The sequence below is a fragment of the Gardnerella sp. KA01000 genome (assembly GCF_049244035.1).
GTDB classification, from domain to species: domain Bacteria; phylum Actinomycetota; class Actinomycetes; order Actinomycetales; family Bifidobacteriaceae; genus Bifidobacterium; species Bifidobacterium leopoldii.
This window is the reverse complement of the sequence record NZ_CP058367.1, coordinates 576,713-634,383: the sequence shown is the minus strand read 5'-3', so window position 1 is coordinate 634,383 and position 57,671 is coordinate 576,713. Positions and strand designations below refer to the sequence as shown.

Here is a 57,671-nt window from a genome sequence, read left to right as displayed (position 1 = left end):
ACACTATTCAAAGCTTTAGTTGCCCAAGCATCCAAATCAGTCAAAGACTTAACGAACTTTTCAACATGCTCATCGAAAATAGACTTGCTCTTAGGAAGAGCTTTCCCAAGGAAATAACCGATATTCTTAACCTGAATCATCGTGTTCTTCGTGCTGGTCCAAATATGTGGATCGTACTGGAATTCAGGCTCCTTCTCGCCTTCTTCTGGAGGGAATGGCCACTTTTCAGCATGCACCTTAGCGATACCGCGATCAACCTTGTATGGAAGATCCTTTTCCTTAGCAGTCTCAGCCTTTGGATCCTTGATTTCATCAGCAGTGAGAATACCGGAAGTCACACCCATAGTGCCCTTAAAACCGGTAGCTTTCACAGCTTGATCCAAGAAGTGCTCGAGATCTACACCAGAAACGAGCATCAAATCAGCCTTAGAAAGAGCTTTAGATTGAGCTGGAGTCATTTCATGCTCATGAGCAGAAGCGTTTGGCGCAAGCAAGCAGGTCAAATTAATTGTTGACTTTGCTTTGTCTTGAGGAGCTCCGATTACAGACTTCTTGCCCTGAGAATCAGTCTTATTGAGACTCAATCCAGATTTTGCGTCAGCAGTTGAAGCGATTTGAGTTACGTAATCGCAAATTTGAGTTGTAGTTGCCACTACATTTACTTGATTGCCCTTCGCCTTATTTTCGGCATTTTTTGCAGAGCCGCAAGCACCCATAGAAGTTGCTAATAATGCAACCGCAGCTGCAGTTGCGAAAATTCGTGAAGTTTTCACACTCGTTCCTTTCGGGAATCTTTAACTATTATTGCATGGGTTGATTGTGAGAGGTACTCATGAAAGCTATTCATGAAAAAAATAATCATTCGCAATAACGCTTATAGCATAAGAAAAATATGCGTGACGGTCAATAAAAAATGTGAAAAAATATAATTATTTTTGCAAAAATGCGTTTCGCGACTTTTCCATCTGTTATAATGCAAAATTTCAAAAAAGACCGTGCTACTTTCTGCTTTATCTTGCATTAAAAAACGTTAATATACCAACGAAAAAATAAATGTGATTATAACATTTGAACAAATTTATTAATCAGGCATTTTTGTTTATTTTTTACGCAAAACTAGTAGCGACACGCCGTAACACTCACGACACGCAGAATAACAAAAAAATTACAAATATTTTCAAAATGTTTACAAATTGTAACAATACATAAGTTTAGACAATAATACACATGTTTAGCCAACTCTGCATGTGCTTAACAGCAATTACACTTAATACTATGTTTGGCAATACAGATGGTATGAATTACATTGCAAAACCCGACAGTTCACGCACTGACGATAAAAACTCTGCAACTAATGAAATATCAGTAGATATTCATCTTGCTTCCACACCATTGCGCACGCCTCACGCAAGCGATAATAAATATTCAAGAGGTGTTCTAGGCGTAATTACCGGTTCAAACGACTATCCCGGAGCAGCAGTGTTAAGTACAAGCGCTGCAATACATGCAAATATTGGAATGGTTCGTTATTCAGGTCCTCTTCGCGCACAAAACTTAGTATTGCAAGCATCGCCTGAGGTAGTAGCATCTGAACAATTAAACGGAAAAATAGACGCAATAACAGTTGGATGCGGCATACCAGACGAAAGCCATTGCAACGACGAAACTGCTTTATCTCAAAGAAAATACATTGCTAGCATACTTGCAAAATACTCCAACGAAAACGACAACAAAAACGAAAACGACAACGCTGAAACGCAATTAAATAACAATCTTCCGCCAATATGCGTAGATGCTGGAGCATTAGACTTACTACCAAAACAAGTTTGCGAAAAAGTAGTTCTCACACCTCATGCAGGAGAATTAAGCTCGCTTTTTACTAGATATGATTTAGAAGTAAGCGCACAACAAATATCTAGCAACCCAACACACTACGCTCAAAAAGCAGCAAATCTTACTGGAGCAACTGTGCTTCTTAAAGGCGCAACAACAGCAGTTGCTTCACCATCATCGCTGCACTCTCCTATTTATATTGCACAATACGCTCCATCTTGGCTAGCAACTGCAGGCTCAGGAGATGTGCTAGCAGGAATTCTAGGAGCATTGCTAGCACAGTACGAAAAAGATAACGAAAACGCCGACAAGAACGACAACAACAATGCAAATAACGAAAATTACGCACTTATTGCAGCGAGCGCAGCTGTGATTCATGGAGTTTGCGCAGTATTTGCATCACGCAGTAGCGGAGGAAACAATTACACTCAACTAGTGCAAGACATAGTGAAATCAAAGCATGCTTTAACTTTGGAACATCCAATTGTGGCAAGCGACATTATAAATGCATTACCGCATGTTCTTGGGATTCTTATTAATATAAAGTAGCGCGCAGAATAATATCAATAGCGTGCAAAATTAACGCATGAAACAAAATACGCAAATCTAAAATAACGTATGAAACAAAATAGAAGGAGTAGAAACAAATGACTAACGCACAAAATATTGAAATCCATGACGTTATGTTTGACTATTGCAAAGTTCTACTCGAATGGAATTGCCGAAACTGTTTGCAAAAGCAATTCCCGAATTTAGTTGATACTATTTGCCCTAATGGAAGCTTTGGAAAGAACGATTTAGCCGGGTTCTATGAATTTGAGGACCGCATGGATGGCGGCGAGCTTTTGAAAGATCTTATGCCTGAATACGAACGTCGCTTTGGAAGCGAACTTGCTGAATCTTTCCGTTGGTATTGTGCTCATTATGACCAAGTTTTGACGCGCATGATGCCTGGAATGGTTGATTTATTGCATGATCTGCGTAAAGCTGGATACGGCGTGTGGGGCTTAACGAATTGGTCTAAAGAAACTTTCCCACTTGCTTTACGTAAATTCCCAGAACTTTCTACTCTTTTACAAGGAACTATTATTTCCGGTGTTGAGCATTTGCATAAGCCAGAACCGGAAATTTTTGAACTTGCTATAAGTAGATTTGGATTGAATCCGCAAACAACTGTTTTCTTCGACGACAAACCAGCAAATATTGATGGAGCTCATAGAGTTGGCATGCATGGCTTTGTTTTTACAACCGCAGAGCAGGCGCGTAAGGATTTAGCTTCAGTGGGAGTAAATCTTTAATAATATTGCTTAAATATTTAGCTTATATTACTAAGATCATGTATGAGACTATGGTTATGTGAAACTATGGTTATGGCAACTAAAAATTAAGTTATGCCTATACCTTTTGCTAGATTCGTTAGCGGTTCATTTATGTGATTTTTGATGATTATCGTAACTTTTAGCTCACGAAAGAAGCTCGTATGACTTTGCTACAACTGAAATATATTGTAAAAATCGTTGACTGCGGTTCAATGAACGAAGCAGCACGAGCACTATATATTTCACAACCAGCATTGAGCTCTTCTGTAAAAGAGCTTGAAAGAGAACTTAACATTGAAATTTTCACTAGGTCCACTCAAGGAATTGCATTAACAGCTGATGGAGCGGAATTTTTGACGTACGCTCGACAAGTAATTGAGCAGGCAGATCTTCTTGAAGAACGATACAAAAGTACGAAGCCTCGCCCACAATTATGCAGCGTTGCAACACAACACTATATGTTTGCCGTTGAAGCATTCGTCGATATGATTCGCAGTATTCATTCTGATGAATACGAGTTTTCAATTCGCGAGACACGCACAAAAAATATTATTAAGCAAGTAAGCGATATGCGCGCAGACCTTGGAATTCTTTATCTTTCTGACTACAACAAGGATGTAATCGGCAAGCTGCTTCGTGAAAAACATTTGGAGTTCCACCCGCTTTTCCGTGCAAAATTGCATGTTTTTCTTTCTAGAAATAATCCGCTTGCAGTGCGAAAAAGCTTGAGCTTGGAAGATTTAAAACCGTACCCGTTTATTCAATACGAACAGGGAGAAGAAGGAAGTTTCTTCTTCGCAGAAGAGGCTGTTTGGCCTACTCGCCCACCGAAAAAAATCAACGTTTCTGACCGCGCTACCATTTTAAACTTTATTATTGGGTTGAATGGTTATACTGTTTGCACTGGAATAGATAACGGCGATTTAAACAATGAAAAAATCGTCACTATTCCGCTTGAATGTGATGACACTATGCTTGTTGGCTGGATTACCAACGAGCGCACGAAGCTTTCAAGAGCTTCACTCGCTTATCTTACGCAACTTAAATCTGTGCTTGTAAGACATGGCTACGCGCTTATAGATTCACAAAATTAACGCAAGCCAAAAACTACGCATAATAAAAGTTGTCCACATTTCTTTAATCGAATTGACGCTCACTTTTTCCATTCATAAAATCGCTATTAATTTGTTGCAGAGAAAAAGGAGGTGTGCGATGGGTATTATTAACGTAGCGGCAAAAATATTGGAAATTATGGGGCCAATGACAACTATGAAGCTGCAAAAGCTTGTGTATTATTCTCAAGCGCACAGCTTAGCTACAACTGGATTGTCGCTATTTCCGGAAGATTTTGAAGCTTGGACGAACGGTCCAGTTTCATTGGAATTATTTAACAGGCATCGAGGAAGATTCACAATTCGCAAAGAGGAACTACTGATTTCTCTTCCAGAAAGATGCGCAACTTTAGAATATGAGCAGGTGAAGATTATAGAGGAAGTGTGCGCAAAACTTGGAAATCTTACAGGAAATCAGCTCAGCGAAAGAACACATAAAGAAGATCCGTGGATTCGCGCGAGAATCGGCATATCTGCAAATCAAGGCAGCGAGGAAATAATTTCCAAGAAGTCAATGCGAGATTACTACATTAAGCATCCTATTGTGTAAATGCGCGAATGTCCGAAGAGCGCCAACTAGAGACCGTAACGCAGTATGCGCTCGCGCGCTTTGGCCGAGCTTGAAATCAACAGGATTTCAAGCTCTTTCAAAGCGTGATTTGGCATGTGAAGCACGGTGTGCTTCACATGCCAAATCAGCCGAACGGCTACCAATAGCCGTGAGGAATAAGCGCTCGCTTACGAAACTCGCGTTGGAAGTCCACTGGACTTCCAACTTAAGCGAGTTTCCGCTCCGAACTGCTTTCGCGCGCTACGCTCTAAGCGCGAAAGCAGTTCGGAGCGCACACAAATAACTAAGGCGAGCACGTTGTTATTAGCAAGTGCCCGCCTTAATTATTAAAAACATTCTTATTTTATAAGTACATCTAAATCGCAGTGCCGTGCTCGTCAAGGCGCGGATTCTGCCTAGAATTACTAAAGCTAAAGAACAAGCCAAACACGCCTAATGCAAACAAAACAGAAACTACCACAACAAGCACAATAGGCTGATTAGGAAGCCACATAATCACCAAGAAAGCAAGCGCTGAAAGCAAAATCACAGCCCAGGAAAACACTCCAACAACTTTACGAACAACATTCCAAGTATCATCGCCAACCTGAGATCGCTTAACATTGCGAGCCAATCTCTCCTCCTCAGCTGTCACGTTAGACGTTGGCTTCCAAGGACCAGTTCCCCTCTCTTGAAGTCTTCTAGAGCGTTCTTGTAAATTGTATTCGTCAATCATGCCTCCGCGAGCGCGACCTTTTGTTTCATCATATTGAGAAGGAATCCCTTTGCGGCTCTGCCTTTCCTTCGCGCGACGCTCTTTGCGGTTTGCCATGATTGTTCCTTTCTACATTGAATTTTCTTATATCAAGCATTTATGACACAATACGCATTATTTTAGCACGGTCATACCTTCTTCACACGCGTCAACAATTCTTTCTATTAATAAATCGTTGAGCAGCCTACCTTTGCGTGTTGCGATAATGCGATTTTCGTGCAACACTGCCAAATCTTCCTTACACACTTCGCGTAACACTTTTTGCAAATGTGAATCATCGAACACCTTATTAGTTTCGCGCATTTTTTCGCACAATTGCGAAATATCAAGCCCTTCTTTAATGCGAAGCCCAAGCATTACCTCTTCAATAAGCGCGTCTTCAGCATTTATACACTCGTAGTTTTGCCACGGCACGTTTCCTGCGTTAATAGCATGAGCCCAATGTTTTGGGTGCAAAATATCCCATGAGCGAAGGTTATAAAACTCACTTGTATTAGCTAAAGAAGCACTATCATCCATGCTTTGTTTACTAATGTGATTTGCAGCATTGTAGTGCGAATGTGCTCCAGGACCAATTCCAGCCCAATCAATATTTCGCCAGTAGCCAAGATTATGACGAGACTCAAAACCAGGACGCGCCCAATTAGAAATCTCGTACCATTGTAATCCAGCAGAGTTAAAAAGTTCGTCTGCCAACTCGTATTTTGCGGCTTCATCATCATCATTTGGCGCTTGAATAGTGCCAGCAGCGATTTGACGGCCCATTTTTGTACGCGGCTCTACCGTTAGCGCGTATGCAGAAATATGGTTAACGCCTAGACTTAAAGCCATTTCTACCGACTTTCGCCAATCGTCTAAACTCTCCCCCGGAGCTCCATAAATCAAGTCAACGCTTGAACGCAAGCCACATGCGTTTGCTGCGTTTACACCGCGAGTTACATTTTCTGGAGTATGAGTACGGTCAAGAGTTTTAAGAACATGCGGAACAGCCGATTGCATTCCAAAAGATATTCGAGTAAATCCACCTTCTGCAAGCGTCTCAATATACTTTTCATCTGCAGTATCCGGATTTGCTTCAGTAGTTATTTCCGCTCCAGTTTTCAATCCCCACAAGCTACGTATTTCTTGCAAAATTCGCACTAAGTCGCGCGCTTTAAGAACTGTTGGAGTGCCGCCGCCGAAGAAAACAGATTGCGCTTTAGGCTCGAAAATCCCGTGATATTCCTGCCATTTTTTTACGAGTTGCATTTCACGAATCGCAACATCCGCGTACCCTTCGCGACTTGCTCCCTCTCCTAAATCGCGAGCAGTATACGTATTAAAATCGCAATAACCGCAACGACGCAAACAAAACGGCACATGCACGTACACTTCAAAAGGCATACTTTTAGTTTGCATAGCTGATTTATTTAATTCAGCATCCAACTCTAAACTCATCCCTCGGACTTTTGTGCTGCACGAATCTTATCTTTAGTATCGCGATCGTTTGCGCTCTCGTCTGTAGCTAATGCAGCAACAAACGCTTCTTGAGGAACTTCAACATGGCCGAGCATCTTCATACGCTTCTTACCAGCCTTCTGCTTTTCGAGAAGCTTACGTTTACGCGTAATATCGCCGCCGTAGCATTTAGCGAGCACGTCTTTTCGAAGTGCGCTAATAGTTTCGCGAGCAATAATTCTAGAGCCGATCGCAGCTTGAATTGGAATTTCAAACTGCTGTCGAGGAATAAGTCCACGAAGCTTCTTCGTCATCATAACGCCGTAAGAATAAGCCTTATCGCGGTGCACGATTGCACTAAAAGCGTCTACCTTTTCTCCCTGAATAAGAATATCAACTTTCACAAGATCCGCAGACTGCTCGCCGTCTTCATGGTAGTCGAGAGAAGCGTAGCCTTTTGTGCGGCTTTTAAGCTGATCGAAGAAGTCAAAAACGATTTCTGCAAGAGGAATCCTGTAGTGCATTTCCACGCGGTCGGCACTAATATATTCCATTGTGCCCATTTCTCCGCGATGTTCCTGGCACAAATCCATTACAGCACCAATAAACTCTTTCGGCGTAATAATATCGGCAGCAACCATTGGCTCAATAATGCGCTTAATCTTGCCTTCTGGAAACTCGCTAGGATTCGTTACATGATGCTCTTTACCATCTTCGCTAGTAACGTCATAAGTTACGTTAGGAGCAGTGGAAATAAGATCCAAGCCAAACTCACGGCTTAAACGCTCGGAAACAATCTCCATATGAAGAAGACCTAAGAATCCGCAACGGAAACCAAAGCCCAACGCAACAGACGTTTCTGGCTCGTAAATAAGAGCAGCATCGTTAAGTTTTAGCTTGTCGAGAGCATCTCGAAGATCTGGGAATTGCGCGTTATCAATTGGGAAAAGACCTGCGTAAACCATAGGTTTAGGATCGCGATAACCATCCAAAGGCTCAGATGCAGGATTTATAGCGCTGGTAATGGTGTCGCCGACTTTAGATTGACTCACGTCTTTTGCGCCTGTAATTACATAGCCTACTTCTCCGGCTCCAAGCGCCTTAGTTGGAGTCATATCTGGGCTAATAACACCGATTTCAATAGGATCGTGCGTCATGCCGATTCCCATCATATGCAACTTTTCGCGCGACTTAAGTTCGCCATCAACCATACGAATATAGGTGACGATTCCGCGATACGAATCGTATACTGAATCAAAAATAAGAGCGCGAGCAGGAGCATCAGGATTTCCGCTTGGGGCTGGAACTTCCAGCACAATTTGATCAAGTAAGTCTTTAACACCTTCGCCGGTTTTACCAGAAACGCGCAACACGTCCTCCGGCTTGCAACCAATTAAACCAGCTATTTCTTCAGCATGCTTATCTGGTTCAGCGCTAGGCAAATCGATTTTGTTAAGAACAGGAATAATCGTTAAATTATGGTCGATTGCCATATAAAGATTAGAAAGAGTTTGCGCTTCAATTCCTTGGGTTGCATCTACCAACAGCACCGCACCTTCGCATGCTGCCAGCGCGCGCGAAACTTCGTAAGTAAAATCGACGTGTCCAGGAGTATCAATCATTCCAAGCGAATACTCTTTGCCTTCAAAAGTCCAAGGAACGCGAACAGCCTGCGATTTAATAGTAATACCGCGCTCTTGCTCAATATCCATGCGATCCAAGAAACGGTCTCGCATTTCACGCTCTGGCACGATTCCTGAAAGTTGTAAAATGCGATCTGCTACAGTGGACTTGCCATGATCTATATGCGCAATAATGCAGAAATTGCGTATCAACGATTGATCCGTAAATCCTGGCTGGTTATGCGGTGTAATCAAAGCAAGCATCTCCTTTTAAGAATGCGAATACATGAAAACATGCAAGCATGAATCAAGCACTATAACTAATCAATATTAGCAAATCTACTACCTTAACGTAAAGTGCAAAATACGAAAGTTATTTATTAAGTAGCATATTCAATAAGTTTTTAATTAAACCAACAATAACAAATTAATTATATGAACTACTATATTTATCTAATAAGCATGATACACTTACTATTTGTATGTCCTTATATAGCAAACGTCGTTTGGAGTAACAGTGGCAAACATTAAGTCGCAGAAAAAGCGTGTTCTCACTAACGAGAAAGCACATAAGCGTAATGTAGCAGTAAAGTCTGCTTTGAAGACCGCTATTCGTGCTACTCGTGAAGCCATCACCGCTGGTGATAAGGCTGCAGCGCAGGCCGCTTTCGCAGTAGCCGCTAAGAAGCTTGACAAGGCTGCAGGTCGTGGCGTGATTCATAAGAATCAGGCTGCAAACCGCAAGTCTGGTCTTGCTGTAGCGATTAACGCTCTGTGAAGTTTGTGCAGATAACTGCATAACACAGCATGTAAGGAAAATCCCCAGTACCAATCGGTGCTGGGGATTATTTTTATCATCGTATGCAATATTAGCGGTGACGACGATTATTAATACGACGAATACGAGGACGTCTAACCTTAATAGGTTCCGTGCGGTTCATTGCTCCAAATAAAGTTAAATCTAGTTTCACAGACAACAAGCGCATTGCAACAACAAGAACAACAATAAGAACATCAAGCAATATTTCAACAGTTAAACCAAAGTAACCTGCATGCTTTGCTTTTACAACAAAAACAGTTAATACACATCCAAAAGCAGCAGGTAAAGCATACCAATGCTTATCTCGCACAATAACAGGAACTTGGTTCAAAATCATGTCGCGAATCAAACCGCCTCCCAAAGCAGTTGCCATTCCTAAAAATACTGAAGCCATACCAGACATGTGAAAATCCAAACCTTTTGCTGTGCCATTCACAGCAAACAGACCCAACGCCAAGGCATCAAGCGTAAGCATAAGCCAACGCCATTTATCAATCTCAGGGTGAGCAACAGCCACAATAACACCAGAAAGCAGACCTGTAATAACAAAACCACGATCAGCAATACCAACAGGCGGCAATGCTCCAAGCAACACATCACGAACAATACCGCCACCCAATGCAGTTATCCAAGACGTAGTAATAATCGCAAAAACATCATAATTCTTACGAATAGCCCACATGCCGCCAACCATGCCACAACATCCCATAGCAACATACTCAACTATAAGAAAAAAGACGTTATCCCCTAACGCACCTTCCAAAGCATTTCCCTTCAAATAAATTCGCCAAAACACTACGTGTATAACAAACAAACGCGTTGTACTCTATACGATATCTAAATATATAGAGTACAACGCGCCATAAGCAACATTAGATGAGATAATATTAACTAACTTATATAAATTAGTCGCAAACTTTCCACATCCAGTTATGCTTATCTTCGACATCACCGAGCTGAATGCCAAGTAACTCATCGCGCAAAGCCTGAGTTAACTCACCAACGCCACCATCGGCAACCTTAAGATCGAATTCATCGGACTTAAAACGACCAATTGGCGTAATGATTGCAGCAGTACCGCAAGCAAAGACTTCAGTAACCTCGCCAGAACGAATATCGTCAAGCAACCCTTGAAGAGGAATCATGGTTTCAACAACCTTATGTCCTGCTTCCTCAGCAAGCTGAATCAAAGAACGACGCGTAACGCCAGGAAGAATGCTGCCAGTAAGAGATGGAGTTTCCAAATGGCCATCCTTGTGGAGTGCGAACATATTCATGCCACCAAGCTCTTCCAAATATGTCTTAGTTGCAGCATCAACGAAGCACACTTGCTCACAACCATGCTCAATACCCTTGTATTCACCAAGTAAGGAAGCTGCATAATTTCCACCACACTTAGCAAAACCAGTACCACCAGGACCAGTGCGGAACCACTGATCTTCAACCCAAATGCTAACAGGCTTCAAACCACCCTTGAAGTATGGGCCGGATGGAGAAGCAATAACACAGTATTCAACTTCGTGAGCTTCGCGCACACCGAGGAACGGCTCGGAAGCAAACATGAATGGACGCATGTAAAGCGTATACTCTCGACGGCTCGGAACCCATTGCTTGTCTCGCTTTACCAAGGCTGCAACCGATCCAATAAAATCATCAATAGAGAGTTCCGGCAAATACAAACGCTTAGCAGAATTTTGGAAACGAGCAGCATTAATATCTGGGCGGAAAAGCCAAATAGAGCCGTCGGCGCGCTTATAAGCCTTCAAACCTTCAAAGCACTCCTGAGCATAGTGCAACACAGATGCACCTGGATCCATTTTCAATGGACCATAAGGCTCTACACGACGATCAGACCATCCTTCACCTTTAGTCCAAGACATATGAACCATATTGTCGGAGAAAATCTGACCGAAAGCAGGCTTATCAATAAGTTCGTTGCGTTTTGCATCCGAAACTGGATTATCATTCGGCAGAACTTCAAAGTTGCCAGCCAATTTGTTCAACAGAGCTGTATCGCTATGATCATAAGACTCATAAGCGTCAGAAAACTCTGGAGCTACTTCTAAATCAGCCATTATGTCTCTTTTCTATGTGGATTATTTCTACTTGCCTTTTACCGCAATTAACGTATAGATTAATACGATTCTTGTTTTTCGCAAAACTTACACGCCAAAATATCTTAAGAAATATTTCAAAAAATATGCTTTAAAATAAAAATTATTTAGCAAATTTGTTGATTTTATATGAAAAAAGCCGCATAAGAACTGACTTATGCGGCTTAAAATTTTAAACTATTTTATAAGTTATGAATTATAAGTTAATTAGTAATCAAATACATTAACTTATTTTATAACTTACTTTTCTTCTGCAGCTGGAGCGGCAGCAGGAGCAGCATCAGCAGCAGCATCAGCAGCTGGAGCAGCAGCTTCGGCTGTAGCAGCATCTTCAGGAACAGTGACGCTCACCACGGATTCTTCGCCATCCATATCGAGCTCAACACCCTGAGGAAGCTTGACATCCTTAGCAAACACCTTGGTGCCGTCGGTCAAACCATCAACGTTAACAACCAAACGCTCTGGCAAGTTAGCAACGTCTGCGCGAACCTTGAGCTCCTGGACATCCACGAATGCAACTGCAGCACCCTTTGGAGTGCCTTCAACGAAGACTGGAACTTCAACGTCAATCTTTTCGCCAGCCTTAACTTCGTAGAAGTCAATGTGTTCTACAATGCGCTTAACAGGGTTACGCTGAACATCCTTAACAACTGCAATGCGAGATTCCTCGCCAAACTTAATAGTGAACAAAGCATTAGCGTGACGCAAAGCCAAAGTGGTCTCGCGCATTGGAAGAGTAACATGCACTGGTTCAGCACCGCCAGCATAAAGGCTTGCTGGAATCAGCTTAGCTACGCGCAAACGACGAGCAACACCCTTACCAAACTCAGTGCGCAATTCGCCTTCAAGAGTAATTTTTGTAGCCATATCGGTCTCCTTATGGTCTGGATAGTTTAGTTTGTTAATCCAGCTTCAGGCGCACCGACGCGCCGAAAACCATAAGAGGCTATCAGCCCAGTCGATAACGGAACTCTGCCAACAAACTAATCACAAGCTAGTGGCATATTCCCTCGCCAAAGCAACTTCGCTATTCTAACGACAGGCTACGACTTATAGCAAATACAAAATTATTACTAATCAAATCGAATATAACTGCTACTTGAGCATACAAACGATTATTATAGTTAATAGTATGTAAGTGCATAGCATGATACTATGATGTGCGCTTAATCCGCAAGCCGTTTGGCATAATGAAGGAGCAAATGTGTCCGTTTTTAATGCACTCCAACAGCAAGCGTTTAATCTTGCCCGTAAAGCATTGCGTATTGGCAGTAACTTCGCGCACCCAGTCAGCGATGACCGTGCAGGCGGACCAGACTACCTTAATACGGATCAAGAAAACACAAATACTTTACTTTCACAAAAACAACGCCTTCCACACGTAGAAGAGTGGGGTGCGCAAATGCCAACAACGACGTTTATCGATCCGGAAACAGGCTTGCTGACCACAAAAACCGAAAGCGCAGCACCTCTTGACGATGGCACAAGCATTTATGACTTATACGCAGATCGCGCAGCACGTATGGGCGACGATCCTCTTTACACTTATAAAGAAAACGATAAGTGGGTCACAAAAACAGCTAATCAGTTCCTTCAAGAAGTACGCGATGCCGCAAAAGGTTTGATGCACTACGGATTGCGCAAAGGCGACGCTGTTGCTTTTATGTGCAAAACATCATACGAGTGGGATGTAACAGACGCAGCAGTTATGGCTTGCGGCGGTGTTCTTGCAACTATTTATGACACGGATTCAGCTGAGCAAATTCGCAATATTGTGAATAATTCCGACTCGCGTTTCCTTATTGTTGAAACAACTGACATGCGAGATAAAGCTGATGGAGCTATTGAAGAATGCCCAAGTTTGGAACGCATTATTTGCATTGAAACAGGCGGTTTAGCAGAACTTCAAGCTTTCGGATACGCTGTTAGCGATGAGGAACTAGATGCTCGCATTGATTCTGTAAAGAAAACAGACTTGTGCTCTATTGTTTACACTTCTGGCTCCACAGCTGCACCTAAAGGTGTGGAAATGACTCACGAACACTATTGCACTACAGCGTTGAATTTGCCTGTTTACTTGCCGAATTTGCTTAGCGAAAAAGACGGCTCTGTGCTTCTGTTCCTTCCTCAAGCACACTCTTTTGCAAGAGCAATTAACTATATTGTTGTTGCAAGTACGTTGCGCATTTATATTGCTCAAGGTATTCCTACTTTGATTTCCGATTTGCAAGTTGCAAAACCTACGGTTATGATTGTTGTCCCTCGAGTTCTTGAGAAGGTTTATAACGCAGCTTCGCAGAAGGCTGGTCACGGTGCTAAAGGCTTGGCTTTCCAGGGTGCTGTTGTGACGGCTCAACAGTATATGAAGGAAGTTCAGGAATTTGGTGACGCTAAGGCTCTTACTAAAGCTCGCCGCACTGCTTACGATCCGCTTGTTTATCGTCCACTTCGCCAAGCTCTTGGCGGTCGCGCACGCTGGATTGTTGCAGGTGGAGCTCCTCTAGATCCTGAATTGCTTTCATTCTTCCGCGGAGCAGGAGTTCCTGTCTACGAAGGTTATGGTCTTACAGAAACTACTGCACCATGCGCGTTTACTCCTATTGGAGTTCCATTCCGAGAAGGTTCTGTTGGCATTGCATTCCCAGCTTTTACTTTGCGAATCGCATCCGACGGAGAAGTGCAAATTAAAGGCACTTGCGTATTCCATAAGTATCACAAAAACGATGAAGCAACAGAAACTTCATTTACTAAAGACGGATGGTATGCAACAGGCGATTTGGGACGAATTGACGACGATGGCATGCTTTATATTACCGGACGTAAGAAGGATTTGATTATTACTGCTGGCGGTAAGAATGTTGCTCCTGGACCTATTGAAGAGATGATTAAGAGATGCGAACTTGTGTCTCAGGCTCTCGTTCTTGGAGATAAGCGTCCGTTTATTTCTGCACTTGTTACTTTAGACGAAGAAACTTTACGAAATTGGCTTAAACTCAAGGGTCTTGACGCTACTATGAGCATGGAAGAGGCTGCTAATAATGCTGTCGTTCGTGCTGAAGTGCAAAAATTTATAGATCTTGCCAATGAAGGCGTGTCACGCGCAGAATCTGTGCGAAAGTTCATTATTTTGCCAGAAGAGTTTACGCAAGAAAACGGCTTAATGACTGCGTCTATGAAGATTATTCGTCCACGAGTTATTAAGCGCTACACTACTTTACTTAATACACAAATGTATACGACGCGCAAAAAGTAGTTTGTTTAAATTAACTCAGCTGAACGCACACAATTTACCCCGTATTTGGAAAGTTAATATATTTAACTCTACAAATGCGGGGTAAATTGCATAAAAAATACACATTTAAAATGTTTCACATACTTATTAAAATTATGCGTGCAAGGGAATTTTTCCTACAAGAAAGAGAACAATTATGAATAAAAACAAAACTATAAAATCTGAAAGAAAAGTTTATTCAAATACTTTTTCTAAGAAACTTACTGCCGCAAGCGTAGCGGTAATTTTAACTGGGGCTTCTATCTCAATGTTTGCAGTTACTGCCAATAGTGCATATGCAAACGAAACTGATTTAAAACAACCTACTGTTCTCATTCCTAACAATAAAGTCACTTACAATGTAGCATCAGCTCCACTAACAAAAGGCGCAACAACTTCACAAAGCAGTGTAGAAAAGACTGCCGCAGGTCTTTTTAGATTTGCAATGAACGATCCTTCTCTTACTGCGGCACAGCGCGAAGATGCTCGCAAAGCTTACGAAACTTTGACCGGACAATTAAATAAGCCAAGCTGGTACGACTCAAAGGTGACTTTAGGAAAAGGAGATATTTACCCAGATTCTCTTTCTCGCTTAAGCAAAGCAATATCTTATATGCAAGCAATTAATGCTTATCGCCAAAGCATAGGATTAAGTCCTATGGGCGTAAGCCTCCAATTAACCGCTGATGCAATTAACGATGCATTCTATTCTGCAAACTACATCGGTCATGCTCGTCACTATAATACTTATGAAAATTTGGCTTGGGCTGATTACGGCGATGGTTCATACACCGGTGGCACAACACCTGAAACAATGACTGGCGCAATGAAGCAGTGGATTACAGACGAAAAGAAAGTTTACGACGAATACAAGTCACGTGGACAAGAGGCTCCAGAAGGCGAAGTTGGTCACTATTTGAACTTCATTAACGGCTCACTTGGTTCAATGGGATTCACTACTGGAAACATTAGTAATGAGTACGGTAGCATTGCAGCATGGGATGCTTCAACAGAAAGCGCTCCTTTCACAATCGAACAATACAAACAACTTATTGACAGGTACATCAATGGTAATGGTGGATCTTCCAGCCAAACACCAACACCGTCAGTTCCTGACCACACGGTGCCGTCAGTTCCTGACCACACCGTGCCGTCAGATCCTGAAGTAGATCATACTGTTACACCAGATGTTATGCCAAATATCAATATTCCAGAAGAATATCCAAGCTTTAGCCATTCCGATTACAATATTGGTGTAGGAGATATCAATTCTTCTAACTTCGGCTTAGGAGACTTCAACTTCGGCTTAGGCAACACCACCGACTTCAGCGGAACCAACATCGGAGACTTCAACTTCGGCTTAAGCAACACCACCGACTTCAGCGGAACCAACATCGGAGACTTCAACTTCGGCTTAAGCAACACCACCGACTTCAGCGGAACCAACATCGGAGACTCTAGCTTGGGAGACTTCAACTTCGGAGACTTAAACGGCTCCAACGCTTCAACTACTTTACCTGCATCTAGCACTACGGATACCCCTGTAGTTGATCCTGACACACTTCTGTAAGAAGCTGAAATCTAATTAACAAACAAAAATGAAGTGACGCAGCGGCATTCACCGTTGCGTCACTTTTTATTACAACTTATTTGCAAAGAATTGTGTTTTCAACTTGAGTAAGGTTACTCTCATAATCACTTCCACAGAAACCATTATTACTTATTAAGTAGATTGTCACAAAATAAGTAAATATGCTCTACTAGAACCCCAAACGCTCAAGCTTCTTAGGATCGCTCTGCCATCCTTTTGCAACCTTCACATGCAATTCAAGCACAGCTTTTGTGCCAGTAATACGATTTACAGCCGTGCGCAAACGCTTCTTTACGCGCACTAAATGCTCCGCACGATGGCCAATAATAATCGGCTTTTGAGAATCACGCTCAACATAAACAGATACAAGCACATGCGCTTTATTGTCGTCGTATTGAGTATCCTCTCCACCGCCCGGATACACAATATCGTCAACTACAACAGCTAAAGAATGAGGCAACTCGTCGTCCAACTCTTCCAAAAATGCGCCGCGAATAAGCTCCGAAATCATGCTTTCTGGGCTTTCCTCACTAAGCTGATCCGCCGGATACATTTGCGGACCTTCAGGCAAGTTTTGAATCAAAACATTCTTAACTTCGTCAACATTGTCGCGTTCCAACGCACTAACCGGCACGATATCCGTAAAATCAGCAAACTGTTGTATTTGAAGCAAATGCTCAACTAACTCGCTGCGGCTAAGCGTATCAATTTTCGTAACAATACCGATAAGCGGAACTTTCCAAGTCCAATTGCCCTTCTCATCTTTTTTAGCAAAATCAGAACGAAGTCGACTCAGAATTCGCCTATCCCCAGGACCAATCTCCTGGTCTGCTGGAAGCAAAAATGCAATCGCGTCAACATCTGAAAGTGACTCGTCAACAATATCGTTCAAACGCTGACCAAGAAGCGTACGAGGACGGTGAATACCTGGAGTATCAACCAACACCATTTGTGCATTATCGGTAGTAACAATCCCTCGAATAGCTTTACGCGTAGTTTCCGGACGAGACGACGCAATAGCAATTTGCGTACCAATAAGAGCATTCATAAGCGTAGACTTACCAACGTTTGGTCTACCAACTACAGCTACGAAACCGGAACGATAACCGTGAAAATCAGGAGTAGAAATCGTTGCGCGAGTTGAAGCGTCTAGATTTGCAAACATCTCGTCGTCGAAGTCATCAGTGTCGTCGAAGTTGTTAATATTATTCACGTTATTCTTACCGTCCAGTTCTTTATTTCAGCATATTCGTTTGTTTCATAGTACTAGCTTGCTTCAAAGCATTGGTTTGTTTGCTTTCAGCAGATTTTTCGGAAGAGCTAATGTCATTTTGATTATCCTTAGAATCCTTAGACTCTTCCAAAACTTGTGCATCTCGTTCTACTAAAATAGTAGATACTTTCTTTCGCCTACCAGCTGAATCTACAGCAGTTAATTTTAGTCCTCTTGTAACAGCGCTGGAACCAACAATCGGCACATTACCAATCAACTTCGTAAGCAAACCAAACACAGTATCCACATCGTCTTCGTCAATATGAACTTCAAAAATATCTTCCAAATCTGCGATTGACGTTCGAGCAGGCATCTTCCACACGCCGTCACGTATTTCTTCTGGATCTGCATGCTGAGTGCGATCGTGCTCATCTTCCAACTCGCCAACAATTTGCTCAATAGCATCCTCAATAGTAACCAAGCCTGCAATACCGCCGTATTCGTCAACCACTACTGCCACATGCTGGCGAATTCGTTGCATTTCATGGAATAAATCGTCAACCGGCTTCGACTCAGGAACAAGCATAGGGTCTCGGCTAATTGTTTCAACTGCTCTAGAAGATGCTGCAGGATTAAACACAGTAGCGCGTACAGCATCCTTCAAATAAGCAACACCTACTAAATCATCTACAGAATCTCCAATAACGGGAACTCGAGAAAATCCTGAACGAGAGCATAATTTAAGGAAATTTTCCAGCGTTTCGTCACTTTTTACGCAAATCATATCGGTTCTAGGTACCATTATTTCGCGAGTCAAAGTATCTGAAAGCGTGAGCACATTGCGCATCATTTCCGACACTTCCGGATCGAAATCATTCGCTTCAACAAGTCGATCAATACTCGCCTTTGCTTGATCTAGCTGAATATCTTCCAAAGCTTCATCATCTGAAAGATCAACATGCTTTTTCCTAGAAGTGACGTCAACATCGCTAGCAATATGCACTAAAGGATTAATCGCAATAGCAATAGACACAATGCGAGAAAGTCGCATCAACTTTGCTACAGGTTGAGCCGCACCAACTGAACGTGGACGAACAAGAATAGAAATCACAGCTACAGCTACTGAAACAACAACACCAATAATAAGAGTTACCCATAAAGGCGAGCCGAAAAATGCAGCTAAAGAAGCAAACAAAACTCCATCTAAAACGTTACATAGCACACGCACAAAAGCGCATGCTCCAGAAGTTGTATAACGGTCAGCAATCAGTTTTTTTACACGATGGATTCTAGCAATTCGACGCATACGCACTATGGCACTAGTTTCATCATCATGCGTTTGTGCTTCAATCATAAGATTATTTAAGCTTGCACGAGTAACTCTAGGCACTGCCCCTTCTGCAGCAGCCATCGCAAGAGAAAGCCATACAAGCAGTATTGCCAGCACAAGCAATGCGGCTAAGCCAATCCAGATATGCAACGGCAATTGCGGAACTGATATGCTAGAAAATATTTGCTTAATATATTCCATAATTATGCTCTTAATGCGCTTTAATGCTGTTTTTTATTTTTATTTTTGACACTACTCGCTTCATGCTCAGCATCGTAACGCTCAAGCTCGTTTACTGCACCTTCTGGCAAAGTTGCATCGTACAATTCTCCAGATCGAGCAGCGAAAAAAGTAAGCATTAGTTGACGTTGCAAACCAAACATTTGCTTTTCTTCTTCCGGAGTAGTGTGATCGTAGCCAAGCAGATGCAAAATGCCGTGAATAGTTAGTAACAACATTTCTTCCATAGTACTATGCCCAGCTGCGAGCGCCTGCTGCTGAGCAACCCATGGGCAAATCACCAAGTCGCCAAGCATTCCTTCAGAAACTTTTTCATCGCTTCCAGGAGTAAGCTCGTCCATTGGGAAACTCATAACATCCGTTGGGCCTTCTAGGTTCATCCAACGTTCATGCAAACAGGCAATTGGCTCTGGATCAACAAAAGTAATCGATAAATCCGAATGCGTACTTACTTTCATTTGTTGAAGAACCCACATTCCAAGATCTGAGAAGATTTTAGCGTCAATATTCCACACTGTTTCATTCATGACTTCAATGCTCATGATTTATCCGTTATTCCTCTCAGTAGATTCTTTAGTACGTTCACGTTTTTTACGCTCAAGCATTGCATCGTAATTTTCGTATGCTTCCACAATACGACCAACTAAAGCATGACGCACAACGTCTTCTGCTTGCAAATGCACAAAAGCAATATCTTTAACTTCGCCCAAAATCTTCTCAATAGAAACAAGACCGGAACGCACAACTGCTAAATCAACCTGCGTGCTATCTCCTGTAATCACCATGGTTGTATTAAAACCGAGTCGAGTTAGGAACATTTTTAATTGCTGAACAGTCGCATTTTGCGCTTCATCAAGAATAACAAAAGCATCGTTTAATGTGCGACCTCGCATATAAGCAAGAGGAGCAACTTCAACAACATTCTCGTCAAGATAGCGTTTTAGTTGTGCAGATCCAAGCATATCAGAAAGCGCATCATAGAGTGGGCGCAAATATGGATCAACTTTATCGTTTAAAGTGCCAGGCAAGAATCCTAAGTTTTCGCCAGCTTCAACAGCAGGACGAGTAAGAACAATTCTGCGAACTCTCCCATCTTCCAATGCACGAACAGCTTTAGCAACTGCTAAATACGTTTTTCCAGTACCAGCAGGACCAATTCCAAACGTTACAATATTGCAATCCATTGCTTGCACGTACGCTGTTTGCCCAGCAGTTTTTGCACGAACAGGATTTCCTCCAGCAAACGTGATCACGCCTTTACTCATTCGAGCTCTTCTGCTCATAGCACGGCGATGCGCTTCTTCGCTAGAAGGCAACAGCTCACTTGAATCTCTTGAAAACTCATTTTCAGCGCGCGAAACAGGATTATTAATTGCATAGGATGAAGAAATAATACTATTTACAAGCACTCCACCATCATGACCGATACGGTTTATGCGCACATTGTGTTCATCGTTATGCAAAATATCACGCTCAAGCATGCGTCTTACTTCGTATGCATCCATAGGTTGTTCGTAAGCTGCATCAATCATGCGCCTAAACGCATACTCAGCTTTAGCTGCATCTTCATCTGCTCTAGCTGAACGAGCAACAATTTGAACATCTTTGCCTCGCACAGTAATATCTGCTTCTGGAAAAGCATGTTCCACCTCACGCAAACCAGCATCTGCAGCACCTAAAACTGCAACCGAGCTTAATTCGCTAGGAATTTGCACAAAACGCGTAGTACTTTTCGTCACGATTTACAAGCTACCTTCTACAAGTTTTTCGCCAGTTAATACATGAGCATGAACATGAAACACTGTTTGACCAGCATCAATACCAGTATTAAATACGAGTCGATAATCACCGTTGAATTCATCATCAGCAATTTTTTGTGCGACACCAGCAATATGGGCCAAAGTTTCAGGAGCTTTACTAGCAAGCTCAGCAACATTCTTATAGTGATTGCGCGGCACAATCAGCACATGCACTTTTGCTTGAGGATTAATATCTTTAAAAGCAACTACCGAATCGTCTTCATAAACTCTGCTGCTCGGTATTTCTCCAGCAACAATTTTACAAAAAATGCAATCAGCATCAGTATTGTAAGTAATATCACTCATGGTTTCTCCCCTATTTGCTACTAAATGAAATCAATGCCTTAAGCCAAAAGCAATCGACACTCTTCCTATTATTTTACACAATTATGAGCACTTTTAGATACGATTTATGCGATTATTCGTAACGTCCTAAATCACGCGAAAGAAGAGAAAGAGCTACAGGTCCTGCAGTAGATGCGCGAAGAATATTACTGCCTAAAACGCAGCTTTTAGCACCAGCATCAATAAACATTGACACTTCATCGTCACTAATACCACCTTCTGGCCCAACTAAAACGTAAATAGTACGCTCTTTACCATCCTCCAAACAGCGCTCGCTAAGAGTATTTACTGCTTGTTCTATTTGATTCCAGCAATCAGTTGCGTCTTGATGCAATACAATTACGAGATTTCCGTAAACGCACGCACGCCTACATATTGCAACTATTTGCTTGCTCGAAACACATTCTTGAAGTTCAGGCATCCATGCGCGACGAGATTGCTCTGTAGCAGACTGTAAAACTTGGCTCCAACGCTTATCTGTGCGACCAGGTTTCCACTTTGCAATTGAACGATCCGCGCACCAAGGGATTACTTCATCCACGCCAATTTGCGTAGCCATATCAATTGCTTGCTCATCGTGCCCTGTTTTTGCCAAAGCTTGAACAAGTGCAAGTCTAGTCATTCGCGGAGCTTCCCTAGTAAACGCTTCTACACGAACTAAGCCATTTTCAACATCCGTCACCTTTGCATGAATGCGCAAGCCTTTGCCGTCAGAAAGTTGCAAAGCATCGCCTTCTAATAGTCGCATGGCAGATATAGCGTGACGTTTTACTTGAGATGGAAGCGCAATCGTCCACCCTTCTTCGATTCCTTCTGCAAGCACAGGAGCATTATCGTGATCAGTATCAAGCAAAAATAAAGCGTCAGTCATAGTTCAAGCCTAACGTGAGGATGCGCCAAGTACTAAAAAATGTTTCTGTGCAAGTATTGTGGCAAACTAGAACAGTACGTATTGGAGGTTTGCAATGAGTAATGAGCTTGGTGATAACACTGCGCTTGTTACTTTGCGTATTTCACGCTTTACTCCATGTAATAAATCTGAAGATGATGCAAACAGTAAACAGACAGAGCGCAAGCGCAGAGAAAGTCCTTTTGCGCGCAGAAAGCGCAGTAATCCTTTCGCAAAACTAGATTCTTCAGAAAATAACATAAATAATTCTTCCGAATCTAGTGAATCCAGAATATCTAGTGAATCCGGTGAATCTTACGAATCTTCTCCAAAACGAATTCAAGGTAAGCATTGGGTTCAAGATTACAGTTTACGCGTTCATTCTACTGACACTATTCTTGACTGTTTACTGACTATTAAACGCACAATCGACCCAACTTTAGCTTTCCGCTACTCATGCGGTCACGGCGTTTGCGGTTCCGACGCTGCAAACGTAAATGGCATGCCAACCTTACTATGCAGTGCAACTATTGGTGCAAACGCACGTCCTGAAAGCACAAATAGCGTGCAATCTCGAGGCTTTAGAAAAACTGGCACTACTAGCAGCTCCTCACAGTCGACAAAATCGCCAACTTTACAGCAAAAATCTAAAGAGACTACCACTTTGCAAAATGGCACTTTTGGTGTTATTGAGCTTGCTCCACTTTCAGGATTTGCAGTTCAACGAGATCTTATTTGCGATATTTCGCCTATGATTTCGCAAATAAAACGCTTAGAACCTTATTTGCAGGCATCTAACGTTTCTACGAGAAATACTGAAGGGAAACTCCAGCTTATTGAGTTTTTGCAACATCCTGAGGAACTTAAAAAATTTGAGCTTTTGAGCAATTGCATTATGTGCGGTGCTTGCGAAGGAATTTGCCCAATTTATGCAGGCGGAGAAGCCTTTATTGGGCCTGCAGCATTGGTTAACGCGGCTCGTTTTATTTACGATTCCAGAGACAATGCAACAGAGCATCGCCTTGATCTAATAGACAGCAGTGACGGTATTAGCGCATGCCAGTCAGTTAGAGCATGTTCAAGACAGTGCCCTCGCGGAATTGATATTGGCGAAGAAATTTGGCAGCTTACAACGCTTGTAAACGAGCGCAAAAACTCTTAGATTATTCAATTCCAGATGCTATGCGCACTGCCTCTATTGGGTCGTCTGTGACAGCAAATAAGTGCGGATCGAGTGAAGAAATAAAACCTCGTTGAGTTACTGTAGACTTCAGCCAGTCAATCAAACCATTCCAATACGAAGTACCGAAAAGAACAACAGGCACGCGCGCAACTTTATGCGTTTGCACTAAAGTCAAAGCTTCAAACATTTCATCCATCGTGCCAAAACCGCCAGGGCACACAATAATTCCAGAAGAATACTTCATAAACATTGTTTTACGCACGAAAAAATACCGAAATTGCATGCCAAGATTAATCCACTTATTCAAACCCTGCTCATGAGGAAGCTCAATCCCCAATCCTACAGACGTACCACCAGCTTCTGCAGCTCCACGGTTTGCAGCTTCCATAATTCCAGGACCGCCACCTGTAATAACAGCAAAACCGCGTTTTACAAGCTCTGAACCCATAGTACGAGCTAAAGAATACTCAGGATCATCTTCTTTTATTCGAGCAGAACCAAAAATACTAACAGCTTTACCTAACGATGCGAGCGCGTCAAAACCATCAACAAACTCAGCTTGAATACGAAGCGCACGCCATGGATCCGCGCTACGCCAATCCCATCTCTTATCTACTTCTACACCAACTCCAGAAACAAGCTGCTGATTGTTATCGTTACGAAGAAGCGTCTCTGTAGTGCTCTCCTTAGGAATCATAGAACCGCGCATCACAACAGAACCACGATGATACGTGTTATTCCAAGGTGGAACATCTACTGAAAAATCTTCTTTACTATTAAACATGATTTCTCCTAGAAATTTACTTTCAAATATATTGAAAATAATAATTAAAACTAGTCTTCAACTTCATCTAATTCTTCTTCCATATGCTTTGCTTGCATAGAAAGTAAGAAGCCAGAAACTCCTGCAGCAATAATAGAAGCAACAAGAACGCCAAAACGTGCTTCAGCGGACAAATCTGCGTCAGAATACGCAAGCGAGGCAATAAGAAGAGAAACAGTGAAACCAATTCCACACGCACATGCTGTAGGCATTAAGTCTACTACGCGAAGACCATCAGGAACTTTCAAACCTAGAACACGCTTTGATATCCAAGCAGTTGCCATAATTCCAACAGGTTTACCAACAACAAGAGCAATAGTGATGGCAATCAAAATTGGCGAGAAGAACAACTCCCAAGTCAATGTTTCAAAATGCACTCCTGTAGCGAAAAGAGCGAAAATTGGAAGAGCCAATAACGCAGAAACAGGCTGAATTTTTTCACGATAGCGTTCAGCCCGAAGCGTTTTTTCACCATGAACTAAATGCGCCGGAGTTAGCAAACCCACCATTACTCCAGCTAAAGTTGGATGCACGCCAGCTTCATACATCATAATCCAAGCCATAATTCCTACTATTGCAACCAACGGCCATGGAACGCGCTTCAAACGCACTAAAGTAGTCCAAACCAAACCGCAAGCAATTACTCCAGCAAACCAATACCATGCGTTAAGAGACGAGAAGAAGACAGCAATAAGTGCTATTCCAAGCAAATCGTCTACTGTAGCAAGAGTCATAAGAAATGCGCGCAAAGCGTGTGGCAAAGTTTTTGCAAATAAAGCAAGAACAGCAAGAGAGAAAGCTATATCCGTTGCTGTAGGTATTGCCCACCCGTCACGAACCATATCAAGCGAAGGTAAAGCGCCAGAAGTAAGACGCATAATCTCCTGCCCAGCATGCAATTCAGAAAATACAGTTACTGTAGCAACAAACAGCAAAGGAGGCACAATCATTCCACCAACAGCACAAATCATTGGCATTGCAGCTGCGCGAGGGTCAGAAAGCGAACCAGCAATAAGCTCATGTTTTAAATCTAAACCAACCGAAAGGAAGAAAATAGTAAGCACGCCATCTTGTACCCAGTGACCAATCGACATGTGTATATTCGTCCACGGAATGCCTACATGAGTATGCGATACGGCTTCAAATATTGGTGCGGTTAAAGGAATATTTGCAAGCAATAAGCCGGTAAGAGCGAAACCAAGCATAATTAAGCCAGAAATTCGCTCATTATTTGCTATCTTGCGTGCTACTCTCCAACTGCGTCGTATCATATTGTAAATATTTCCTCCACTAAATGCATTTATAACGTTTATAACGTTTTATAGTGCAAAATATGTGATTCGCACTTTTAAGTATAACTGAGAGGCATAAACCGAGCGAGTTGCATACGAATTAAAAAAAAAAACGCGGAGCAAAAGCTTCGCGTTTTGTTTGTGCGCCAGACAGGATTCGAACCTGCAACCTTCTGATCCGTAGTCAGATGCTCTAATCCGTTGGGCTACTGGCGCATGTTTCCAGCCTCAAGAACCATGTCCTTGTTTCCGGCAACTTGACTAATATACAACCATCCGCGCTAAAACACAAACCCCGGCGTGTCGACCGGGGTTTGTTGTTAAGAAATGCAAGAATTGATAAATACTCGCTAAGTTGTAAAGATTGAATTATGCTCTGCGCTCAAGCACTTCGTCAACCATTCCATAAGCTTTAGCTTCTGGAGCAGTCAAAATAGTATCCACTTCAATATCTTTACGGATGCGCTCAATATCTTGACCAGTATGCTTTGCAAGAGTTGATTCTAACCAAGAACGCAAACGCAACATTTCCTTAGCTTGAAGCTCAATTTCAGTAGCTTTACCAAAATCTTGACCCATTGCAGGCTGATGGATAAGCACACGAGCATTTGGCAAAATCATGCGCTTACCAGCAGCTCCAGCAGCAAGAATAATAGCAGCAGCAGAAGCAGCCTGACCTAAGCAAACAGTTTGAACATCTGGATTAATGTATTGCATTGTGTCATAAATCGCAGTCATAGCAGTCATCGAACCGCCAGGTGAATTAATGTACATCATCACATCGCGATCAGAATCCATGCTTTCTAAAACAAGCAACTGAGCCATAATGTCGTCAGCAGAAGTGTCATCTACTTGCACACCCATGAAAATAATGCGATCTTCAAACAGCTTAGTGTAAGGATCTTGCGTTTTCATGCCATATGGAGTTTGCTCGCCAAATTGAGGCAACACGTAACGATTAGTAATGCGCTGAGCAGAAGTAACGCCGCCAAAACCAGCTAAACGCTCAGCACGCGCAACAAACTTTGCTTCTTCACTTGCCATAATTACTCCTCACCGCGCATAGAAGCAGGAGTGGTCACAATTTTATCTACGAAACCATACTCCAAAGCTTGCTGAGCTGTAAACCAGTGATCGTATTCGTTATCTCGGTAAATTTCCTCTACCGTATGACCAGTCTGCTTTGCAGTCAATTCAGAAAGCGTTTTTTTCATATCCATAATAAGCTCTGCGTTAATTCGCACATCCGTAGCAGTGCCACCGACACCGCCAGAAGGTTGATGCATAAGCACACGAGCATGTGAGGTAATATAACGCTTACCAGGAGTGCCAGAACTAAGCAAGAACTGACCCATAGATGCAGCCATGCCAACAGCAATAGTTGCAACATCTGGCTCAATTAATTGCATAGTATCGTAAATTGCCATACCAGCAGTAATTGAACCTCCAGGCGAATTAATATACAACCAAATATCCTTCTTAGGATCTTCCGCAGCAAGCATTAACATTTGCGCGCAAATAACATTGGCATTCTCGTCTTTTACTTCAGATCCCAACCAAATAATGCGATCTTTTAGCAACCGATTAAAAATAGAATCAGTTGATGTAGGCGCTTCAGCCTGTTCCATCACAGGAGAAGCTGTAAAAAGCTCAGTCACTATATCTCCTTGTTACCACGTAATTATTTCTACACTACATTGTGCGCATGACCGCATAGAAAATATTGCGAATATGATTTGAATTGAATGTTTTACGCCAAATTTCTAAAATTTTATTCATATCAACAGATGTAATTTTTACTTATTACCTCACGTTAGTATGCATTATTGAGTATATTTTTATTGGATTATCAATTCATTATAAGGAGTAATTATGGATCCTAACCAATTGCCAGACAACAACTACTCGCCTGCTCCGATGCCAAATAACGAGTATCCAAATAATGGTTACCAAAATAATACATACCCAAATAATGTAAATCCAAATAACGGATACCCAAACAATGGTTATGGAAACAATGGGTACCAGAACAACGGATACCCAAATAACGGATACCAGAACAATAATTACCCTAATAATGTAAATCCAAATAATGGTTACCAACCAAACTTATATCAGAATAATCAACAACCAGTCAACAACTATCCTGCAAACGCTTATCCAAATGCAACAAATACAAGTGCTCATAAGTCAAAATACATTTGGCTTATTGTTGTCATAGTAGTAGCAATAGTTGCAGTAGGTGGCTACGTAATTTCAACTAATCTTAAACCGCATTACAATTGCGCTGCACCAAAAAGCGCAAATATTGAAGAATACGTACATTGCCATCCAGAAGAAGCTAAAAAACTCACTAATGGATTTAATGATGCCACTAGCAGCTCACCATTCAACATAACGTTTGACACTAAAGGTGATCAGCTCAATATAAATGCAAAGTTCAAAAGGCACCTATCTGATTTAGAAATTACAGCGTTAAAGACTGGAATGCAAACATACGGCGATAGCCTCTCGAACTTGATGCCACAATCAGCATCGGATGAAATGAAAGAAAAAATTATTGCACCAATACGCATACATTTCTCCTTCTCAAACGATGATGGAACTTTTATCGCAGATAAAGAATTCAGTTCTAATAATTAATTAAAAAATAACTAAAATAACCAACATAACTAAAAAATATTTACTAATAACAAATGCGCCTTTGCTAATACTGAACTAGCATAGGCGCATTTATTTTGCACATATTGTATTTTCCATACTAAAAATTCAAACATTATTTGCGCATAAAAATTTTTGGTATTATCGCTATGCTTCTAGATACAGCACAAGAAACAGCCATCGGAATAATCATAATCATAGGCACATTCACTAATTGTGCTACCAAGAAAAGCGCAAACCACAATGACTTTCGGCTTGCAGTTAGCAAACTTGCAGCACCAAAAATAGCAGCTATTACCAATATTTTTGGCTGACTTGATAGCATGCCACCAACAACTGGAATGTTCATACTTATAAAACCTACGATCAGCCCTACGCAAGCTCCAGACGACATACTCGGCTGAAGCACACCACCACTTGCGCCAGCTCGAAGAGTGCAACTTGTTAAAATTATTTTTGCAACAAATAGTAGAAGCAAAGTTACCAAAGAGTTTTTGTCAATTGCAATACTTGTTTTTGCAATATTATATGCGTATTGTGCTAAAGCTCTGCCATTGCCCATAATTGCTGGATTCCACGATGCAACTAATCCCGTTACTAAGCCCATTAATGGCAAAAAATATAAAATTTGGTAATTGCGAGCACACTTAGAGCGAGCCCAACGAATCATCTTATGGAAAAGAGTGCCAACAATACCGCAAGCAATGCCAACTATAATTGCAAGTAGCAACACAGTAGTGTTGACAATATGGATGTCATTAAGACTTGGCAAACAATAGTAAGGTTCATCCCCAAGCACAAAAATAGTAGTCAATGATGCAATTTCACTTATACATAACGCAATAGCAAAAATACTAAATTTTTGTATAAGCCAATACCATTTCAAACGCTTTAAAGAAGATTTCGATTCGTGAGAAAAACGTGGAATTGCAACCAAACCTAGTGCCATAATCGCACCCGCTATTGGAGCGCGATAAACTCCAGCTAAACCAGCACCAGCAGCACTTGCAACCAAAACGCGAGCTTGAAATTCACTGACTCGAATAAAGCAGAGTAACTTCTGAGTAAGCATTGCAGCCAATTCTCGAGGCGCAACTTCTCTACCTAAACTTGCGCCAGAAGCAACTATAAAAATTTGTAAACATACATGGATAATCGTCGTATTAAATGGCATCGATTGGCCACTAACAGCATGAGCTATATCGACAATACGATTAGAAGATTTTGTCCATAACCACATCCAAATAATTGCAGCAACAGACATCACAATTAATACAACAGCAACATAATGCAATACTGGCAATCCAACTGGCGAAGGTTTAAGAGCAGATTCTGAAAATCCGAACATTACATTTTGCACAGCATGTAGTAACAGAGTTAATAATATTGCACCAACTCCAGCCATAACTGCAACAAAAAAAGCAATAAGACTTAATCGTAAACATGTAAAAACATAGTTCAAACACTTACCAGGTTTTTTACTGTCTACCATTTGCAAATTGCGTTTTTCCATTAGCAGCAGCCTTCCTTACGTTATTTGTTTTTCATTTTATTTGTTTTTCACTTTCTTTAAAGTATAACAACAACACAAAAACCCAGAGCAAAAGCCCTGGGTTTTTAGCAAATATGAGAAAGTATAAACTTTTTTTCTTGCTTGAAAAATACTACTTAGAAAGTTCGTCAGCAACTTCTGCAGCAGCAGAAGCAGCCTTCACGCTTTCGTCTTCGTCATCATCCTCAGACAAGAATGCACTCAAGTCAAGAGCTTCTCCGCCGGAAACGAACTTTACAGCACGCATACCAGCAAGCAAGCCCTTAGAACGAGCAACTTCCTGCACGGCAGAACCAAGCTGACCGTTGTTAACGATTGCGTTAATGAACTGGTTTGGATCCATGCCGTACTGCTGAGCAACAGAAACCAAGAAGTTGGTGACGTCAGCCTGGGAAACAGTCACATCCATCTGTTCAGCCAAAGCGTCAAGAACCATCTGGTCGCGAAGTTCCTTCTCAGCAGCCTGCTGAGCTTCATCCTTCTGCTTCTTGGTAGCTTTTTCAGGATCAGGGGTCATGCCCTTCAAATGCTCTGAAACAGCCTTGTCCAAAACGCCCTTTGGCACAGGAATTTCAACTTCTTCTTGAAGCTTAACAAGGAATGCGTCACGGGCATTAGTTGCCTGACGACCTTCAGCAGCCTGCTCGCAAGCCTTGCGAATATCTGCCTTCAAATCCTTCAAAGTATCAAACTCAGAAGCTTCCTGAGCAAAATCATCATCAAGCTCTGGCAATTCCTGAGTCTTTACGGAATTAACCTTAACCTTGATCTGAGCCTTCTCGCCCTTATGCTTACCGGACTCGAGAGTACCCTCAAAGGTGGTTTCTTCACCGGCAGAAAGGCTATCCAAAGCCTCATCCAAACCGTCAAGCAACACACCGGAACCGATTTCGTAGCTTACGCCCTCTTGCGCATCAACTACTTCGTCATCGATACGAGCTTCCAAATCAATGTTAGTGTAATCACCCTTAGCTGCAGGACGGTCAACACCAACCAAAGTAGCAAAACGCTGACGGAGGCTTTCCAAGCGCTCCTTGACATCCTTGTCGGAAACCTTTGGCTTCTCAACTTCAATCTCAACGCCCTTGAACTTGTTCAACTTGAAATCTGGACGACGCTCAACTGTTGCTACAAACTTAAGACTTGCATCTGCATCAGTCGACGTTGGAACTTCCTGAACGTCAAATTCTGGCTGATCCATTGGGCGAATCTTCTTTTCTTCCAAAGCCTTAGAATAAAGCTCTGGTACAGCGGAATTTACGGCTTCGCCGGCAACAGCTGCGAAACCGACGCGCTGATCTACAATCTTGCCTGGCACATGTCCCTTACGGAAACCTGGCACGTTAATTTGCTTAGCAATCTCCTTACGAGCTTCTTCCAAAAATGGCTTGAAGTCTTCGAGATCTGCGGTAATGGTGAGCTTAACCTTAGTTGGCTCAAGATTCCTGACGCTGATTTTCACGCTTGCGCTCCTGAAATTACGTTTTTTCTAGCTTCTGCCGTATGGCACAACCGTTACATGATAGCGCGAGTTACGGACTCAGCTACCAATCGGGTTTGCCAATCTCGAGCACCATGCTCACTTAGGAATGTTTTAACATCAATATCTTGCGCATCATCATGCCAGCAAAGATTACGAATAATCTGTGGTTTGATAATAATTTCTGCAGGAGTATGAGTGTATTCAGAAATTTGATTTAACTCAGCTTTTACTCTTTGTAAACGCTCGTAACGCTTAGGGTGATGTTCTCGCCAATATTTCATAGATCTAGGAGCGCTTTGGGAATCTTGCATATCCTGTAAATACTGCGAATCTGATGAATCATGGCAATCCTGACAATCGTTAGAACCTTGTGACTCGTCAGTATCTGTTGATTTAAGTACGCTCGTTTTACGAGATTCGCGCGAATTAAGTTGAATAGCTCCATTCGGTAATACTGGATGCACATCATCCATAGCTGTTTCACCAGATTTAGCGCGCAAAATAGCATTCTCTATAACGTTTTTCCAAATAGATGGTTTAATTTTGCGCTGAATTGGAGCGTAACGCTCGAACATTTTGTCTTGCTCACTGCCAGTGTGCATTCGCACTCGCTCATTCAAAGAACGAATAGCACGAAACGCGCGCGCATTACTAGGTTTACGCTTACCAGCTTCAATAATCGCAGCATCAGAAAGTAGCAGAGTTGGCGCAATATCATATTCACGCGCTAAAGCATCTCGCTTTTGCCACAATGCTTTCGCAATAACTAAACCAACACGATCGTGCATAAGCACACTTATATGCGATATTTTAAGCCATGGACGCGGATGCGGAGCTTTCTTTTGTGCACCCTTACTGAGTAAGTGTTTAAATTCTTCTTCCGCCCAAGAAAGTTTACCTTGTTTCTTTAGTTCCGCACGCATTACTTCTTCTAATTCGATTAACAATTCAACATCTAAAGCTGCGTAATTTCGCCAATCCCTAGGAAGTGGGCGGTAAGACCAGTCCGCTGCAGAATGTTCTTTTGCGAGCGTCAAACCCAAATAATATTCAGTTACAGAGCTTAAACCAAAGCGCTTTCTACCAAGTAATTTAGCTGCAATCTCGGTATCGAATAAAGCACGAGGACGCAAACCAATATCGAAAAATCCTGGCAAATCTTGCATCGAATCGTGGATAATCCAAGGCGCATCTCCTACTGCCTCGTTAAATTCGTTCCAATCAGCTCCAAGTTTTGTAAGTTCTATTGGATCCAGTAACCCGATTCCTGCACCTTTGCGTTTAAACTGAATCAGCCAATCTTCATGACCATATCTAAAACCGGAAGCTCGCTCAGCATCTGCAGCTAAAGAACCGGAACCTGCTGCCAATAAGCTACAATATTCTCTATATGCTTCAAGCGTATCAATGACTTCTGGAACTCCTTCTCTAGGCTCTTTTAAAAGCTTTGGTTCCTCGTTCAAGTACGCCTCCCGATTGCATGCTTTAGCCAAATTCTTACGCTTTTTGCATCTTATTCTGTACTTTTTGCAAAATGTTGCGCAAGATATATTTAAGCCGTGTTATAGATTATGCATCTTTTAACACGGCTTCAACTTTCGCACACAACTACGACTATTCAAAAATAAGTAATCAATCTGTTTTATTGTTTGCTATTTCGTCATTTATGCGCTTAACAAGTTTAGTTTTAAGGAATCTAGTAAGAGTAAATGCGATTGCCGAAATTAAAACTGCTGGAACAACGTAGCCAGCATATAAGCCTAAATTCGAGAACTTGTCTATTGAAAAAGTAATAATTTCTGTAATAACAGCTATCGCAATAGATGTTATTGGCACTTCGATAAGAAGTTTTTTATCGAAAGCTGCAACGATATTTATTGGCAACAAAATTATTGGCAAAACAACTAAAATAGTAAGCGATGTAGCAAAACCATACTGATCGTTACACTGCACAAAAATATCCAGTGCAAATGCAAAAGCTAATGCAATCCAACAACCTATTCTGCGCTTCATTGCGTATCCTTTCTCTAAAAAGGGTGTTTGTGTAATTATACAAAATCCTTTAAAAAAAAAAACAATACAATACGCAAAACTCGACTAGATTACAATTACATCGTTAACGCAGCCTAAACACAATCTAGTACACTACAAAACCGTGGTCTTTGAACTGGTTTACAACCCGCTCTTTAAGCGCTCTAGAAGGTCCTTTTTGATTCTCAAGAGGGTACGGTATTCGAAGCTCATGCCACTTTGGGCGGCCTAGTTGATGGAAGCCAAGCACGTCAATATGCTCAACAGCGTCACCAAACGAATCACAAATCTCAGCAACTTTTTCAACATTTTCTTCGCTGTCTGTCAAACCTGGAACGAGCACAAAACGCACCCAAATCTTCTTACCAGCCTTTGCCAATCGCTGACCAAAGTCAATAGTTGGCTGAAGTAAGCCGCCAGTTACTTTTTTATACGTTTCTTCAGTTCCGGATTTAACGTCAAGAAGGCAAAGATCAATGTCTTCAATCATTTCATCCGTATAATTGCGATTCAAAAATCCAGAAGTATCCAAGCAAGTATGCACGCCCATTTCTTTTGCAGCACGAAAAACTCTAGATACAAAAGCTGGTTGCATCATGGACTCGCCGCCAGAAAAAGTGATTCCGCCGCCTGTTGCTTTAAAAAGACTTTGATAACGGTCAACTTTTTTAATCATCGCATCTAAGTAGACTGGCTTGCCGTCGCGCATTTTCCAAGTATCAGGATTCTGGCAATACTGGCAGCGCAGCGGGCAGCCACTCATAAACACTGTCATACGAGTTCCAGGTCCATCAACAGAAGTATTGATATCCCACGAATGCACAAATCCAATATCGCCAGTTTTAAGAGCTACCAAGCGATCTTTACGATCCAGCCCAATTGGCGACTCAAATCCAGAAAGACCACCCATTAAAGTTTGGCGAGCATACTCTTTTGACTCCTTCAACATATGCTGAGTTGTAGTACGAAACGCTGTGTTTTCAGCCATCTAACTGCCCTCCAAACTATTTATAAATAAATAATAAATAATATACGCAATTAACAAAAGCCGGGAGCGAAACTAGCCTCGCTCCCGGCGGTGTTTACTAATCAACCAAATCAGTCAGTAACTGAACCCTGGTGGAATGTACGAGAAATAACGTCGAGCTGCTGCTCCTTAGTGAGCTTCACGAAGTTCACTGCGTAGCCGGAAACTCGAACCGTCAAATGCGGATACTTTTCTGGGTGCTCAACAGCATCTTCAAGCTGTTCCTTACGCAACACGTTGATGTTCGCGTGGTACAAACCGTGACCGTTGCCAGCATCCAAAATGCCAACCAAATTGCTGATGCGCTCGTCTTCGTCACGACCTAAACCATCAGGAGTAATGGTGTTCGTAAGCGAAATGCCGTCAAGAGCATCATCGTAATCAATCTTTCCAACGGAGAACATCGAAGGAAGCATGCCGTGCGAATCCATGCCGTTTTCTGGGTTTGCGCCTGGAGCGTACGGAGTACCCTTCTTGTGACCAGATGGGAAGGAACCAGTGTTCTTACCATACTCAACGTTAGAAGTGATAGTCAAAATGGACTGAGTTGGTACAGCATTACGGTACACAGGCAAACGCTTTACCTGACCCATAACAGTGCTCACAACCCACTTAGCTAAGTCGTCTGCACGATCGTCGTCGTTACCGTAAATTGGGAACTCGCCAACAGTCTTGTAGCCAACGATTAAGTCGTCGTCGCCGCCCTCAATGTACTCGTACTCGTGGCCTTCAATGGTCTTAGCATCCTTGTTGTAGATTGGGTAAACCTTTGCATACTTCAAAGCAGCCAAGGAATCTGCAGCAATAGACAAACCGGACATGCCGCAACCAAGCGTACGATAGACTTCCCTATCATGCAAAGCCATTTCGATGGACTCGTAAGCGTACTTATCGTGCATGTAGTGGATGATATTCAAAGCCTCAATATAGGTTTCGGAAAGCCATTCCAAAGCCTTCTCGTAGTTAGCCTTAACTTTCTCGTAGTCGAGAGTACCGTCAGCTTCTGGCTTGATTGGGTCAATAACACCCTTATCAATAACCTGCATACCGGTCATTTCATCGCGACCGCCGTTGATTGCGTAAAGCAAAGCTTTTGCAGAGTTCACGCGAGCAGCGAAGAACTGCATTTGCTTACCGACGCGCATTGGAGAAACGCAGCAAGCAATAGCAGCGTCGTCACCCCAGTGCTCACGAATGTCTTTATCGGACTCGTACTGGATTGCAGAAGTGTCGATAGAAATTCGTGCGCAGAAACGCTTATAAGCTTCTGGAAGCTTTGGATCCCAGAAAATAGTGATATTTGGCTCAGGACCAGGTCCCAAATGCTCAAGAGTCAAAGTGTTGAGCAAACGGAACGAAGTCTTGGTTACGAAAGTGCGACCATCCTCGCTGAAGCCTGCATCGGACCAAGTTGCCCAGTAAGGATCACCAGAGAAGATTGCGTCGTAATCCTTAGTACGCAAGAAGCGCACAATACGAAGCTTCATAACAAGGGCATCAATAATTTCCTGAGCGTCGGTTTCGTTAATTAAACCTGCCTTCAAATCGCGCTCAAAGTAGCAATCAAAGAATGCAGAAACGCGACCGAAGCTCATTGCAGCGCCATCCTGGCTCTTAACAGAAGCAAGATAGCCCATGTAAGTCCACTGAACAGCTTCCTTAGCGGTCTTAGCTGGACGAGTCAAATCCAAACCGTACTCGTTACCCAAGTTAATAAGCTGCTTCAAAGCCTTAATCTGCTCGTCATGCTCTTCGCGGAAGCGAATCCAATGCTCAATTTCAGTCTCGGTAAAATCGTTACGGTATGGAATCGAATCCTTGTCGCGCTTCTTGAACTCAATAAGCATGTTCACGCCGTAAAGAGCCACACGACGATAATCGCCAATAATACGACCGCGGCCGTAAGCATCTGGCAAACCGGTCAAAATCTTGTTGTGGCGAGCAATCTTAATATTCTTGGTGTAAACGCCAAATACACCATCGTTATGAGTCTTGCGGTAGACGGTGAAGATCTTCTTGATTTGAGGATCTACTTCCTTGCCAGCTTCTTTAATAGCCTGCTCAACCATGCGCCAACCGCCATTTGGCATCATAGCGCGCTTGCAAGGCTCATCAGTTTGCAAACCGACGATTACGTTATCTACTTCTGGGCTTTCAATGTAGCCTGCTGGCATTGCGTCAATGCCTGCTGGGATATGAGTTTCAACATCATAAACACGACGTTCACGTTCAACAGCCAAGTAGTTGTCGTCGAGATACTTCCACATGTGCTTCGTTTTTTCAGTGGCATTTGCCAAGAAGCTTTCGTCACCTTCATATGGCGTATAGTTCTTTAATATAAAGTCGCGTACGTCAATGTCTTTTTTCCAATTTCCGTCAGTAAAACCATTCCACGCTTCGGTACGAAGATCCTCTTCACTGAGAACTGGTGCATCAACTGATGTCATGTTTAGACTCCTTTTGTACCCGCAACGCATCTTCACGCTGCCCTAATAACAATGTTAAAGCATATGTAAACGCATACACGAGTAGTTTTGCAAAAAATCTAGTGAAATATATCACATTTATTCACGAAAAGCTGTGGTAACAGGCATTCTGCGATCCCTGCCAAAAGCAATAGCACTTACTTTTGGTCCAAGCGGATACTGCCTGCGCTTCCATTCTGCGCGATCAACTAAACGCATAACCGTGTCAACAGTATGCTCGTCAAAACCATCTGCAAGCAAATCTGCTCTACCATGAGCAAGCTCAATATGAGCCTCTAAAACGCGATCGAGCAAATCGTACTCAGGTAAAGAATCAGAATCCTTTTGCCCTGGACGCAACTCTGCACTCGGAGGCTTAATAATAGAATTAACAGGAATAAGCACGCCATCTTGCGGAGCTTTCGCTTTCTGAGAATCCTCATATCCAACAATTGGCAGCATACCAATACCTACTCCAGCATTCGCAGCGCGATTCCTCCAACGAGAAAGTGCCCAAACGCGCGTCTTAAGCAAATCCTTAATAGGAGCATACCCTCCTACCGCATCGCCATAGATAGTAGAATATCCGCAAGCAAGCTCCGATTTATTACCAGTTGCGAGCGCCAAAACACCGCGCGAATTTGAATATGCCATTACGATTACGCCACGAACGCGAGCTTGCAAGTTTTCTGCAGCAACTCCTTCTAAGGAAAGTTGTGATTGGAAAGCTTTAAAAAGCGGTTCAATTGGTTGCACATCGTAGTGAGCGCCAATTCGCTCTGCTAAATCGCGCGCATCGTCTTTAGAACCGTCCGAAGAGTACATGCTTGGCATAGAAATACCATATACATTTGCTCCACCGCAAGCATCGGCAGCCATAGTAGCTACTAAAGCAGAATCAATTCCTCCAGAAAGTCCTAAGCACACACCCTTAAAACCATTCTTACGCATGTAATCTCTAAGACCTACAACACACGCACAATACACTTCTTCATCTGCGTCAAGTTTTGGAGCAATGCTTGAAACTTTCTGCTTTTTCAGCGAGTTATCAAAATCAACAAACGACAAATCTTCAGCAAACATTGCCGAGCGTTCAAGCAAAGTTCCGTCAGAATCAACAACAAAACTTCCACCGTCAAAAACCAAATCATCTTGACCACCGACCTGGTTCACATACACAACCGGCGCATTGACTTCAACAGCGCGCTTTTGAGCCAAACTCAAACGCACATGAGTTTTACCTTCCTCATATGGAGAACCGTTCATAGTTATTAGCGCATCGATACCAAGTTTTGCCAAACGCGCAACAGGACCGCCGTCTTGCCAAATATCTTCGCAAATAGCAAAACCTAGACGTATTCCATCTACTTCCAGCAGCTCACACTTATTGCCAGAAGAGAAAATACGAAACTCGTCAAAAACACCATAATTTGGCAAGAAATGCTTGTCGTATTGCAACACAGATTTGCCTTCATGCAATACGAGAAGCCTGTTTCGAGGCTTTCCAGCAGACTCGTCAAAGCCAACAGTTCCAACTACTACATAAAGCTCCCCCAAGCCTTCTTCTGAAAGTTTTGATGCAAGCAAGTCTGCAGCTTTTTGTGCAGCTGTGCGGAACGTGGCACGCAAGGCGAGGTCTTCAATAGGGTACCCAGTCAAAGTCATCTCAGGAAATACAACCATGCGAGCACCCGACTGCTTTGCGCGCGCAGCATACTTCAAAACTTTTTCAACGTTGCTATCAATATTCCCAACGCAGGTATCTATCTGCGCTAACGCCAATCGCAAAAAACTCATACATTACAGTCTAGTAGATAGCTTCATTGCAAGTAAGCGACGTGTTGAAAAACTTATTTTTTCTCTTCTCACACTGCAAGCATGCGAATTATTAACACGTCATAAATAATACTAATAAGCAAAGTGTAGAATTATTGATTTTTCTCGCCTATATTGATAATTCGTTACTCGCGAAGGGGATTTAACTTTAAACGAATTTCACCGAACAAGGAGCAGGAAATATGCGAAAAATTAAAGTTATTGCATCAATTACAGCACTGGCAGCATTAGCGACTTTCACTTTAAGCGGCTGCGGTAACTCAAAAGCAGGAGCGAAGGATGACAAAACTATTACTGTTGCTGCTTCGCCTACTCCGCATTCTGAAATCTTAAATAAAGTTGTAAAGCCAATCTTGCAAAAAGAAGGCTACAAGCTAGTAGTAAAGGAATTTACTGACTACGTGCAGCCAAATACAGCTACTGAAGAAGGCGAAGTTGACGCAAACTACTATCAGCATTTGCCTTATCTTGACAACTTCAATAAGGAAAAGGGAACTCATCTTGTTTCAGTAGGTGGAATTCATTTTGAACCATTTGGATTGTATCCAGGAAAAACCAAGACGATTAAAGCATTAGCAAATGGCGCAACTGTTGCAGTTCCAAATGATCCTACTAATGAGGCTCGCGCATTGCTTCTTTTGCAAGATGCTGGATTGATTAAGTTGAAGAATCCAAAGGATATTAACGCTACTACAAAAGATATTACTGAGAATCCTAAGAATTTGAAGTTTAAAGAACTTGAAGCGGCAACAGTTCCTACTGCCATTAAGGATGTGGATCTTGCTGCCATGAATGGCAATTACGCTATTCAAGCTGGTTTTAACCCAACTAAAGACCCACTTACTTCAGAAAAAGTTGGTGGCATTGCGGCTAAAACTTATGAAAATATTATTGTAGTAAAGAAGGGCTCTGAAAAGTTTGCAAAAATCAAAGCCTTACTCAAAGCTTTGAAGACAAGCGAAGTGCACGACTATATTACTAAAACTTACAAAGGCGCTGTGCTTCCTGTTTTCTAAATAATACTCACAATGTAGCCACCTAATGCCGCATGTGTATGCTTCGTGTATGCTTTGCGGCATTATTTTATAAGCGTGTAATATACGTAATGTGCGTGCTAGTCAATAATCTAGTTAATGACGCTAGTTAGTAACTCTAGTTAGTAACGAAGTATATTTCATACAGAAAGCAATAATCTGTTAAGGAAAAGCATGATTCAGATCGAACATCTTCACAAAAGCTACGGCAAAGGTAGCAAAGCGAATGAAGCATTACACGACATTAATCTGACTATTGAATCGGGAGAAGTATTCGGAATCCTTGGTTCTTCTGGTGCAGGAAAGTCTTCGCTAGTTCGTTGCATGAATCTGCTTGAGCGACCAACTTCTGGCAAAATTATTATTGACGGAAATGATATTAGCGAAGTAAAAGATAAAGAACTTGCAAAAGTACGCACTAATATTGGCATGATTTTTCAGAATTTTAGCCTTTTCCAGCAGCGTACAGTATTGCGAAACGTCACTTTCCCATTAGAGTTAAATCACACTGCAAAAAAGGAACGAGAAGAACGCGCAAACTACTTGCTTGACTTAGTTGGTTTAAAAGATTTTGCAAACCGCTACCCTAGCCAACTTTCAGGCGGACAGCAGCAGCGCGTAGCAATTGCACGAGCATTGGCAAATAATCCGTCGATTATGCTTTGCGATGAAGCAACAAGCGCACTGGACTCCACAACTACTGCGCAAATCCTTGATTTATTGCGCCGAATTAACCGCGAACTCAACGTAACACTTGTTATTATTACACATTCGCTGGCTGTAGCACGAAATATTTGCGACCGAGTTGCAATGATTGATGGCGGACACATTGTGGAATTAGGTGACACGGATACACTTTTTGCAAATCCACAAAGCGATATTTTGCGAACTCTTATTGCAGATGAAAAACAAGAAAATCATCGCGCTAAAACTACAAACACGCTTGCAAACGAGGCAACAGATGCACAAACAAGTGCGCTTAATGAGGTGAAATAACAATGTTAGAAGCTGCTACACAATTTTTTAACGACTACGGTGACTTACTTATTGAAGGCGTGCAAGACACACTCGTAATGACATCAGTTGCAACACTTTTTGCATACCTTATTGGACTTCCAGTTGGCGTACTTCTCATTACATCAAACAAAAAAGGTATTTGCCCTAACGCGCCAATTAACGCAGTTCTAGGCTGGATTGTTAACATCGTGCGTTCTGTGCCGTTTATTATTTTATTAGTTGCAATAATTCCTTTTACTCGTCTCATAGTTGGCACTTCTTTGGGAGTTCCTGGAGCTATTGTGCCTCTGGTAATTACAGCTGCACCATTCGTTGCTAGAGTAGTTGAACAATCTTTAGCCGAAGTTGACGGAAGCTTAATTGAAGCAGCACAAAGCTTTGGAGCAAGCAAATTGCAAATTGTTTGCAAAGTGTTGCTGTGGGAAGCTTTACCTTCGCTAATTCGCGGAACTGCGCTTACATTTATTACGCTTTTTGGATTCTCCGCAATGGCTGGAACAGTTGGCGCAGGCGGACTCGGAGATATTGCAATACGATACGGATACCAGCGCTATCAATACGATGTGATGACAGTGGCTGTTATTCTTTGCATTATCCTCGTGCAGATTGTGCAAAGCTTGGGAGATTTTATTTCACGCGCAATCAATCATCACGAACGCTAAAGAATTTCGCAACATACCCACCACCAATTAAATGCACATAATCGTGTAAACTTACTGGTAATTCGACATTTTGCAGGGGTGCTTTCGAAAGAAGGCTGAGATGGTATTAATTTGCCTAACCCTTCGAACCTGTTAGTTAATACAACGTAGGGAGCAACGATTTTAGTATGACATCGAATTATCCGTACGCATCAATGCGTAATCAATTTAATCTAAGTGCCTGCTTTATTGCAGACCCACAAGCTTGTAATAATCGTCCACTTACAGATATTGTCGATGATGCTTTGCGCGCTGGAGCGACTTTTATTCGTCTTCATTGCAACAATGAAAACGCTAAAGAAATCACTACTATTGCACGCGATATTGCACAAATCATCGAAGACAATAACAAATGCGATTCTGTAACTTTTGTTATCGATGAACGTGTTGATGTCGTTTGGCAAGCTCGCAATCAAAGCATCAAAGTTGACGGAGTACATTTAGCACAAAGCGACATGGAGCCTAGAGAGGCTCGCGCACTTCTTGGCGAAGATGCTGTAATCGGCTTATCTGTTGAAACCGAAAGCTTAGTTAAAGTAATAAACGAACTGCCAGATGGATGCATTGATTACATTTGCGTAACAGCAATGCACAATCCTGAAGAAGGATGCGAAAGCACTACTGCCGCTTACGAATTGGAAGCAAACCACACAACGCTGGACGAAGCGAAAATTAATACGATTTGTTCCGCAAGTGATTTCCCAGTTCTAGTTGGCGGAAGAACTGCGCTCGACGATATCGATACAATCGCTCACACTAAGGCTGCAGGATGGTTCGTTTCTGAAGCACTGTATTCTTCAGAAACACCAGAATCAACTATGCGTGAGTTTGTTGAACATTGGAAAGCTGTGCGAGGCGAAGAAAAGCACGGCTACGCCAAGCGAGTAATAGTTGCAGAAAATTCTGAATCAAAATCTTCAGAAACTCAAGAAAAGAAACCAACTTTTATTAACGCTAAAGAAGCAAAGGATGCTGCGAAATTAGCTAAACAACAGCGAGTTGACATTGCAGCTCGTGGTTGCACTCAGCGCGATAAAGCTCATATTCGCAAAACAACTCCAGTTCATTTTGAGTATGAATATGGTTCTTACAATTTGGAAGTTCCTTATACGGAAATTAAGCTTTCGGATACTCCTGGCGTAGGTCCTAACCCGCCTTTTAAGGATTACAATACTGAAGGTCCAAAGTGCGATCCTAAGGAAGGTTTGGCTCCGCTTCGACTTGACTGGATTCGCGACCGCGGTGACGTTGTGGAATATGAGGGTCGCAGGCGCAATCTTCAAGACGACGGCAAGCGCGCAATTAAGCGAGGCAAAGCTTCTAAAGAATGGCGTGGTCGCACGCATAAGCCAATGAAGGGCGCAGATCATCCGATTACGCAAATGTGGTACGCTCGCCACGGAATTACTACTCCAGAAATGCAATATGTTGCAACGCGCGAAAATTGCGATGTAGAGCTAGTTCGCGAAGAAATTGCAGCAGGACGCGCTGTAATTCCTTGCAATATTAACCATCCTGAAGCTGAGCCTATGATTATTGGCTCGCGCTTCTTAACTAAGCTCAACGCAAACATGGGTAATTCTGCTGTTACGTCATCTATCGACGAAGAAGTAGAAAAGCTTACGTGGGCTACGAAGTGGGGTGCGGATACCGTTATGGATCTTTCCACCGGTAACGATATTCACACAACGCGCGAATGGATTTTGCGCAACTCCCCTGTGCCAATTGGAACAGTGCCAATGTATCAGGCTTTGGAAAAAGTTGAGGATGACGCTTCTAAGCTCAGCTGGGAGCTTTTCCGCGACACTGTTATTGAGCAGTGCGAGCAGGGCGTTGACTACATGACTATTCACGCTGGCGTGCTTCTTCGCTACGTGCCGCTTACTGCAAACCGCGTAACCGGTATTGTTTCTCGTGGTGGCTCAATTATGGCTGAATGGTGCTTGCAGCATCATCAAGAGAGCTTCTTGTATACGCATTTTGAAGAATTATGCGAGATTTTCGCAAAGTATGATGTTGCATTTTCTTTGGGCGATGGTTTGCGTCCAGGTAGCTTGGCTGATGCTAACGATGCGGCTCAGCTTTCCGAGCTTATGACACTTGGCGAGCTTACGAAGATCGCTTGGAAGCATGACGTGCAGGTGATGATTGAAGGCCCTGGTCACGTACCATTCGACACTGTGCGTATGAATATTGAGATGGAGAAGGCGATTTGCCAGAATGCTCCATTCTATACGCTTGGTCCTTTGACTACGGATACCGCACCGGGCTATGACCACATTACTTCCGCAATTGGTGGCGTGGAGATTGCGCGATACGGCACTGCAATGCTTTGCTATGTGACTCCTAAGGAGCATTTGGGGTTGCCTAACAAGGATGACGTGAAGCAAGGCGTGATTGCGTATAAGATTGCTTGCCACGCAGCTGATCTTGCTAAGCACCATCCACATGCTATGGATCGCGACAACGCAATCAGTAAGGCTCGCTTTGAGTTCCGTTGGTTGGATCAGTTCAACTTAAGCTACGATCCGGATACCGCAATCGCCTTCCACGACGAAACGCTTCCTGCAGAACCGGCAAAAATGGCGCACTTCTGCTCGATGTGCGGACCAAAGTTCTGCTCGATGGCTATTTCGCAAAATATTCGTAAGCGTTTTGGCGGAGCAGCTCAGCAGGAGCAGCTCGTTGAAGAAGCACGCAGTCAGGCAATTGCCGATGGTATGAAAGAGATGAGCAAAAAGTTCCAAGAATCCGGCTCATCGCTGTATCAAAGCGTGAAAGCATAAAATGCAGAAGTACGGAAGCAAAAACTGAATTGCAAGTGCTTCAATAACAATACTTACAACGGATAACAATAGAAGAAGGTTGATATAAACCAAAGCGAGTTTTATAGTGAGCTATTACGCTTGCTATAAGACTCGCTTTCTTTATATTCGCATTTAGATTCTATTAATCCGACCTTTTCGTTGCACGCGCGCAAAGTTTCTGCCGCCTTACAGCAAAAATCCGACCTTTATTTTACACGAGCGTAAAGTTTCTGCCGCCTTACAGCAAAAATCCGACATTTTCTGTACACAAGCGTATAGAAAATGTCGGATTAGTAATTAAGAACTTTAGTATTAAAGAATATTAAAGAGTATTAAATCAAATAACGTTTAATCACAAAACTTCAATAGAAATAATACCTACAGGCTCAAGAGGAGCATCAGATCGATCCGTTGCGACAGCCTCGAGCTTATCGACAACCGCCTTCGATTCATCGTCAGCAACTTCGCCGAAAATTGTATGGTGACCGTCAAGCCATGGAGTTGGCACAGTTGTAATGAAGAACTGCGAACCGTTAGTGCCATGCAAACGACCGTCACGACCGCGACGCTTTCCAGCATTTGCCATAGCGAGCAAATAAGGCTTATCAAACTTCAAAGATGTATCAATTTCATCGTCAAACTCGTATCCAGGACCGCCAGTTCCATTGCCGAGTGGGCAGCCACCCTGAATCATGAAGTCCTTAATAATGCGGTGGAAAGTTAAACCATCGTAAAATGGCTCATGCGAAGGTTTTCCACTGAATGGGTCAAGCCACTCACGCTCGCCGGTAGCTAAGCCAACAAAATTTTTGACGGTTTCAGGCGCGTTACTGTCAAACAAATTGATTTTTATATCGCCTTCAGAAGTATGCATAATAACTGTAGTCATGTGGTAATTCTCCCATATTTTCAAGACTGTTTCAATTCGTGTTAGATAAAAATATTCGCATACAAAAATGCCTCACTTTGCGTAGTAAAGAAAGACGCAAAGTGAGGCACATTTTACATTAACTTCATTATGCTAATTAACCCAATACTCAGCAAACTTACTGAATACAATTAAGCAAACATTAAGCAGCTCTAAAACTAGCTGATCTGCAATAACCAGACCAGCTAGCAAATATCCTACTTATTACTGTGACGAGAAGTACCACGACGCTTAGCCGAGAAAAGCGCAGCACCAGCAGCACTAAGAGTTGCAGCAAACAAGCCAAACACAGACACGTCACTACCAGTCTTACTAAGCTGAGCAACACTACCACTCTTCAACACCTGAGCGCGCACAGAAGCACGAACATCAGCCGCATGAGCCTTAGCAGCAGCCAAAGCCTTACGAGCAGCAGAAAGATTCTTAACCGCAGCATCAACCTGAACCTGAGTAGCGTTAGGATCAGCAGCAACCTTCTTAGCCTCAGCCAAAGCAGCATCCACAACAGCCTGAGCCTTAACAACTTGAGCATCCGCCTGCTTCACAGCCGGATTATTCTCAACAGCAGCATTCACAGCAGCAGAATTTACGCCATTAGCATTATTAGCGTTAGCGTTGGCAGCATTGGTGTTAGCAGCGTTACCTGCATTACCAGAGTTTGCGCCAGCACCAGCTTTACCAGCTACGTTGGCAGAATTACCAGTATTAGCACCAGCACCAGCACCAGCACCAGCGTTACCGTTACCAGCATTTCCAGGCTGCGAATCAGACTCAGCACCCTGAATCTGAACATTCAACTCACCCTTATCCACAGTAATAGGCGCATTATCATTCACACCATAACCAGCTTCAGAACCAGAACCAGCATTACCAGTTCCAGTTCCAGTTCCAGCACCAGTTCCAGTATTATCAGTTCCGGCACCAGGAGTTGGAATTGGGTTTGGAGTTGGCTTCAAATCATTCTCAGCCTTCTTCAAATCCTCAGTAGCCTGATTCACCTGATCCTGTGTAGCATTCGGATTATTGTTCACTTCGTTAGCGTGATCCAAAGCATGATCATAAGCCTGCTTCTTATCCGAAGGAGCATTCGTATAATCATCAGACTTCTTCACATCACCACTATTCGCAATCTCATGCTGCAAACCACTCTTATCAACCGAAGGAGCCGGGGTTGGTTCTGGCTTCTTACCATCCAACGCAGTCTTAGCAGTAGTAATAGCATGAACAGCGTTAGCAACCTCATCAGCCGTAGCATCAGTCTTAGCTAACACGCTCTGACCATCACTAATAGCCTTATCATAAGCACCCTGCTTATTAGCATCAGCATACTTATACGCGTCAGAATCCTTCACCTGCCCAGCAGCATCAACAAGAGCCTTTAAACCACTCTTATCAACAGAAGGAGCCGGGGTTGGCTTTTGTTCCTTACCATCAAGAGCCTTAGCAGCATTCTGCAATGCAGTCAACGCATCATTAACAGCTTTCTGCTTCTGTTCTTGAGTCTTTGGATCCTCGCCAGCAGCCAACTTCTTATTGCCTTCAGCATCCGCAATTGCATCTTCAGCCGCTGCAAGTGCCTTATCGAAAGCATTTTTCTTATCATCAGAAGCATTCTTGTATACAGGCTTATCCTTCAAAGGCTTATCTTTGTCGAGTTCAGCTTGCAACACAGTCGTATCAATGCCATCAAGAGCCTTGCGAGTATTCACTAAGTTAGCAAGAGCAGCACCAATTGCATTCTGCTGAGCTGCAGCATCAGCACCAAGCTGAGTTGGATTCTTTGTTGCATTGTCAAGAGCAGTCTTTGCAGCAGTAACTGCAGCATCAAATGCTTCCTTCACATTCTTAGTTGCATTCTTGTATACAGGATTATCCTTCAAAGCAACATCAGCATCGTACTCTTTTTGCAAGTCGTCAGTGTATAAACCAACACCCTTAACAGTATTATCAAGACCTTGCATAGCTTTAAGCAAATCATTGTATAAAGCGTTAGCACCGTCAGCGTTAATATTGTCGCTGTCTGCGCCTTCAACCTTATCCAGTTGAGTGTTTGCAGCATTCAAAGCAGCATCGAAAGCATCCTTCTTAGCTTTATCAGCAGAAGAATACTTTGTGTCTTTCTTAAGCGTATCTGCACTCATAGCAAGATCAGCCAACCGCTTCATCACACCGTTCAAGTTCAACGCTTGTTCAAGAGCATCATCGATATCATCCTTGCCAGTAGACTTTCCATCTTCACCAACGTGCTCAGAGGCATCAGTGCTATCAAGAAGATCCTTATAATACTGTTTCTGAGCCTTGTTCAAATACTTAAGATCAGCAATCTGCTTCTTAGCATCCTCAATCTTTTGATGCTTTTCAGCTCGGTTAGCAATACCAGTTGGGTCGCCAAGCTTTGTTGAAGCATCGATTGCATCATTGTACTGCTTCTTTTCCTCTGGAGAGAGATTAGTCTTATTGACACGATCATGAGCAGCTTTCTTCTCTTCGGCAAGTGCAGAATCTTGATCGTTGGTGATACTAGAAGTATCGCGCTTGCCCTTGGCGTTTTCAACTGCCGTATTAGCTGCCGTAAGTGCAGTATTCACTGTGTTAAGAGCGCCCGTAATCTCAGAAGGCTTGGTTGCAGAGTCAACTGTAGTCTTTGCAGTTTCAATAGCAGCAGTTGCAGCAGTATACTTTTCCGTTGCGGTTTTCTTCTGCTCATCAGTCAATGCATTGTATGCTGCATCAAGATTCTGCTTCATGTCATCAAGCTCAGACTTTGCATTATCTTTAGCTTGAGCTTCATTTTTATTGTTCTGTTGCTTTGCAGCTTCGAGAGCAGCGCGAATCTCAGATGCAGATGCAGGATTTGCTTTCAACTTCTCAGCCAAAGTTGTAAGAGTTTGATCCTCAGTAGGAGTTCCATGAAGCAACTTATTCAAAGCAGCATCTTCAGTGTGATTTGGATCAGACGAATCAGCATCCCCACCCTTACCATGGTCAAGGAAGTAAAGATGCGCTTCTTCAATTTCCTTCTTAACACCATTAAGTTCGCTGAGTTTCTTGGCTTCATCAACAACGCTATTCACGCTATTAATGTCAGCTGCTTTATCGACCTTACCCTTAAGATCCTTCTTTTCATCATCACTCAAATTAGGAAGCTTGCTGATAATATCCTTAGCAGCTTCTTTAGCAGCATCGAGTTTCTGCTGGTTCTCAGCGTCAGCACCATTCTGATTGCCGCTTATTTCACCCTTAATCTTAGGATCATTAGAAGTTGAGTTCTGATTTGCTTTCTCTGCAGCTTCCTTCAAAATGTTTTGAATCTGCTCAGCAGTAGTTGCTGCATCAATACGCTTATCAAAACCATCCTTATCTGTCTTAGTCAGATTTGGATTATGATCGATAGTCTCCTTAGCTTGCTTCTTCATCTCGTTAAGAGCATCGTCGCTAAGCTTTGGAGTTTCTTCCTTCTTCTTGTAGCTAATAGCAACAGTGAAAAGCTGAGTACCCTTGGCATCCTTAAATACCATTGACTTATAATCATCAGTATCACCAGTCTTACTGGAAGTAACTGACTTGATATTATCGTCAGCGATCTCCATGTCAATAGTGCCAGACTTTGGAGTTAAATCAGTAGGCAAAGCCGTAGTAACAGTATTAGCATGGAAATTGTCGCTCTTATCGTAGTTAGCTTTTACGAACGCTTCCACAGCCTTCTTGAAATCATCTTCAGTAAGCTTGTTTGGATCATCAACTACAACGTCACCAGCAGAGTTGTACATACGATCAGCATGCTTTGCTTCACTCAGCTTCTTAATAAGATCACGAAGCTCTCCAGCATCAGTCATTTTATCAATAGCATTATCAGTTATTTTATCTTTATCTAAACCAGCTCTTGTAAAGTCAGATTTAGTAAGATTCTTCTTTTCATTCAAAAGCTGCTTAGCAAGAGCCTTCAACTGATCAATGGTGTTGTCTTTATTGTTATTCTTCTTGATGTAAATATCTTCGCTATTAATACGTATCTGTAGCGTCGTATCGTGATCGTTAGGATCATCTTTATCCTTCGCAGGTGTAGGATCATAATTAATTGTAATGTCTCCCAAATGAGAAACCATTACGTCTACAATATGACCATCTCCATTACCACCATAAGGAGTCATTGATGGGTCTTTTGCAGTTAAACCAGAATCCTCAATCGTGATAGTACTACTACTACCGTCGTACTTTATTTTAGGAACCGCCCCATCGTAATTCAACGTAACGAACTGCTTAAGAGCCTCTTGCCCTTCTGCTAACGTTGGAGAATCACCAGCAATGTTGACATGAGGAATTTTATATTTATATCCATCCTTAGTCTCTTCATTTTTTTGCGTAGGATTCTGGGTACCAGTTCCAGTTGACTTCTTCTTATAGAAGATGCCGATTGGATACTTTCTATCTTCATATCCTTTAGCTTTAAAAGTTACCGTACCAGTTGCAATATCAATCTTTGCAGAAGTAAGAGTTACAGTCTTATTACTATCGCTTGCGTCCTTAGCTGTTAAAGCTTGCAATGAAGCTTCAAGGTTGGTAAGTTGATCCTGACCAACTGTTGCATTCTTATCAAATGGATCGAAAGTAACTTCCGTAGGTGTTTCTGGTAAATTAACCGTAAACTCTTTCGTAGTTTGCTTTTGCTCAGGCGTTGGAGCTTGCGTCTGCTTCTTCTTCAAGAACATCCAAGCAGGAACTGTAGTTTGTGAACCATCTGCCCAGGTAATTACAGCATTGTTTTTGTTATCAAACGTTACAGGAGACGTATTCTTGTTATGCTTTTTAGCAGCTTGATAAACAGGGAAACTCTTATTTGCTTCATCAAATGCCGACGCAATAGTAGTCTTTTGATCTTGAGTTAATGACTTAGATGGGTCATCTACTTCCGTAGGAACTGGAACGCGATACGGTGCCCAATCGGCGATAGTTGCGCCTTGATACACCAAATCTGTAGAAGGAATAGTAAGCTCTGATCCATCAGCATAAGTAACTTTTGCGCTGCCGTCTTCTTGAACGCGAATTTCATACTGGTTATTAGTTTTTTTCACATTCTGCAAGAAGGCATTAGGCGTAGAACCACCATTAGCATTAATGATTGCCTGAGTTACCGCAGTCTTTTCATCAGACGTGAGCTTCTTCAACTTCACTACAGGCGTACGAGCTGGAAGCGTTGGCTTATACTTGTCTTTATCCGTCTCGTTCTTTAATACCAATAAGCTAGCTGGCATAACACGCTTAGTGCCATCTGTAAAAGTAATAGTCGCATTACCTTTAGCATCAACGCTAATGCCGTCTTTTGCTACCAGTTGATCAAATAAGTTTGGATTTTTTGTATCCGCACTCTTATTAACATCCTCAATAGCCTTCTTAACTGCTTTCTGTTCATTCTCATCAAGCGAGTCAAGATTCTTTACAGGCGTCGGCTTAGGATATTTCAATTCCAAATGATCCGCAATCTTTGGCGCACGCATCGTGGTACCTGCAGCGTAACGCCATTTACCAACACCACGGTAAATACCTGCAACAAACAACAGCGGCTTCTGGTCGCGCTGCTTCCAAGCATCATCCGTCATTTCTGCCACATACGACATTTCGTAGTAACGTTGACCAGCAGACTCCCAGTCAGCAAAAATACCCTGGAGACCGTTAGCATTACCGTCCTTATAAATATTCCACTGATCTTTGGTATTACCAGAATTATCGTAATCTTTATCATTATTAGTAATACCGACCATGCGCTGCCAACCCTTGCCATCGATGGTCTTGTCACTACCAGAGTAATAATCGCGCGAAACACTGTGCTTCCACTGATCTATGTTGTTATACGTGTGATCACTTGCTACAACATAGCCTTTTCTTGAAGCCTCTTTCAACTTTTTAGCACCAGGAGTAGATGGACTAGAAGCCTCTTGAGTTCCTCGCTCATTCCTTACCAAGCGGATTTGGGAAATCGTATCTGCTTTCAAACCATTTGGCACACCAAACCACCAAGTTGGTCTTAAAGCCCACTTATCTGGTTGTTTATTGGCATCCTCAGGATTATTAGAAGTATATTCAACGCGCACAAACTTACCAAGTGGATCAACACCATCGTTTCCACCTTTAAGCGCGTCAGCCTTAGTTTTATAATATATTACTTTAATCAGCAAACGCTCTTTACTGTAATCAGCGTCAGCTTTGTAGCCGTAATAAACGCGAGCACCGTCACCACTTACGTAGCCGTCAGCATACGCAGGCAAAGGAGTAGAAACGAATACCCCCCCCCAATCACCATAGCACCTGCGAGCATAGCTGCGCACACGCTCTTAGAAAGTGGCGCATAAATAACGCTGTTACTAGATTTTTTCATAGACTTTTGCAAATCAGCAAGATGCTTTGCACTCATGATCTTCTTCGTCATTATTCCTCACTTCAATAATGTGTCTTCTTTATGTTTCTGCTTATACATAATTTGTAATATGCAATCATGCGGCAGCCAATAAATTAGCATTCGCTTCTTTGTTTCATACCAATTTGCTATTTACACAACGCTTCATACTCTCTTAATACGTTTCAATATGCATAAAAATGTGCAAACTGACACTCATACAGGTTGTATGATACTCACATGTTCATACATTGCAAGTAGTTTTATGCTATAATTTCGTAATTTGTATTTCACTACCGCATGAATCCCGCATGAATTGCATATTACGACGTCATAATATTTATTAAAAATTACGACACACACGAGATTATTAGTTACTTAAGATACGGCTTTAACTCTTTAATAAGCAAGCCATTAGAAGCAACCACATCATTTTCCTTGCGCCAATGAATAGGGCTTCCATCCCACTGGCACACCTGGCACTGCGCCTCTTCCACAACCACAGCACCAGCAGAAACAGCTGGAATATCCCAATAATGTAAGTGAGGCTCAAAATAAGCGTCATAAGTGCCATCTGCCACCTTGCACAAGTCGAGCGACGCAGGTCCAATACGCTTAATATCCGCAGGACAGCCTTCTTCAACAGAAGCAACTACGCCAAGTGCACGCTTAGATTCACCAGGTATATAAGACATTCCGTAGCAAACCACAGATCCTTGCAAAGTAGAAGTTGTGGAAGGCGTAATCTTCTCACGCTTCTCTCCTTGCGGAGTCCTACGAATACGAATAGCACCCTGACCCTTTGCAGCCAAATAAGTCAATCCCAACGCAGGAGCGTGCACAACGCCAAGAACCGGACGAGCGGAGCCTTCATCGTTAAACTCAAAAAGCGAAACCGTAAGAGTCCACTCAGCCATATCGCGATTAAAATTAATAGCGCCGTCGACGTTTCCAACACACCAAAAACGGTCTCCCGGATTGCACTGCTCCGGCCTAGTTTGCCAAAAACCTTGGAAAGGATTCACATAAGTCAAACGATTTTGAATAAAACGCACGAGCTTATCACCAAAACCAGATTCAGATTTATTAGGATCACCCAACGCAATCGACGTCATATCTTGAGGGCTTAATTGATCCTGATACGCATGTTTACCAACATCTTCCAAAATACGCGCAACTTCAAGCGCAACTTCTCGTAAATTCAACTTACACTCCCTACCCTAAATGCATAAAATTCCCGTACTTATGCACACTCTCTCTCCTATAAATTAACTTTATTTTACTCACTTAATAGAAAGATTCACCAACACATTTAAGCTCTGTGGTTAAAAGATACAGAACTTTCACAAAAAAATTTAATCATTAATCTTTAATCATTGCTTCATTATTTTACATTGCTTATGTACATTCATCAACTTTTCGTTCTATAAATGCAAGAAATCCCCCAAAACTCGCGCAACAGTAAACAAGAGACCTTAAAAACAGATTAATTCGCATTCAAAAAACGCAAGACAGCGCTTAAATCGCGAGTAAGAATGCGGTAAGGAGTGGCCGCCTGAACTGCTGGTTTTGCGCAAAAAGCTACGCCTAATCCAGCAAATTTAATCATTGAAATATCGTTCGCTCCATCCCCCACGGCAACAGTTTGCTCGCGATCAATTCCAAGATTAGTTGCCCAAGTTCTAAGCGCTTCAACTTTTGCATTAGCGTTAACAATATTTCCTAGCACGTTGCCAGTAAGCTTTCCGTCAATAGACTCTAAATGGTGAGCCGCCCAAAAATCAATATTCAAACTCGGCAAAAATTCGTCCAAAATCTCGTGAAAACCGCCAGAAACTGCGCCAACTTTCCAACCATGTGTATGAAGCGTGTCAATTAAAACATTCGCGCCTTTAGTTACATGAATTTTAGAAATAATACGCTTTTTGCACTCGTCAAGATTCAAATCGCGAAGCATACACACGCGCGAACGCAAGGAAGTATCGAAAGTAATTTCGCCACGCATTGCTCGCGCTGTAATCTCAGAAAGCTCATCTCCGCATCCAGCTTCTGCACCGAGCAAATCGATAACTTCTTCCTCAATAAGCGTTGCATCAACATCCATAACCAAAAGTCCGGATTTAGACAAAGTTGGCAACATCGAAGAAAAGTTTATACTCATAATTTTATGCGCAGTAAGCTGCTGCCGAAAGCCTGGCTCCGCGCGCCCAGTCTGCCGCTTTCATAGCTTTCTTACCTTGCGCTTTTACTTCCAAAAGCTCAAGTGCGCCGCTTAAAGTACCGACCCAAACTTGCTTCTTACCAGCAAGTAATTTTCCAGGATCAAGCTGATTAAAATCTTGGGCATGCGGATCGTTAGCATCTGCAGGAACTGCGCGCAAAACATGCAAAGTAATCGGCTCTGCGTTATTCTCATCGTCCGCGTGAAGTTCGCACCACGCACCTGGATTTGGCGTACAAGCGCGAATTTGACGGTCAACAGCAAAATCTGGCGCATGAAAATCAATGTGAGCATCTTCAACAGTGATTTTTTGCGCAACTTCTTGAGGAGTTTGATCTTGATCAACCGGCACAATTTCACCAGTTTCCATGCCACGAAGAGATGCTGCAAGAAGCGGAGCGCCGTCGTTTGCAAGTCGCGCAAGAAGATCGCCAGAATTTTCGTGAGGCTCAATTTTTGTAGTAAACTGCGCCAAAATAGGCCCGCAATCCATGCCGCGTGTAATGCGAAAAACAGTAGCACCTGTAATATCATCCCCAGCCCAAATGGCGCGCTGCACAGGAGCTGCACCTCGCCATTGCGGAAGAAGCGAAAAATGAAGATTATACCAGCCGAGTGGCAACGCGTCTAAAACATTCTGGCGCAAAATCTTACCGTATGCTACAACTGCTGCAGCTTTTGCACCGGTTGCCGCAAGCTGTTCAAGAAACACATTTTCATCTTTAGGATCCGACTCAAGCACTGGCAAGCCGAGCTCAAGAGCAGCCTGTTTCACAGGGCTTGGCACAAGCTTTCTGCCGCGACCAGTCGGAGCGTCCGGTCGCGTAAGAACAGCGCGAACATCAAAATGCTCACTATCTTTAGCTAACTCGCGAAGAGACGGAACCGCAACTTCCGGAGTTCCAGCAAACAATATTGGTAATGCCATATTTCCCCACTATTTTAAATTAAAGCCGTAAATTAAAGCCGTAAATTGAATCCGTTTAAAGCAGTAAATTAAAGCCGTAAAATCAGCCGGCAAAAGCTTCCTTTAATTTACTAAAGAAACCTTTACGCTCACTCGACTGCTCACTTAACGAATGTTGCTGCACTTGCTTCACAGAACTATCATGCAACTTAGCAAATTTTTCAATCAAAGAACGCTCTTCATCATTCAACTTAGAAGGCGTTTGCACCAGCACATGAACCACGATATTTCCGCGATCTTTAGAACGAAGCTTCGTTACACCAAGATTTGGCAAAGTAATAGTGTCTTCGTTTTGGCAACCTGCAGGAATCGTTATTTTCTGAGCACCATCAAAAGTGTCGATTTCAAGACTGCGACCAAGAACAGCCCAGCTCATAGGAACTGTAATCCAGCAATGCAAATCATCCTCGTTGCGAGTAAATTGCTTATCTGCACGAATATGAATATCAACGTACAAATCGCCAGCAGGACCGCCGCACTCACCAACGCTTCCTTGAGAAGCTAAGCGCAAACGACTGCCATCACGAATTCCAGCCGGTACGTTCACGCCAACTTCACGAATTAAACGCACGCGACCATGACCGTGGCAGTTTTGGCAAAGATTCTTAATAATCGTGCCATGACCTTCGCAATGCTCACAAGGCATCGAAGACATCATTTGACCGAGCATAGTGCGCACAACTTTTTGACAGAAGCCGGAACCGTGACATACTGAGCACTGTTCTGGAGCGGAATTGTCGGCAGAACCGGAACCAGAGCAATCCTTACAAACACCAAAAGTAGTTAACCGTACGCTAACATTTCCGCCAAAAATAGCGGTTTTCAAATCAATACGAGCCTCAGCTAACGCATCGTCGCCAGGCTGCACACGCGAAATTGGTCCTTGCGAATTGCCGAAAGAGCCACCAAAGAATTGGCTGAAAATGTCGCCCATTCCCATGTCTGCAAAACCAGCGCCTGAAGCTCCGGCACTTCCTGCAGAAGGATCGTTAGGATCAACACCCATGTCTACCATTCGACGCTTTTCAGGATTAGAAAGCACGTCATAGGCAGCATTTACTTCCTTAAACTTTTCTTCAAACTCAGCGCCTGCAATATCAGGATGATATTTGCGGCTCATCTTGCGGTAGGCTTTGCGAATTTCGTCGTCGCTAGCATTGTGATCAACGCCTAGAACTTTGTAGTAATCAGTCAATTAATTCCCCTTTTACCTTTTTCTAAAATCATTTTTGCATAAGGCACAGCCAGACATAAGCCGAATAACCAGCCATAAACCAGCCATGTTTTTATGAATTTTCGGATATAAACGAATTAAGGTAGCGCGCAACAGCCTTAACAGCAGTCATCGTTGCAGCATAATCCATATGCGTAGGACCAATTGATCCAATAAAAGCAGAGTCAGAATCAGCATTGTAGCCGTAAGCGCTTGTTACAACAGAAGCGTTAAGCAAACCAGGAGTATGCGTTTCCGAGCCGATTGCAACACTAACACCACTTGCACAATCGCTTGCTTCCTCACTTAAAGAAGTCATAAGTCGCATAATAACAGCCTGTTCTTCGAGTGCGTCAAAAAGTGAAGCAAAATCAACAATACTTTGTCTATGCGCAAGTTGAGAAGCTCCAGCCATGTATAAGTCGTGAGCATGCTCACCGTCATGCATATCTTCTAAAGCATTAGCAAGTTGACTAATAATTTGCAAAGCTGATGCTAAATCTTTGTGATTTGCGAGCGCATAAACGCGTTGTGAAGCAGATGAAAGGGATAGCCCAATGCAGCACTCATTAACCATATTAGTTAGATGCAATAAGTCATCTGAATTTATATTAGTTGCTTGAATCATGTGCTGAGCTACGCCTCCAGCATCTGTAATCACAACAACCAAAAGCGTAGAAGACGACACTTGAACAATCTCAATTCTTTTTACTTTTGACTTAGACAATGCTGGAGATGCTACGAGAGCGACTTGACCCGTAATACTTGCAAGAAGACGTGCGGAACGTTGCAAAGTATCTTGTAAACTGACAGATCCGCTTAAAAAGTTACGTATAGCGCGACGCTGCGGTTCAGAAAGTGGAATAACAGAAGCCAAACCGTCAACAAAGTAGCGATAGCCTTTTTCAGTAGGAATACGACCTGCAGAAGTGTGCGGTTGAACAAGGTATCCCTCCTCTTCCAAAGCCGACATATCGTTACGAATAGTAGCTGAACTCACACCAAGCTGATGATGCTTTGCAAGAGCCGCAGAACCAACAGGCTCTTGAGAACGAATATAATCCTCAACAACTGCGCGCAAAATCATCATGCGTCGTGACTGCATTACCACTCCTTACAAACACGTCTAAATACTATATTCCTATAGTAGTCTATTTCTTAGCACGCAACAGAACATAAAAGCAAACTTTTGACACACTTTGTAACATATTCGTCGCGCGCGAAAGATAGGATTGAAGGGCAATGAGAGGGTAAAAAGCCAGCGTAAGCTGTGCTTAAAAACCCGGATTATTGGAAGGAAAGTAGATCACATGACCGATTTCAACTGGTCTGCATTAGACGAGCGCGCCGTAAAGATGGCGAAGGTTCTCTCGGCTGATGCTGTTGAGCGAGCAGGACACGGACATCCTGGCTCCCCTGTTTCATTAGCACCGATTGCGTACACATTGTACCAGCATTTCATTAAGCACGATCCAGCTGACCCAAAGTGGGCTGGCCGCGATCGTTTTATTCTTTCTGGCGGTCACGCTTCGCTTACGCAATACGTGCAGTTGTTCTTCTCTGGATACGGCTTGACTCTTGACGATCTCAAGTATTTCCGTGGCGGTGCAGACACGCGTACTCCAGGCCACCCAGAATACGGCTTGACTCCAGGCATCGAAATGACTACTGGCCCACTCGGTCAGGGTCTTGCCTCTGCTGTTGGTTTTGCTTATGGTCAGCGCTTTGAGCGCGGTCTTCTTGATCCAGAAGCTCCAGCCGGCACTTCCCCATTCGATC

44 protein-coding genes, 1 tRNA gene, 1 pseudogene and 1 riboswitch (2 of these 47 running past the window's edge) are annotated in these 57,671 nt (G+C 42.7%); of the genes and pseudogenes, 14 read left to right on the top strand and 32 right to left on the bottom strand.

Annotated features, from left to right (window positions below; translation table 11 throughout):
* Positions 1-773 carry the 5' portion of a metal ABC transporter substrate-binding protein gene (locus HXT58_RS02320; protein ID WP_004108796.1) on the bottom strand. The gene continues 409 nt to the left of window position 1, outside the view, so the window shows 773 of its 1,182 coding nt (coding positions 1-773); the start codon lies at positions 771-773; its stop codon lies beyond the left edge, outside the window.
* A 472-nt stretch (positions 774-1,245) separates the two neighbouring features.
* On the opposite strand from HXT58_RS02320, the gene HXT58_RS02315 reads away from it, so the two are divergent.
* The 4 genes from HXT58_RS02315 to HXT58_RS02300 all read left to right on the top strand — a co-directional run bounded on the left by HXT58_RS02315 (position 1,246) and on the right by HXT58_RS02300 (position 4,814).
* Positions 1,246-2,382: an ADP-dependent NAD(P)H-hydrate dehydratase gene (locus tag HXT58_RS02315; protein ID WP_101886058.1), complete on the top strand. Its 1,137-nt coding sequence runs from the start codon at positions 1,246-1,248 to the stop codon at positions 2,380-2,382.
* Between the two features lie 98 nt (positions 2,383-2,480).
* The gene (locus HXT58_RS02310; protein ID WP_101886059.1) at positions 2,481-3,131 is read left to right on the top strand and encodes an HAD family hydrolase; all 651 of its coding nucleotides are present in this window, start codon (positions 2,481-2,483) and stop codon (positions 3,129-3,131) included.
* A gap of 182 nt (positions 3,132-3,313) precedes the next feature.
* Positions 3,314-4,246, top strand: a complete 933-nt coding sequence (locus HXT58_RS02305) for a LysR family transcriptional regulator (RefSeq protein ID WP_101886060.1) — start codon at positions 3,314-3,316, stop codon at positions 4,244-4,246.
* 118 nt (positions 4,247-4,364) lie between these two features.
* On the top strand, positions 4,365-4,814 hold the full coding sequence (locus HXT58_RS02300; RefSeq protein ID WP_064340324.1) for a Panacea domain-containing protein: 450 nt from the start codon (positions 4,365-4,367) through the stop codon (positions 4,812-4,814).
* A 376-nt stretch (positions 4,815-5,190) separates the two neighbouring features.
* Here HXT58_RS02300 and HXT58_RS02295 read toward each other — a convergent pair whose 3' ends face one another.
* The 3 genes from HXT58_RS02295 to lepA are packed head-to-tail and all read right to left on the bottom strand — an operon-like array spanning position 5,191 to position 8,903.
* On the bottom strand, positions 5,191-5,646 hold the full coding sequence (locus HXT58_RS02295; protein WP_004106523.1) for a hypothetical protein: 456 nt from the start codon (positions 5,644-5,646) through the stop codon (positions 5,191-5,193).
* Between the two features lie 57 nt (positions 5,647-5,703).
* Positions 5,704-7,026, bottom strand: a complete 1,323-nt coding sequence (hemW, locus tag HXT58_RS02290) for a radical SAM family heme chaperone HemW (RefSeq protein ID WP_101886061.1) — start codon at positions 7,024-7,026, stop codon at positions 5,704-5,706.
* The gene (lepA, locus tag HXT58_RS02285) at positions 7,023-8,903 is read right to left on the bottom strand and encodes a translation elongation factor 4 (RefSeq protein WP_101886188.1); all 1,881 of its coding nucleotides are present in this window, start codon (positions 8,901-8,903) and stop codon (positions 7,023-7,025) included. Before lepA ends, hemW begins: the two co-directional genes overlap by 4 nt.
* Before the next feature lie 262 nt (positions 8,904-9,165).
* Here lepA and rpsT point away from each other — a divergent pair, with 262 nt between their 5' ends.
* Positions 9,166-9,426: a 30S ribosomal protein S20 gene (gene rpsT, locus HXT58_RS02280; RefSeq protein WP_004106518.1), complete on the top strand. Its 261-nt coding sequence runs from the start codon at positions 9,166-9,168 to the stop codon at positions 9,424-9,426.
* Positions 9,427-9,517: 91 nt separating this feature from the next.
* Here rpsT and HXT58_RS02275 read toward each other — a convergent pair whose 3' ends face one another.
* The 3 genes from HXT58_RS02275 to HXT58_RS02265 all read right to left on the bottom strand — a co-directional run bounded on the left by HXT58_RS02275 (position 9,518) and on the right by HXT58_RS02265 (position 12,449).
* Positions 9,518-10,231 carry a trimeric intracellular cation channel family protein gene (locus HXT58_RS02275; RefSeq protein ID WP_032835223.1) on the bottom strand — a complete coding sequence of 238 codons (714 nt, stop codon included), beginning with the start codon at positions 10,229-10,231 and terminating at the stop codon, positions 9,518-9,520.
* A gap of 142 nt (positions 10,232-10,373) precedes the next feature.
* The gene (locus HXT58_RS02270) at positions 10,374-11,543 is read right to left on the bottom strand and encodes a branched-chain amino acid aminotransferase (RefSeq protein WP_004106516.1); all 1,170 of its coding nucleotides are present in this window, start codon (positions 11,541-11,543) and stop codon (positions 10,374-10,376) included.
* A gap of 279 nt (positions 11,544-11,822) precedes the next feature.
* A complete protein-coding gene (locus HXT58_RS02265) occupies positions 11,823-12,449 on the bottom strand; it encodes a 50S ribosomal protein L25/general stress protein Ctc (RefSeq protein WP_004106514.1) in 627 nt (208 codons plus the stop codon).
* A gap of 337 nt (positions 12,450-12,786) precedes the next feature.
* Here HXT58_RS02265 and HXT58_RS02260 point away from each other — a divergent pair, with 337 nt between their 5' ends.
* Both HXT58_RS02260 and HXT58_RS02255 read left to right on the top strand, forming a co-directional pair.
* Positions 12,787-14,835, top strand: coding sequence for an AMP-dependent synthetase/ligase (locus HXT58_RS02260; RefSeq protein WP_004106511.1), 2,049 nt, complete (start codon positions 12,787-12,789; stop codon positions 14,833-14,835).
* A gap of 175 nt (positions 14,836-15,010) precedes the next feature.
* Complete coding sequence (locus tag HXT58_RS02255) at positions 15,011-16,423, top strand: CAP domain-containing protein (protein ID WP_421775652.1); 1,413 nt, start codon at positions 15,011-15,013, stop codon at positions 16,421-16,423.
* 190 nt (positions 16,424-16,613) lie between these two features.
* Here HXT58_RS02255 and era read toward each other — a convergent pair whose 3' ends face one another.
* From era to HXT58_RS02225, 6 genes are all read right to left on the bottom strand, one after another.
* Positions 16,614-17,609, bottom strand: coding sequence for a GTPase Era (gene era, locus HXT58_RS02250; RefSeq protein ID WP_004119093.1), 996 nt, complete (start codon positions 17,607-17,609; stop codon positions 16,614-16,616).
* A 70-nt stretch (positions 17,610-17,679) separates the two neighbouring features.
* The gene (locus tag HXT58_RS02245) at positions 17,680-19,188 is read right to left on the bottom strand and encodes a hemolysin family protein (RefSeq protein WP_415706158.1); all 1,509 of its coding nucleotides are present in this window, start codon (positions 19,186-19,188) and stop codon (positions 17,680-17,682) included.
* Positions 19,189-19,208: 20 nt separating this feature from the next.
* A complete protein-coding gene (gene ybeY / locus HXT58_RS02240; protein WP_064340645.1) occupies positions 19,209-19,769 on the bottom strand; it encodes an rRNA maturation RNase YbeY in 561 nt (186 codons plus the stop codon).
* Positions 19,770-19,772: 3 nt separating this feature from the next.
* Positions 19,773-20,966: a PhoH family protein gene (locus tag HXT58_RS02235; protein ID WP_415706156.1), complete on the bottom strand. Its 1,194-nt coding sequence runs from the start codon at positions 20,964-20,966 to the stop codon at positions 19,773-19,775.
* A gap of 3 nt (positions 20,967-20,969) precedes the next feature.
* A complete protein-coding gene (locus HXT58_RS02230; RefSeq protein WP_004106318.1) occupies positions 20,970-21,332 on the bottom strand; it encodes a histidine triad nucleotide-binding protein in 363 nt (120 codons plus the stop codon).
* 112 nt (positions 21,333-21,444) lie between these two features.
* The gene (locus HXT58_RS02225; protein ID WP_415706155.1) at positions 21,445-22,242 is read right to left on the bottom strand and encodes a 16S rRNA (uracil(1498)-N(3))-methyltransferase; all 798 of its coding nucleotides are present in this window, start codon (positions 22,240-22,242) and stop codon (positions 21,445-21,447) included.
* Between the two features lie 94 nt (positions 22,243-22,336).
* Here HXT58_RS02225 and HXT58_RS02220 point away from each other — a divergent pair, with 94 nt between their 5' ends.
* Complete coding sequence (locus tag HXT58_RS02220; protein WP_004119090.1) at positions 22,337-23,422, top strand: succinate dehydrogenase/fumarate reductase iron-sulfur subunit; 1,086 nt, start codon at positions 22,337-22,339, stop codon at positions 23,420-23,422.
* A 1-nt stretch (position 23,423) separates the two neighbouring features.
* Here HXT58_RS02220 and HXT58_RS02215 read toward each other — a convergent pair whose 3' ends face one another.
* The 5 genes and pseudogenes from HXT58_RS02215 to HXT58_RS02195 form a co-directional block, all read right to left on the bottom strand.
* Positions 23,424-24,227: a TIGR00730 family Rossman fold protein gene (locus tag HXT58_RS02215; protein WP_101886063.1), complete on the bottom strand. Its 804-nt coding sequence runs from the start codon at positions 24,225-24,227 to the stop codon at positions 23,424-23,426.
* 71 nt (positions 24,228-24,298) lie between these two features.
* Positions 24,299-25,537: pseudogene (locus HXT58_RS02210) on the bottom strand (Na+/H+ antiporter NhaA); the annotation flags it as partial.
* 163 nt (positions 25,538-25,700) lie between these two features.
* Positions 25,701-25,774 (bottom strand) — tRNA-Arg (locus HXT58_RS02205).
* Between the two features lie 153 nt (positions 25,775-25,927).
* Positions 25,928-26,602 (bottom strand): ATP-dependent Clp protease proteolytic subunit, encoded by a 675-nt coding sequence (locus tag HXT58_RS02200; RefSeq protein ID WP_004106323.1) that lies wholly within the window; start codon positions 26,600-26,602, stop codon positions 25,928-25,930.
* Positions 26,603-26,604: 2 nt separating this feature from the next.
* The gene (locus HXT58_RS02195) at positions 26,605-27,216 is read right to left on the bottom strand and encodes an ATP-dependent Clp protease proteolytic subunit (protein WP_004106325.1); all 612 of its coding nucleotides are present in this window, start codon (positions 27,214-27,216) and stop codon (positions 26,605-26,607) included.
* Between the two features lie 214 nt (positions 27,217-27,430).
* Between HXT58_RS02195 and HXT58_RS02190 the strand changes: the two genes are divergently transcribed.
* Positions 27,431-28,201 carry a hypothetical protein gene (locus tag HXT58_RS02190; protein WP_064340609.1) on the top strand — a complete coding sequence of 257 codons (771 nt, stop codon included), beginning with the start codon at positions 27,431-27,433 and terminating at the stop codon, positions 28,199-28,201.
* 133 nt (positions 28,202-28,334) lie between these two features.
* Here HXT58_RS02190 and HXT58_RS02185 read toward each other — a convergent pair whose 3' ends face one another.
* From HXT58_RS02185 to HXT58_RS02155, 7 genes are all read right to left on the bottom strand, one after another.
* A complete protein-coding gene (locus tag HXT58_RS02185; protein ID WP_415706152.1) occupies positions 28,335-29,732 on the bottom strand; it encodes a chloride channel protein in 1,398 nt (465 codons plus the stop codon).
* 151 nt (positions 29,733-29,883) lie between these two features.
* Complete coding sequence (tig, locus tag HXT58_RS02180) at positions 29,884-31,233, bottom strand: trigger factor (RefSeq protein WP_012914242.1); 1,350 nt, start codon at positions 31,231-31,233, stop codon at positions 29,884-29,886.
* A gap of 53 nt (positions 31,234-31,286) precedes the next feature.
* Complete coding sequence (locus HXT58_RS02175) at positions 31,287-32,717, bottom strand: HRDC domain-containing protein (RefSeq protein WP_415706150.1); 1,431 nt, start codon at positions 32,715-32,717, stop codon at positions 31,287-31,289.
* A gap of 169 nt (positions 32,718-32,886) precedes the next feature.
* A complete protein-coding gene (locus HXT58_RS02170) occupies positions 32,887-33,267 on the bottom strand; it encodes a hypothetical protein (protein WP_415706149.1) in 381 nt (126 codons plus the stop codon).
* Between the two features lie 124 nt (positions 33,268-33,391).
* Positions 33,392-34,273, bottom strand: a complete 882-nt coding sequence (pflA, locus tag HXT58_RS02165; protein WP_004106335.1) for a pyruvate formate-lyase-activating protein — start codon at positions 34,271-34,273, stop codon at positions 33,392-33,394.
* A 110-nt stretch (positions 34,274-34,383) separates the two neighbouring features.
* The gene (pflB, locus tag HXT58_RS02160; protein WP_410295832.1) at positions 34,384-36,759 is read right to left on the bottom strand and encodes a formate C-acetyltransferase; all 2,376 of its coding nucleotides are present in this window, start codon (positions 36,757-36,759) and stop codon (positions 34,384-34,386) included.
* A 117-nt stretch (positions 36,760-36,876) separates the two neighbouring features.
* The gene (locus tag HXT58_RS02155) at positions 36,877-38,574 is read right to left on the bottom strand and encodes an NAD+ synthase (RefSeq protein ID WP_004106338.1); all 1,698 of its coding nucleotides are present in this window, start codon (positions 38,572-38,574) and stop codon (positions 36,877-36,879) included.
* 221 nt (positions 38,575-38,795) lie between these two features.
* Here HXT58_RS02155 and HXT58_RS02150 point away from each other — a divergent pair, with 221 nt between their 5' ends.
* The 4 genes from HXT58_RS02150 (at position 38,796) to thiC (ending at position 44,151) form a co-directional block, all read left to right on the top strand.
* A complete protein-coding gene (locus HXT58_RS02150; RefSeq protein ID WP_415706146.1) occupies positions 38,796-39,629 on the top strand; it encodes a MetQ/NlpA family ABC transporter substrate-binding protein in 834 nt (277 codons plus the stop codon).
* Between the two features lie 192 nt (positions 39,630-39,821).
* Positions 39,822-40,643, top strand: coding sequence for a methionine ABC transporter ATP-binding protein (locus HXT58_RS02145; RefSeq protein WP_116971072.1), 822 nt, complete (start codon positions 39,822-39,824; stop codon positions 40,641-40,643).
* A 2-nt stretch (positions 40,644-40,645) separates the two neighbouring features.
* Positions 40,646-41,326, top strand: coding sequence for a methionine ABC transporter permease (locus HXT58_RS02140; RefSeq protein WP_415706144.1), 681 nt, complete (start codon positions 40,646-40,648; stop codon positions 41,324-41,326).
* Positions 41,327-41,390: 64 nt separating this feature from the next.
* Positions 41,391-41,496: riboswitch (TPP riboswitch) on the top strand.
* Positions 41,494-44,151, top strand: a complete 2,658-nt coding sequence (gene thiC, locus HXT58_RS02135) for a phosphomethylpyrimidine synthase ThiC (protein WP_415706142.1) — start codon at positions 41,494-41,496, stop codon at positions 44,149-44,151. Its footprint overlaps the riboswitch before it by 3 nt.
* A 373-nt stretch (positions 44,152-44,524) precedes the next feature.
* On the opposite strand, the gene HXT58_RS02130 is transcribed toward thiC, so the two are convergent.
* From HXT58_RS02130 to hrcA, 7 genes are all read right to left on the bottom strand, one after another.
* Positions 44,525-45,061 (bottom strand): peptidylprolyl isomerase, encoded by a 537-nt coding sequence (locus HXT58_RS02130; RefSeq protein WP_410299664.1) that lies wholly within the window; start codon positions 45,059-45,061, stop codon positions 44,525-44,527.
* 236 nt (positions 45,062-45,297) lie between these two features.
* Positions 45,298-51,423, bottom strand: a complete 6,126-nt coding sequence (locus HXT58_RS02125) for a hypothetical protein (protein ID WP_421775651.1) — start codon at positions 51,421-51,423, stop codon at positions 45,298-45,300.
* A 442-nt stretch (positions 51,424-51,865) separates the two neighbouring features.
* Positions 51,866-52,696, bottom strand: coding sequence for an inositol monophosphatase family protein (locus HXT58_RS02120; protein WP_064340188.1), 831 nt, complete (start codon positions 52,694-52,696; stop codon positions 51,866-51,868).
* Positions 52,697-52,977: 281 nt separating this feature from the next.
* A complete protein-coding gene (gene serB, locus HXT58_RS02115) occupies positions 52,978-53,631 on the bottom strand; it encodes a phosphoserine phosphatase SerB (RefSeq protein WP_082851857.1) in 654 nt (217 codons plus the stop codon).
* A 25-nt stretch (positions 53,632-53,656) separates the two neighbouring features.
* Positions 53,657-54,640 (bottom strand): methionyl-tRNA formyltransferase, encoded by a 984-nt coding sequence (gene fmt / locus HXT58_RS02110; protein WP_064340190.1) that lies wholly within the window; start codon positions 54,638-54,640, stop codon positions 53,657-53,659.
* 82 nt (positions 54,641-54,722) lie between these two features.
* A complete protein-coding gene (gene dnaJ / locus HXT58_RS02105) occupies positions 54,723-55,874 on the bottom strand; it encodes a molecular chaperone DnaJ (protein WP_117009026.1) in 1,152 nt (383 codons plus the stop codon).
* A 91-nt stretch (positions 55,875-55,965) separates the two neighbouring features.
* Complete coding sequence (gene hrcA / locus HXT58_RS02100) at positions 55,966-56,982, bottom strand: heat-inducible transcriptional repressor HrcA (RefSeq protein ID WP_004106356.1); 1,017 nt, start codon at positions 56,980-56,982, stop codon at positions 55,966-55,968.
* A gap of 220 nt (positions 56,983-57,202) precedes the next feature.
* Here hrcA and tkt point away from each other — a divergent pair, with 220 nt between their 5' ends.
* On the top strand, positions 57,203-57,671 hold the start of the coding sequence (gene tkt / locus HXT58_RS02095) for a transketolase (RefSeq protein ID WP_415706255.1). 1,631 nt of this gene lie beyond the right edge of the window; only the first 469 of its 2,100 coding nucleotides appear in the window; the start codon lies at positions 57,203-57,205; its stop codon lies off the right edge, out of view.

Coding starts and splice junctions, on each gene's coding strand:
- HXT58_RS02315 (WP_101886058.1), top strand. CDS start 1,246: ATGTGCTTAACAGCAATTACACTTAATACTATGTTTGGCAATACAGAT.
- HXT58_RS02310 (WP_101886059.1), top strand. CDS start 2,481: ATGACTAACGCACAAAATATTGAAATCCATGACGTTATGTTTGACTAT.
- HXT58_RS02305 (WP_101886060.1), top strand. CDS start 3,314: ATGACTTTGCTACAACTGAAATATATTGTAAAAATCGTTGACTGCGGT.
- HXT58_RS02300 (WP_064340324.1), top strand. CDS start 4,365: ATGGGTATTATTAACGTAGCGGCAAAAATATTGGAAATTATGGGGCCA.
- HXT58_RS02295 (WP_004106523.1), bottom strand. CDS start 5,646: ATGGCAAACCGCAAAGAGCGTCGCGCGAAGGAAAGGCAGAGCCGCAAA.
- hemW (WP_101886061.1), bottom strand. CDS start 7,026: ATGAGTTTAGAGTTGGATGCTGAATTAAATAAATCAGCTATGCAAACT.
- HXT58_RS02270 (WP_004106516.1), bottom strand. CDS start 11,543: ATGGCTGATTTAGAAGTAGCTCCAGAGTTTTCTGACGCTTATGAGTCT.
- HXT58_RS02265 (WP_004106514.1), bottom strand. CDS start 12,449: ATGGCTACAAAAATTACTCTTGAAGGCGAATTGCGCACTGAGTTTGGT.
- HXT58_RS02255 (WP_421775652.1), top strand. CDS start 15,011: ATGAATAAAAACAAAACTATAAAATCTGAAAGAAAAGTTTATTCAAAT.
- era (WP_004119093.1), bottom strand. CDS start 17,609: ATGTTTGCAAATCTAGACGCTTCAACTCGCGCAACGATTTCTACTCCT.
- HXT58_RS02245 (WP_415706158.1), bottom strand. CDS start 19,188: ATGGAATATATTAAGCAAATATTTTCTAGCATATCAGTTCCGCAATTG.
- ybeY (WP_064340645.1), bottom strand. CDS start 19,769: ATGAGCATTGAAGTCATGAATGAAACAGTGTGGAATATTGACGCTAAA.
- HXT58_RS02230 (WP_004106318.1), bottom strand. CDS start 21,332: ATGAGTGATATTACTTACAATACTGATGCTGATTGCATTTTTTGTAAA.
- HXT58_RS02225 (WP_415706155.1), bottom strand. CDS start 22,242: ATGACTGACGCTTTATTTTTGCTTGATACTGATCACGATAATGCTCCT.
- HXT58_RS02220 (WP_004119090.1), top strand. CDS start 22,337: ATGAGTAATGAGCTTGGTGATAACACTGCGCTTGTTACTTTGCGTATT.
- HXT58_RS02215 (WP_101886063.1), bottom strand. CDS start 24,227: ATGTTTAATAGTAAAGAAGATTTTTCAGTAGATGTTCCACCTTGGAAT.
- HXT58_RS02200 (WP_004106323.1), bottom strand. CDS start 26,602: ATGGCAAGTGAAGAAGCAAAGTTTGTTGCGCGTGCTGAGCGTTTAGCT.
- HXT58_RS02190 (WP_064340609.1), top strand. CDS start 27,431: ATGGATCCTAACCAATTGCCAGACAACAACTACTCGCCTGCTCCGATG.
- HXT58_RS02185 (WP_415706152.1), bottom strand. CDS start 29,732: ATGGAAAAACGCAATTTGCAAATGGTAGACAGTAAAAAACCTGGTAAG.
- HXT58_RS02170 (WP_415706149.1), bottom strand. CDS start 33,267: ATGAAGCGCAGAATAGGTTGTTGGATTGCATTAGCTTTTGCATTTGCA.
- pflA (WP_004106335.1), bottom strand. CDS start 34,273: ATGGCTGAAAACACAGCGTTTCGTACTACAACTCAGCATATGTTGAAG.
- pflB (WP_410295832.1), bottom strand. CDS start 36,759: ATGACATCAGTTGATGCACCAGTTCTCAGTGAAGAGGATCTTCGTACC.
- HXT58_RS02155 (WP_004106338.1), bottom strand. CDS start 38,574: ATGAGTTTTTTGCGATTGGCGTTAGCGCAGATAGATACCTGCGTTGGG.
- HXT58_RS02150 (WP_415706146.1), top strand. CDS start 38,796: ATGCGAAAAATTAAAGTTATTGCATCAATTACAGCACTGGCAGCATTA.
- HXT58_RS02145 (WP_116971072.1), top strand. CDS start 39,822: ATGATTCAGATCGAACATCTTCACAAAAGCTACGGCAAAGGTAGCAAA.
- HXT58_RS02140 (WP_415706144.1), top strand. CDS start 40,646: ATGTTAGAAGCTGCTACACAATTTTTTAACGACTACGGTGACTTACTT.
- thiC (WP_415706142.1), top strand. CDS start 41,494: ATGACATCGAATTATCCGTACGCATCAATGCGTAATCAATTTAATCTA.
- HXT58_RS02130 (WP_410299664.1), bottom strand. CDS start 45,061: ATGACTACAGTTATTATGCATACTTCTGAAGGCGATATAAAAATCAAT.
- serB (WP_082851857.1), bottom strand. CDS start 53,631: ATGTTGCCAACTTTGTCTAAATCCGGACTTTTGGTTATGGATGTTGAT.
- fmt (WP_064340190.1), bottom strand. CDS start 54,640: ATGGCATTACCAATATTGTTTGCTGGAACTCCGGAAGTTGCGGTTCCG.
- hrcA (WP_004106356.1), bottom strand. CDS start 56,982: ATGATGATTTTGCGCGCAGTTGTTGAGGATTATATTCGTTCTCAAGAG.